This window comes from Paenibacillus sp. JNUCC 35 (genome assembly GCF_058269095.1).
Window position 1 is genome coordinate 6032734 of sequence record NZ_CM177771.1, and the last position, 57671, is coordinate 6090404.

The following is a 57671-nucleotide window of genomic DNA, read 5'->3' on the forward strand; positions in this document are numbered from 1 at the left end:
TGCCCGGAAAACCGATTCTCCGCGATCTCGAAATTACAGTCGGACAAGGTGAAATGGTCGGTCTGATTGGACTCAACGGAGCGGGGAAAAGCACGACCATCAAACACATCCTCGGGCTCCTGAAGCCGCAGGAGGGCAGCGTCCGCATCCGTAACCGGACATTGGAGGAAGATCCGCTCGGCTACCGGTCCTCGTATTCTTTCGTCCCGGAGTCTCCCGAATTGTACGACGATCTGACGATTGAAGAGCATTTGGAACTGACGGCGATGGCTTACGATATTCCGAAGGAAGCGTTCAAGGAACGTGCCGGACGCCTGATGAGCGAGTTCCAGATGGAGCCTAAGCGCAAAAGCTTCCCGGGCCAGCTATCCAAAGGGATGAAGCAGAAAGTCATGATCATGAATGCGTTTCTTGTCGAGCCCGCGCTTTATGTCATTGACGAGCCGTTCCTCGGCCTTGACCCGCTGGCGATGCGCTCTCTTCTCGACATTATGGCGGACTTCAAGAGCAGGGGCGCCAGCTTCCTGATCTGTTCCCACATCCTGGCCACGATCGAAAGATACTGCGACCGGTTCGTCGTTCTCCATCAGGGACGGATTCTTGCCCAGGGCACACTCGACGAGCTGAGACAACAAACCGGGCTGTCCGATGCGACCCTGGACGAGCTGTTCTATGAGCTGGTGCGGAGGAATCCGGCATGAACCAAGAAGCAGCCGTTCACAGAGAGGGCACGGCCGGGGCTGTCCGTCAGCTGTGGAAGCGCAGAATCGACCATTACCGTCAGGAAACGTCCCGCTACTGGGCTTATGTCGCAAGAAGCCAGTTTTTCGGTTTTCTTTTCCTGATTTTTATCGTGTCTTCCTATTATTATGCAAAAATACTTCAGCAGCTTCCGACATCTTTTCCCTACATTTGGATCGTTCTGCTCGTCCTCGTTCCGGCTCTCGCAGCCGGCTCGGTGCGAACCCTTCTGAAGAATGCGGACCGGGTGTTTCTGCTTCCTCTGGAACCCGTTATGAACGTGTTCTTCCGGGCAGCTTTCCGCTATAGTCTGGGGATCCAGGCCGCACGATCTATCGTTCTGATGCTGATTGCATGGCCTTTGTACAAACACTGCACGGGCACGGAAGGACAGCCCTTGTGGCTGATGGCGATTTTTGTTCTTCTAATAAAAACAGCCAACCTGCTCGGCTCGTGGCAGGAAGGCCGTTTTTCATCCCCCGGATGGCGTCTGATCTCAGCGGGTTACCGCTGGGTCTTAAGCGCAGCCGTCGTTTTCGCCTTGTTCGGTACGGGGCCGCTTCCGGGCGGGGTCGTTCTATTGGCGGGACTTGCCGTCTGGGCGGTCATGTACAGGCTCGGGCCCGGTCGGCGTGCAGTCGGCGTAGCCTGGGATTACCTCATCGACAACGAGCGCAAACAGCAGTACCGCCTGTACTTGTTTTTTAGCGGCTTCGCCGATGTGCCCCAGCTTCCTGTGCGCGTAAAACAGAGACGATGGCTGGCCGGAATTACGAACCGGTATTCGTTCCGGTCTTCCTCGCTTTATCTGTATCTCTTCACGAAGACGTTCGTCCGTTCGGAGCTGCTCGGCATCGTCGTCCGGATCACGCTTGTCACCGGCCTCGCAGCCGCGGCCGTTCAATCCGCACCGGTGGCCGCTGCGGTCTGCCTCGTGGCCCTGTTCATTTCGCTGATCCAGCTCACCTCGCTGGAACAATCGCACCGCTACACGTTCTGGCTGCAGACTTATCCGGTAGATCCACGCCGGAAAGTGGACGCCGTGGTGCGGATCATCAGCGCCGCTTTCACCCTGCAGGGTATCGTTCTTACCCTGCTGATGTTGCTGAGCGGGGCGGGCGTTTATGCAGCCGCCCCGCTTGCGGGGCTCGCGCTCGGCCTCGTGCTTTGCGCTACGGTAATGAAGCGGAAATTTACCGCTTCATTTGAGGCCGAGTAAACGCACGGCATTGTCCGTCGTCACTTTGGCCAGTTCCTCCAGGCTCATGCCGCGCAGCTCGGCCGCCGCTTCGGCAACGAGACGCACGTAAGACGTTTCGTTGCGCTTGCCCCGGAACGGATGAGGCGTCAAATAAGGCGCATCCGTTTCGATAAGCAGGCGGTCAAGCGGCACCTGCTTGAGGACTTCCTTGGGCTGCTTGGCGTTTTTGAACGTAATGGGACCCCCGAAGGAAATATGGAAGTTCATATCCAGACACTGCTTCGCCGTTTCCCAGCTGCCGGAATAGCAGTGCATAATGCCGCCGACTTCGGCGGCTTTTTCTTCTTTCAGGATATCGACGATATCTTGGTGAGCCTCGCGGTTATGGATCACGATCGGAAGCCCGACCTTGCGTGCAAGGCGGATCTGTTCGCGAAACACTTTCGCCTGGACATCTTTCGGCGACGTATCCCAGTGATAGTCCAGCCCGATCTCCCCGATCGCCACTACTTTCTCGTGCTTGCACAGCTCTTCGATCCATTCAAGGTCGCCGGGCCGCATATCGATCGCATCGGTCGGGTGCCAGCCTACTGTCGTCCATATAAAATCGTACTTCTCGGCAAGCTCGATGGAAGAAGGAATGGTTTCGCGGTTGAACCCTACGTTAACAATCCGGGTTACCCCGTTGTCCCACGCCCTTTGGATAGCATCATCACGGTCTTCGTTGAAATCTTCATTGTTCATATGAGTATGAGTATCGGTCAGCATAACGGGAACTCCTTTTGTTTCGTCTGTTTTTTTGAATTAGGCGTCGAACAGCTTCTTACGGAGAGCCGCAGCCTTGCCGCCCTCTTTTTCAAACAACTCGGCGGGATAATATATACGGTGCTGCCCCATATGAATGCCCGAGATCGATTTGACGATTTCGGAGCGTGCCGAAATTTCCGTCAGTTTATCCTGGCCGTCAAGCAGCAGAATGGGTTGTTTGTCTTCCTTGCCGGTATCGGGCCGGTATACATCGTACGACTGGTCCGACGGGAAATCCAGCTCCAGATAATAATCCGCATCAAACCCGGCCTCCACCAGAGCGTCACGGAATTCCGTCAGGAGTTCTTTGTCCCACTCTTCCACGGCCGAGAATTTGAACAAGCGGCGGTGCAGAAAGCGGCCGGACAAATCAGCCAGCACGGGGTCTTTTTCCAAACTCCAATACATCAGAACCGTCTGCATCAAAGATTCGTCCAGGAGGAAATAATCCTCCAGCGCCAATTTTCCTTGGAAAAGATGAAGAATCGGCTCCGGCATAAATGTAAACGAGTAACCGTCTTCGAACAGCGCTTTGGCGCACTCCAGAACTTTCCCCAGCAAAATCTCCGCGCTCCGGGTAACCGGATGAAAATAAACCTGCCAGTACATCTGGTAACGGGACATCAAATAATCTTCGACGGCATGCATCCCGCTCTCTTTTACGACAATTTTCCCTTTATAAGGCCGTACTACCCTCAGAATACGCTCCAGATCGAAAGTTCCGTAATTCACACCTGTAAAATACGCGTCCCGCAGCAAATAATCCATCCGATCGGCATCGAGCTGAGACGAGACGAGACTCGTTACGATTTCCTTGCGATAGGTTTTGCAAATGACACCGGCAACGTCATGGGCAAACGTCGGCGACACTCTGGAAAGCACCTGGTTTACTTCACTGTCACCCAAAATGATCCGGCAGGACCAATTTTCGTGATTCGTTCCGAATACTTTTTCAATAGAGTGGGAAAATGGCCCGTGACCGACATCATGCAGCAGAGCGGCGCATAAACAAAGCAGCCTTTCCTCTTCCGGCCAGTCGGCATATGAATTTCTTTCGAATTGAGAAATAATCTTTCTCGTAATCTCGTAAACGCCGAGCGAGTGGGAAAAACGGCTGTGCTCCGCGCCGTGAAAGGTCAGGAATGAAGTGCCCAGCTGGCGGATACGCCGCAGCCGCTGAAATTCCCTGGTGTTGATGAGGTCCCAAACCGTACGGTCCTGCACATAAATATATTTATGGACAGGGTCTTTAAAAACTTTTTCTTCTATCATTTTTCCGCCTCCTTTTCGACATAAAAGCCGACTATTTGATCAATTAAACAAGGAATTTGTCGAATAATGTTTCGGGCCATTTTCCAAACCAAGTGGTACTTGTCACAAAAATAAAACAATTGTCAGTTCAAAGGAAAGCGGTTAACTGCAAAAGATCCACTTATTTTTAAGGGTTAAGGAGGAATTCGGCATTTCATAAAGAATTCATTAAATATAAAAACTGCAATTAGAGACCAATTTTGGGTTGACTATTTTGGGAATGCTTGGTATCATAAATATCGAAAACTATGTCGAATAATGACGATTAATTATTTCAGTAGATTGGAAGGAGCTTTTATATATGATGAAATCCACAGGTATTGTAAGAAAAGTCGACGAATTGGGGCGTGTCGTTATTCCAATCGAACTTCGCCGTACACTCGGTATCGGTGAAAAGGACGCGCTGGAGATTTATGTAGACGGCGAGCGCATCATGCTCAAGAAATATGAGCCTGCTTGTATCTTCTGCGGCAACGCTGAAAATGTGACTTATTTCAAAGGAAAAATTGTTTGTCACGAATGTTTAAATGAAATGCCAATACCTGTGACAAAATAAGAAAAATAGTATATAATAAGAACTAGCAAAGTTCCCATTGGTAATTCTAACCTTTTTCATATCTCCTCTACGTCTCTGATCCCGGCGGACCACTGCCATGGATTAGGGACATTTTTTTGCCCGGAAACGTGAAAAAGCTTTCTGCTGCAGGGTACAGTTACCAAGCACACATGCAAAACTTGAGGTAACAGGAGCCGCCGAAAGTGCACACGCGTCTCCGTACAGAATGGCTCCGTCACCACTTGCATCGGGCCTCGTTTGGAAGCGCTCATTCCCTGATCCGCCCGGTGATTCCGGAGCCTCTGCCATCATACCCGCAAGCCTCGGCATAATTTCTCTTAGACCGGCAGCTTAATTCTGAAGCAGCTCGTTGTAGACGTCCCGCTTCGGCAGCCCCCGGTCGGAAGCGGTCTTTTTGATCGCTTCCTTCTTGCTCAGCCCCTGTCCCATGTAATGGGCGGCATGCTCCTCCAGTGAAAGCTCCTTCCACCAGGCGGCTTCCGCCTCCGCCGTTTCGGCCGCGCTTCGTCCCTCCACGAGGACGACGTACTCGCCCTGCGGCGGATGCTCGCCGAGATGGGCCAGCGCCCCGCTGATCCGGCCGCGCCCGAATTCCTCATAGCGCTTCGTTAATTCGCGCGCCAGGCAGATCTCCCGATCCCCCCATGATTCGAGCATCTGCTTGAGCGTACGGACAACCCTATGGGGGGATTCGTAGAACAGCAGCGTGCCCTGCGCAGGCGCCAGCCTCGCCAACTCCCGCTGCTGATCTTTCTTATCGCGCGGCAGGAACCCGATGAAGGTAAATTCATCGGTAGGCAGCCCTGAGGCGATAAGGGCCGACAAGGCCGCGTTCGCTCCCGGAATCGGCACGACCGTAACTCCGGCTTCAATTGCCAGTCGGACAAGATCGTGCCCGGGATCGGAGATGGCCGGCAGCCCCGCATCGCTGACGAGCGCGATGGTCTGCCCCTCGCTCATGAGCCGGACCAGCTCCGGGCCGCTCGCCTGCTTATTGTGCTCGTGATAGCTGACGAGCCTCCCGGAAATGTCGAAGTGAGTCAGCAGCTTGCGAGTCTGGCGCGTATCCTCAGCGGCGATAAGGTCCGCTTCCTTCAGGACACGAACAGCTCGGTAGGTCATGTCTTCGAGATTGCCGATCGGAGTGCCTACCAGATAAAGCATCCCCACGCCGATCGACTTTTCCGGTTTACGGCTGCGGACTCTGCCCTGAACCTGTTCCGGTATAGACGAGATAGCGTCATGGCCGTAGGTACCTTTTTGGAGCGTATCAGCACCGGTCTGCCTTTCCGTGTTCGGTGAATCTTCCACTTCTAACGCCGCTCGATCCTTTATGTTCTCTGCTGTATCCGCCGCATCTCCCTCCTTCCCGATTATGCGCTGATCGTCTTTCTTCATTATATAGCTTCGCTGTATATTAAAATTCATGCCGGATTATCCTCTGTTTCTTTCGTTTTCCGGGCTTTTTTGCCCGCCTGCTTCCAACTCACTCTTCTCCCCGTAGAATACGGCATGAAGTTCGCCGCAGTACCGTCCGCCCTCCTCATGAACGAAGAGCGGCGGAAGAGTTCGCATATCCGCTTTACCGTCACGGATACCTTCGATCAGTACCATCATCGCCTCTTCCCCTTGCCGCGGGTGAACGAAACGGACCCTTTTGGGCTCGACGCGGTACTGTCTCATTAACGTACAGATATCGACCAGCCGGTTCGGCCGGTGTACCATGGCCATCTTGCCTCCGGCTTTCAGCAGTTTAGCGGAAGAGGCTATCACGTCCTCCAAGGTACAGAATAGCTCGTGCCTTGCGGCCGCCACATGCTCGTTGCGGTTTTGTTCACCCGCAGGGACAGGCAGATAGGGCGGGTTGACCGTCACCAGATCATACCGGGAAGCTCCCAGTGTCCGGTGAATCTGCTTGAGATCGGCATGTACCATGTGAAGCCTTTCCTGCAAACCGTTCAACTCGATATTGCGTCTCCCCATACCTGCCAAGCGCTCCTGGATTTCGACGCCCCAGATCTCGGCTGCGGGTGTCCTTGTAGACAACAGAAGGGGAATAACTCCGTTGCCGGAGCACAGATCCACAATTTTGCCCCGTGGAGACACCGTGCAGAACCTTGCCAATAAAACCGCATCCAAAGAAAAGGCAAATACCTCTTCGCTTTGGATGATTTTCAAATCATGTGTCAGCAGATCGTCGATCCGCTCCGTTTCATGCAGTGCAACCTGCACGTGGACTCCTCCTTTATTTTAACCGGAATTCTCATATGGAAAAAACCGTAGAGAAAAGCTCCCTACGGCTTACGTTATTTATTTAAGAAAGACAGGCAGAACAAACAGTCTCCTTCCGTCCGCAAGTGTCCGTAATAGACATTGCAGATATGGAAGCCTTCATAATACAGACGGGCCAGGTTGTCGTATCCCTCGCCGATTACAGGCTCAACGCCTTTCTCCGGTTCGGAGTCCGTCTCCTCGGCATCCCCCTGCTTCAGCAATTTGCGAAGCTGTTGATTTTCCATCATCAGCCTTTGGTTATCCTCAAGCAAAGAAATGATGGTTTTCTTCAAATCGCCAAGCTCCGCATATGCTTTTCCGATCTGCTCTTCCAAACCGTCGATTTGCGCAAACATTTCATGTTTCTCCACTGTCTCACCTCAAGTAACGCTTCCTGCATCCGTTAACTAATCTTGCTCCGCTACATCGTCAAAAGGAAGATCCATTATTTTGCCGATATCGTACAGCTGAACCTTGCAAGTTTTTTCGTTCATGTTCAGTGAAAGCACCTTGCCGTTGCCAAGTGAGGTAATCACATAAGTTCCTACGGAAGGCACGCTGTCTTTGGCGCTTTCGTAGTTGTCATGCTCGAACTTCAAGCAGCACATAAGACGGCCGCACAATCCAGAAATTTTGGTCGGATTCAGGGACAGGTTCTGGTCCTTGGCCATCTTGATCGACACCGGTTCGAAATCGCCCAGGAATGAAGAACAGCATAAGATTCGGCCGCACGGTCCGATACCGCCCAGCATTTTGGCTTCATCCCGTACCCCGATCTGACGGAGTTCGATACGCGTTCTGAAAATGCTCGCCAGGTCCTTAACCAGCTCCCGGAAGTCAACCCTTCCCTCAGCCGTAAAATAAAAAATAATTTTATTCCGGTCAAATGTATATTCCACGTCCACCAGCTTCATTTTGAGCTGATGATCCTTGATTTTATTCAAACAAATCCCGAAAGCATCTTTGGCCGCTTTCTTGTTCTCTTCAACAAGCTGGGCATCAGTCGGATTCGCAATCCGGATGACTTTCTTGAGCGGAAGGACCACATCGTTCTCTTGAACGGTTTTCTTTCCGATGACCACTCTACCATATTCGATGCCTCTGGCGGTCTCAACGATTACGGCGTTCTCTTGTTCCACAGGAAGGTCAATGGGATCAAAATAATACACCTTGCCCGCCTTCTTGAAGCGGACACCTACGACGGAATACATGTTACACCCCCTGCATGTCCACTAGCATTTTCTCGACAACCAGCTGTGGATTGGCATTAAAACGCAGCCGTTTTTGAAGTTCAACCGCCTGGGCCAGCAAACGCACCCATTCTCCGGTTTCCCTCTTGAACGACAGTGGCCCCATCCAATCCATCTGGTCGATATATACGAAATTTTCCTTGCGACCGATTCGCAGGGAAACCATGTCTTTCAACCATAAAATCATGAGATCGAAAAGCAGAGCCGTATGATCGGCCAGCCCGGCTTTGATCCACTTCTGCTGCAGCGTAACAAAGGAAGACGGATAGCGTGTCAGCGTTTCCCTCAACAATTGTATCATTGTGCTGCGGATTTCGGCAAACCCATTTGTCTGAATCATTTCTTTAGCCGCTTGTATGCCGGCCGTCAAATGAATGGCAGGCTGCACCAGGGCAGCAGGGTGACCTTCTTCCAGCAGTACTCTCGCCATCTCGGCCCGCGGCATAGGTGTGAAAGAAATCCATTGAGACCGGGACTGAATGGTCGGCAGCAGAGCATGTCCATTCTCGGTAACGAGTACCGCAACCACTTTCGAGTTCGGTTCTTCCAAAAACTTAAGCAGGCTGTTGGCAGCCTGGACAGTCATTTTCTCCGCTTGATTCAGAATATAAATCTTCGTGCCCGAACCTGCGGAGCGGTAGGCAAACTGCTTCTGCAGCTCGCGAATCTGGTCGATCTTGATGGAAGCCCCATCGGGCTCAATTTGGTAAAGATCCGGATGGTTGCCATGCTCGACCTTCCTGCACTCCAGACATTCCCCACAGGCGTCATCCTTGAGGTTCGTGCAGTAGATGGCTTTCGCAAGCATAAGGGCCGTCTGCTTCCTCCCCGTACCTACCGGACCGCTAAATATATAAGCGTGCGATATTCTATCCTGCCGCAAGCCGCTTTGCAATATGCGCTTGGCCGTTTCCTGGCCTGGGATCGTTTGAAAAGACATTTGTATATTCTCCACTGTCTTTAAAATAAAAAGTGGATCAGCATGCCCCGTATCTCGCCTATTCGCTGCAAAATCTCCAGCCGTCCCTGCTCGGTTTCAAGCAGGTCGTCCGCCATGCTGAGCAGAGCGCCGTCTACTTCCTCCAGCAGCTTGTACCTCTTCGTCCGGCCTCTCCTGTCCCATCCGCGAGTTTCGCGCAAGCCGACTCCCTGACGAGCCGTCTCCTCCAGAAACTGCTTGATCAGCAGCTTGTACTGCCGAAGTTCCCGCAGCTTCATGGATCTGGAAAGACGGTCACCCTGGAGCCCGATCTGCTGAAGCATCCGGTTAAGCTGCTCCATGGTGACCTTCTCGTCATGCTTGAGCATAAAGGCGGAGAAGTCTTTGGGAGGCGATTGAAGAGTCGGCGCCGTTTCCGGAACCTTTACGTTCTTACCGATCGGCTGCCACCCCGGGTTGATTTTCAAGCTTCATGCTCCCCTTTTGTTGCGTATTGGCGGGTTCCGTCGGTCGGTCCCTGCCGATTTAGAAGTGCTCAAAACGTTCGACCGGAAGCAAGAATACGGCGGCACCGCCGACCTGCACTTCAACCGGGAACGGAATATATGAATCTGTCGTACCGCCCATCGGCGATACCGGCGTAACAAGCTGATCACGGACTTTGCAGTTAGCCTTGATCACTTTGAAAACTTCCGGAACCCGCTCATCCTCGATACCGATCATGAACGTCGTGTTGCCTGCACGCAGAAAACCTCCGGTACTGGCCAGCTTGGTTGCACGGAACCCTTCCTTGATCAAAGCATTGGAAAGACGATTGCTGTCTTTGTCTTGAACAACGGCGATTACGAGTTTCATCGCAGATCCCCCTCTTTCATTATACCTCAGGCTTTGGAAAAAAGACACGATCTAACAGTTGTTTACAATCCTGCAAAATATCATGAGCGATTTCATCCTGGGTGCGGTCCGCATCGATCAGGCAAATCCGTTTGGGATTCTGTTCCAGGATCTTCATAAACCCTTCCCGCACGCGGGTGTGATAGGCTTCGCCCTTCTGTTCAATACGGTCAAGACCTTCTCCGCCCGCTGACTGCGTCCTGGCCAAAAGCCTCCGACGGCTCGTTTCAACCGGAACATCCAGCAAATATGTGCGTGTAGGCTCCAGTCCTCCGGTCGCAAAACGGTTAATGGCCGCCACCTCATCGAAGCTGATTCCAAGTCCGTAGGCCTGATAGGCCAGGCTCGCATCGACAAAACGGTCGCAAAGCACGATGCGGTTCGCTTTCAGCGCCGGAACGATAAATTCCCGGACGTGCTGGGCACGCGATGCGGCGTAGAGCAGGACCTCCGTATGATCCGCCATCTCCTTGTAATCCGGCGTAAGAACAAGACTGCGTATGTGGTCGCTGATCGGTGTGCCTCCCGGCTCCCGTGTTACGACTGTATCATATCCGAGCGCCTGCAGCGATTCGGCCAGTCTCCGCAGCTGCGTCGTTTTACCCGAGCCGTCAGGACCCTCGAATGTAAGAAATAGTTCTTTCACATTACCCTCCTAAAAATAAAAACGAAACCAACCTTCCGGCCGGAAGTTATTCTATGTTGCTATTATGAGTATCCTCCGGAGTGTCCGTCAGAACCCTCAGGCTGCCTTTCGCCGCCTCCCGGCTTCCGTGAAATCTCGCTCCCGATTCGGCCAGCCGCTTAAGCTCTGCCGCCGTATCCTCATGAATAAGCTCTCCAGGATACAGCAAAGGAATTCCGGGCGGATAAGGGATCACCATTTCAGCGGATCTTTTTCCGGCGGAACTCTCAATCGGCATGACGCATACAGAGTCCTGTACGCTGTTCTTCATGTCTCGGGTAACGGGTATGTTCATGGGAACGGGTTTGGAAACGGAGTTAAGAAGAGGCTTATACATACTATTCGGGCTAATGCCCGGAAGTTCCTGCTTATTTGTCAAGTATTCCTTGGAAATGGCTTCACAAGCTCCCAAGGCTCTCTCCGCATCTTCAATTGTCGAGGCGGGCGTTAGAAGAAGCAGAACGGCTTTATCCGCGGCAAGCTCCACAAAACAACCGGCTTCTTCTAAAAATCCTTGCAGCTCGGAGCCGCTCAACGTTCCCGTCCCGTCGTATATCGTCACTTTGAAAGGATCCATATGCTCGTATGCGGTTTGTGCCGAATGATGTTTCAACTGCCTGAAACCGTATATGTCCTCCAGACCGTCACGGAGTCTTTGAACGGCTTTCAATCCTTCAGCGACCAGCCTCTCCCCATGGAGGTGCATCTGTCTCCTGGCTAAGTCGAGAGAAGCCATGATCGGATAGGACGGGCTGGAGCTTTGCAGCATCGCAAGCAGCATCCGTATCCTCTCCCGGTCCATCCGATCATGCCGGAGATGAAGCATCGCCCCCATCGTCATCGCCGTAAGCATCTTGTGGGTGGATTGGACCACGGCGTCGGCTCCGCATGCAAGCGCGGACTCCGGCAGCGCCGGATGAAAGCCGTAATGCGCCCCGTGGGCCTCATCCACCAGCAGCGGCAGGCCGTGCCGGTGCATCAGATCGGCATAGGGGCGCAAATTCACTCCCATTCCGTAATAGTTCGGATTGGTCAGCAGCAGCCCCTTCGCCTCCGGATACCGGGAGAGCGCGTCTTCGACGTCGCTCAACCTCACGGAGGCGGGTATACCGCTTTCCCCGTCGGTCTGCGGGAAAATAAACACCGCGTGCGCGCCAGCCAGCATCAATCCGTGAAGCACGGATTTGTGGGCGTTGCGCTGCACGAGAAGAATGTCGCCGGGCCCGCACAGCGACATGATCATGGCCAGGTTGCCGGCCGTGCTGCCGCCAACGAGAAAAAACGTCTCCGCCGCCCCGAAACAATCCGCCGCGAGCTCCTGCGCCTCGCGGATCGCCTCTTCGGGTTGGTGGAGATCGTCCAGGCCGCTGATCTCGGTATAGTCGAGCGTCATCAGCGGCTCAAAAAAAGGAGCGGCCTCACGGTCCGCTCCCCTGCCTGATTTATGACCGGGTACATGGAAACTGGCCGGTCTTCGTTCATAATGCTCCCTCATTTTTTCGAAAAGGGGCGCGTTTTCGCGATTTGGCATATCCAAGCATCCTTTGAAATCTTATATTCATGAAGTAAATTAAGCATACCTGTCAGCCGTCCCGAAAATCAAGGCATTTTTCGCGCGTTTACACACTTCCGCCGACCGGTATCAAGCGTTTTGCTTATAAAAAATTTGCTTTAACTGCCGGATAAAAAAAGAATATTTGACATCCATTACATCCGTACGCACAATTTCAGCCTCGCAAGCATCGCAGATAAATTCCGAAGCAATCTGAATGCCTTCCTGCTTTTCTTCTCCGCACACGATACATTTCACCAGAACCGGGTCTTCCATACGGATCACCTCTACTTTTTTTCCTATTAGCAGTATGTCCGGTTTACGATTCTTTTAGACGCAAAAGAAAGGTTTCAAGCACGTAACGGCGTCCCCCCTCCCCGTATGTACGGGATTTGGCACTTTTGCCTGCGTGCAAAGCTCTCATTGCAGCAAGCTTTCTCAACCTTTAATCTTTAAAAACCCTGGTCTAAAATCCGATATAGATAGAGTACCCTACTTATGAGATACTGACTAGAACAACAGACGTTTTAAACGGAGGCTTTCCAATTTGAAAAAAAACACTTCCAGCGATGCGATCATCTACACGTATACCCTTCTTCGACGAATTCCGCATCATCTCCTGCTGCTCGGCGTTTATTACGCATTTGCTGCGGTATGGGCGGTTAAGGCCCTGCTGACAGGCAGTCTGCTCTCTTTGTGTCTCGGCTATATTTTCGTTCAACTTCTTCATATGCTGGCAATCCGCGGGTATCTTCATTTTGTCAGAAAAGCGGAGCCTCAAGGCTGGTCTTTCCGGTTTGCTCATCTTTGGACAGGCTATATTCCCGCGCAGTACGTGATGCTTCGGTCTTTCGTCCGTCTTCACCTGCACCTGCTGATCTCGGGTTTCGCCGGTATATTGCTTCTATATCCTTGGTTCAGCGGTGCAACCTTATCCAATATCTTGTTTGTGCATTTGTGGATCTTAGGCGGGCGGTTTTATATGTTTTTGATGTTCCGAAAACAATATCAGGTCGGCTGGCTGCGCCTCCGTGCTAATGAAACTTCGTGTTACAAGCAGTAAGTAAGTCTTGCGTGCTTACAGACTTAACATTCCTGGAAATAAAATTGGTAAAAACGCGTTTCAAAAATGGAAATTATGGATTACAGAAATGGAAAATAAATTAAGGTGGGTGACTTTCGTCTTGTGACACCACCCGGTCGGGAACTGCCCGGCACAAAAAAAGATCGGATCAGGGGTTCTTTCTATCCTTGACCGATCTTCTTCCCGTACTATCTTAAATATCTCTAAACAACAAAAAACCTTTTCGAACTCTCATTCGAAAAGGTTTTATTTGTGCTTGGCAACGTCCTACTCTCCCAGGACCCTTCGGTCCAAGTACCATCGGCGCTGGAAGGCTTAACGGTCGTGTTCGGGATGGGTACGCGTGGTTCCCTTCCGCCATCGTCACCAAACAGGTGTCTATTCAGACACACCAGGGTTGCTCCCTGAAAACTAGCAGCGAAACGTGCAGTCGATCCATCCAAGATCTTGTGGTGCATATGCTTCCAACGTCAGACACTATCGTGTATGCTCGTAGCATATGTTTTCGATGCGGCCTTTCCTTTCGGAAAAAGCCTTGTGGTCAAGCCCTCGACCGATTAGTATTGGTCAGCTCCACACATTGCTGCGCTTCCACCTCCAACCTATCTACCTCGTCGTCTTCAAGGGGTCTTACTAATTGGGAAATCTCATCTTGAGGGGGGCTTCACGCTTAGATGCTTTCAGCGCTTATCCCTTCCGTACATAGCTACCCAGCTATGCCTCTGGCGAGACAACTGGTACACCAGCGGTACGTCCATCCCGGTCCTCTCGTACTAAGGACAGCTCCTCTCAAATTTCCTGCGCCCGCGACAGATAGGGACCGAACTGTCTCACGACGTTCTGAACCCAGCTCGCGTACCGCTTTAATGGGCGAACAGCCCAACCCTTGGGACCTACTTCAGCCCCAGGATGCGATGAGCCGACATCGAGGTGCCAAACCTCCCCGTCGATGTGGACTCTTGGGGGAGATAAGCCTGTTATCCCCAGGGTAGCTTTTATCCGTTGAGCGATGGCCCTTCCATGCGGTACCACCGGATCACTAAGCCCGACTTTCGTCCCTGCTCGACCTGTATGTCTCGCAGTCAAGCTCCCTTATGCCTTTGCACTCTTCGAATGATTTCCAACCATTCTGAGGGAACCTTGGGGCGCCTCCGTTACTCTTTAGGAGGCGACCGCCCCAGTCAAACTGCCCACCTGACACGGTCCCTCTACCGGTTAACGGTAGTAGGTTAGAACTCCGATACGATCAGGGTGGTATCCCAACGGCGCCTCCACCCAAGCTGGCGCTCAGGCTTCAAAGGCTCCCACCTATCCTGTACAGATCGTACCAAAGTCCAATATCAAGCTGCAGTAAAGCTCCATGGGGTCTTTCCGTCTTGTCGCGGGTAACCTGCATCTTCACAGGTATTAAAATTTCACCGGATCTCTCGTTGAGACAGCGCCCAAGTCGTTACGCCATTCGTGCGGGTCAGAATTTACCTGACAAGGAATTTCGCTACCTTAGGACCGTTATAGTTACGGCCGCCGTTTACTGGGGCTTCGGTTCACAGCTTCGGGTTACCCCTAACCGCTCCCCTTAACCTTCCAGCACCGGGCAGGCGTCAGCCCATATACTTCGCCTTGCGGCTTCGCATAGACCTGTGTTTTTGCTAAACAGTCGCTTGGGCCTTTTCACTGCGGCCCCCTCGTGCTATTCACACTACCGGGGCACCCCTTCTCCCGAAGTTACGGGGTCATTTTGCCGAGTTCCTTAACGAGAGTTCTTCCGCGCGCCTTAGAATTCTCTTCTCGCCCACCTGTGTCGGTTTGCGGTACGGGCACCTTCGCCTGGCTAGAAGCTTTTCTCGGCAGTGTGAGATCAAGACCTTCGCTACTGTAATTTTCGCTCCCCATCACAGCCCAGCCTTCACGATGTGCGGATTTGCCTACACATCAGCCTCACTGCTTGGACGGACATCCATCAGTCCGCGTCCCTACCCTGCTGCGTCACTCCATTGCTCGTAACGGCTTACGGTGGTACAGGAATTTCAACCTGTTGTCCTTCGACTACGCCTTTCGGCCTCGCCTTAGGTCCCGACTTACCCTGAGCGGACGAACCTTCCTCAGGAACCCTTAGGCTTTCGGCGGATCAGATTCTCACTGATCTTTTCGTTACTCATACCGGCATTCTCACTTCTGTACAGTCCAGCAGTCCTCACGATCTACCTTCACTCCGTACAGAACGCTCCCCTACCCATGCACACAAGGTGCAAGTCATAGCTTCGGTGGTGTGTTTAGCCCCGTTACATTTTCGGCGCAGAGTCACTCGACCAGTGAGCTATTACGCACTCTTTAAATGGTGGCTGCTTCTAAGCCAACATCCTGGTTGTCTGTGCAACTCCACATCCTTTCCCACTTAACACACACTTGGGGACCTTAGCTGATGATCTGGGCTGTTTCCCTCTTGACAATGGATCTTAGCACTCACTGTCTGACTCCCGGGGTAATGTCTGTGGCATTCAGAGTTTGACTGGACTTGGTAACCCTTGGCGGGCCCCGCACCCAATCAGTGCTTTACCTCCACGACACATCCCCCGAGGCTAGCCCTAAAGCTATTTCGGGGAGAACCAGCTATCTCCGAGTTCGATTGGAATTTCTCCGCTACCCCCACCTCATCCCCGAATTTTTCAACATTCGTGGGTTCGGGCCTCCAGTGCGTGTTACCGCACCTTCACCCTGGACAGGGGTAGATCACACGGTTTCGGGTCTACGCCTGCATACTATAGTCGCCCTATTCAGACTCGCTTTCGCTGCGGCTCCGCCTTTTCAGCTTAACCTCGCATGCAAACGTAACTCGCCGGTTCATTCTACAAAAGGCACGCCATCACCCATTAACGGGCTCTGACTTCTTGTAGGCACACGGTTTCAGGTTCTTTTTCACTCCCCTCCCGGGGTGCTTTTCACCTTTCCCTCACGGTACTGCTTCACTATCGGTCGCTAGGGAGTATTTAGCCTTGGCAGATGGTCCTGCCGGATTCCGACGGGGTTTCACGTGTCCCGCCGTACTCAGGATCCGTCTAGGCATACGTTCACTTTCGGCTACAGGGCTGTTACCTTTTCCAGCGGACCTTTCCAGATCACTTCACCTAATGAACTTTTGCCACATTGACGTCCTACAACCCCAAGGAGCAAGCTCCTTGGTTTGGGCTAATCCGCGTTCGCTCGCCGCTACTGACGGAATCACTATTGTTTTCTTTTCCTCCAGGTACTTAGATGTTTCAGTTCCCTGGGTGTGCCTCCAATGCAGCTATGTATTCACTGCATGGTAACTGCGCATTACCACAGCTGGGTTCCCCCATTCGGACATCCCCGGATCAAAGCCTGCTTACGGCTCCCCGAGGCATTTCGTCGTTCGCCACGTCCTTCTTCGGCTCCTAGCGCCTAGGCATCCTCCGTGTGCCCTTATTAGCTTGACCAAACGCTCCGTTATATCCTGACTCGTGCTATTAAGCTGCGCTTAACAAATCACTTCTCAGCATATAACCTCGCTTTACATCAAACCATCAAGGTTTTGGATGATTCTAGTTACATGTTTCGCTATCTAGTTTTCAAGGATCAACTTTGTAGTTCCCATCGGTCTGAAGACCTTTAGGAGGTTGATGGTGGAGCCAAGCGGGATCGAACCGCTGACCTCCTGCTTGCAAGGCAGGCGCTCTCCCAGCTGAGCTATGGCCCCATAAGCTCCATCAAAACTGAACAGAATTTACAACCAGCTTTTTATCGGAAGATTCGCTCTTCCGTTATATCCATAGAAAGGAGGTGATCCAGCCGCACCTTCCGATACGGCTACCTTGTTACGACTTCACCCCAATCATCTACCCCACCTTCGGCGGCTGGCCCCTTGCGGTTACCTCACCGACTTCGGGTGTTGTAAACTCTCGTGGTGTGACGGGCGGTGTGTACAAGACCCGGGAACGTATTCACCGCGGCATGCTGATCCGCGATTACTAGCAATTCCGACTTCATGCAGGCGAGTTGCAGCCTGCAATCCGAACTGAGACCGGCTTTTCTAGGATTGGCTCCAGATCGCTCCTTCGCTTCCCGTTGTACCGGCCATTGTAGTACGTGTGTAGCCCAGGTCATAAGGGGCATGATGATTTGACGTCATCCCCGCCTTCCTCCGGTTTGTCACCGGCAGTCAACTTAGAGTGCCCAGCTTAACCTGCTGGCAACTAAGTTCAAGGGTTGCGCTCGTTGCGGGACTTAACCCAACATCTCACGACACGAGCTGACGACAACCATGCACCACCTGTCACCTCTGTCCCGAAGGAAAGGCTTATCTCTAAGCCGATCAGAGGGATGTCAAGACCTGGTAAGGTTCTTCGCGTTGCTTCGAATTAAACCACATACTCCACTGCTTGTGCGGGTCCCCGTCAATTCCTTTGAGTTTCACTCTTGCGAGCGTACTCCCCAGGCGGCATGCTTACTGTGTTAACTTCGGCACCAAGGGTATCGAAACCCCTAACACCTAGCATGCATCGTTTACGGCGTGGACTACCAGGGTATCTAATCCTGTTTGCTCCCCACGCTTTCGCGCCTCAGCGTCAGTTACAGGCCAGAAAGTCGCCTTCGCCACTGGTGTTCCTCCACATCTCTACGCATTTCACCGCTACACGTGGAATTCCACTTTCCTCTCCTGCACTCCAGTCTCCCAGTTTCCGGTGCGAACCGAGGTTGAGCCTCGGGATTAAACACCAGACTTAAAAAACCGCCTGCGCGCGCTTTACGCCCAATAATTCCGGACAACGCTTGCCCCCTACGTATTACCGCGGCTGCTGGCACGTAGTTAGCCGGGGCTTTCTTCTCAGGTACCGTCACCCAAAGAGCAGTTACTCTCCTTGGCGTTCTTCCCTGGCAACAGAGCTTTACGATCCGAAAACCTTCATCACTCACGCGGCGTTGCTCCGTCAGACTTGCGTCCATTGCGGAAGATTCCCTACTGCTGCCTCCCGTAGGAGTCTGGGCCGTGTCTCAGTCCCAGTGTGGCCGTTCACCCTCTCAGGTCGGCTACGCATCGTCGCCTTGGTGAGCCGTTACCTCACCAACTAGCTAATGCGCCGCAGGCCCATCCGTAAGCCACAGATTGCTCCGTGTTTCACGATCTCTCCATGCGGAGAAATCGATTATCCGGTCTTAGCTACCGTTTCCGGTAGTTATCCCGATCTTACAGGCAGGTTGCCTACGTGTTACTCACCCGTCCGCCGCTAAGCATCAGAGGTGCAAGCACCTCATCCGCTCCGCTCGACTTGCATGTATTAGGCACGCCGCCAGCGTTCGTCCTGAGCCAGGATCAAACTCTCCGATAAAGTTGTGCCGACCTTACGGCCAGCGGTTTATCTCAAGCTGATTAAGCTCAATTTTAAATCTATGCTGGTTGTAAATTAGTTCTGTTCAGTTTTCAAGGAGCTTACTTAATGTTTGCGTCACTTGCGGTGACAAGAACTAATATTATCAGGCTTTTTAACTATTTGCAACCCCTATTTTAAAAGAATTTTCTTCCAGGTGTTTAAAGAGGTTGAAAACTGGGTACAAGCATGAGATTTAGGCTTCCAAAGCCTTTGAAATAACCCTGAATAGCCGCTGCTTTCTCCTTGCAGCGCGCGGCGCTTGGCATCCACGACGATGGTCAATCACATGGTGGCTGTCGCAAAGATCCCGCGGGATAAACCAGTAAACTGGTGGAGTTCCTCTCTCGAACTTCTTCTATATACAAGAGTAAAGACAAGGCCCGTACGAACGAGCCTTGTCTCTTGTATCCAAACGGCGTCTAGCTACTCTCCAAGCAGAGCAAGAAGCTCCTGCTCGTCATCTATAATGCGGATGCCAAGAGACTGGGCCTTGGCAAGCTTGCTGCCGGCACTCTCCCCGGCGATCACGATGTCCGTCTTCTTCGAGACACTGCCGGTTACTTTGGCGCCGAGGGCTTCGAGCTTATCCGCCGCTTCGTCCCGGCTCATCGCGCTGAGTGTACCTGTCAGCACGATGGTTTTGCCGAAGAGGGGGTGGCTCTCGTCCGCCGCGGCGGCCGGCTTTTCTTCCGCGCGAGGTGCGACGCCCGCCGTAAGCATGCGGGAGATGCTGTCCTGCATGAGCGGATCGCGGAAGAAGCTGTAGATGCTGTCGGCGACGATACCGCCGACATCCGGCAGCGCGATCAGTTCTTCGATCGACGCCTCCATGACCCTGCCCAGGCTGCCGAGATGCTCGGCCAGCACTTTGGTCGTGGTTTTACCCGTATTCGGAATGCCTAAAGCAAACAGGAAGGACGAAAGGTCGCACTCCTTGCTTTTCTCGAACGCGGCAAGCAGCTTGTTGGCTTTTTTCTCGCCGAAACGTTCCAGCTTGATCAGATCGTCATAAGTGAGCCTGTACAGGTCCGCAGGATCGCGTACGCCCACCTCCTGATAGAGCTGTTCCGCCGTCATGACGCTGAACGTATCGATATCCATCGCGTCGCGGGAAGCGAAATGAGTAATTCTGCCGATCATCTGAGGCCTGCAGCCCAAGCGGTTCGAACAGAATAAATGGGCCCCGCGCTGTTCAAGCGGAGTTCCGCAGGCCGGGCAATTTTCCGGGTAAACGATCTCTTCACCGTCAATCTCTTCCGTAGCTTTGCCGAGTATTTCCGGGATCACGTCGTTCGAGCGGCGAATATAAACAAGACTCCCCAGAGCATGCTTCAAGTTTTTGCGTTCGATGTCACCGATATTGTTCAGCGTACAGTTTTGTACGGTCACACCTGCCAGATCGACCGGTTCCACGCGCGCTACCGGCGTTATTTTGCCTGTGCGTCCCACTTCCCAGGATACGGATTCCAGAACGGTCGTAACCTCTTCAGCCTCGAACTTGAATGCGATAGCCCAGCGCGGAAATTTCTCGGTATAGCCCAGCACTTCCCTCGTACGCATATCCGCCACTTTGACTACGGCTCCGTCGATGAGGAAGTCATAGCTTAGGCGATTGCTTCCGATACGCTCCAGTTCCTCCATAACATCGTCGATGGAGTCGAAAAATTTGATGTCCGGATTAACTTTAAACCGATTCTCTTTAAGAAACTCCACCATCTCCCGGTGGTCGGTGAACCGAAGGTTATCGGAATAGCCTACATTATAGAAGAAAGCGCTCAGTTTGCGTTTCGCCGTTACTTGCGGATTCAGGTTCCGAAGAGCCCCTGCGGCCGCATTGCGCGCATTTTTGAACGGTTCGGCCGCCGTCTGATTATACTGATCCAAAACGGACAGGAACATCAGGCCTTCGCCCTGCACTTCAATGGTCCCGTCTTTGTACGGAATCTCCAGAGGGACGGAGCGGATGGTTTTCACCTGCTCCAGGATTCCCTCTCCTACTGCTCCGTTGCCCCGGGTCGAAGCTTGGACAAGTGTCCCCTTGTCATACGTCAAATTGAGGGTGAGACCGTCAAATTTGAGCTCAACGACGAAGGTCGGATGCGGCAGAGGATTGTCCGGATTCTGTTTGTTGTGCTCGCCAACGAGCTTCAGTACTCGCGTCAGCCACGCGTTAAGGCCGTCTTTGTCGCGCGTCTTGTCCAGACTCCACAGCCGGGAGAGATGACGGTGGGGTTCGAACCCTTTCAACAGCTCGCCGCCGACACGCCTTGTAGGGGAATTCGGAAGAGTCACTCCCGACTCCTGCTCCAATTCCACCAGCCGGTCATACAGCTTATCATATTCGGCATCGGTAACTACCGGGCGGTCCAGCGTGTAATAGTTGTAATTGTGCTGCTCGATAGCTTCGATGAGTGTCTTCATCTCCGCAGTGATGTCGGCCATCTATTTTCTTCCTCTCGTCTCATCTATTCCTTGAATTCGGGTTATTGCTTCGTAATCGGTGCAAACTTGGCCAAAAGCCGTTTGACGCCAACGGGCGCCGGGAAAGCGATCTGGAGCTCGGTATCGTCCCCCTTGCCTTTAACCGCCACGATAACGCCTGTACCCCATTTGCCGTGGGATACCTTATCGCCCATCTTGAAGTCTCCCGGCTGACTTCCCGCTGCCGCAGGAGCCGTACGGGGCGTACTGCGCACAGTCGAGGCTCCCGGAGAAGACTTGCCGAACGAGGAAGTCTGACTTCCCCAGGAAGATCCGCCCGCGGCCGATTGTCCGAAGCTTGTGGAGCCCGAGCTGCCGAAGCCGGAGGATGTTCGTCCGCCGAAGCTCGTACCGCCGCTGCGGGACCAGCCGGAGAATGTGCTGCCCCCTCCGCCGGACGAAACGATCTCCATGAGCTCCTGCGGAATCTCTTTGAGGAACCGGGACGGCGGGTTGGTGCTTGTCCGGCCGAAAAGCATCCGCATCCGGGCGCAGGAAAGGAACAGGTTTTCTTCGGCACGCGTGATCCCTACATAAGCCAGACGCCGCTCTTCTTCCAGTTCTTCGTTGTCCGTGGCAGCGCGGCTGTGAGGGAAGACGCCTTCCTCCATGCCTATGATAAAGACGACGGGAAACTCCAGGCCTTTGGCGCTGTGCATAGTCATCAAGACGACCGAGTCCTGAGGTCCCACATCTTTGTCCATCGTATCTATATCCGCAATAAGCGCGAGATCCGTCAGGAACGCGACAAGGGATTTGTCTTCATTGCGGGTTTCAAACTCGCTGGTAACCGATAAGAACTCGTCGATGTTCTCCAGCCGGGACTTGGATTCCAGCGTATTCTCACGCTGCAGTTCCATCCGGTATTGGCTCATTTCCAGAACCTTCTCGGTAAGTTCCGTTACGGACAAGTAGTCCACCATCCGGTGAAGGTTATGGATCATGTCCCGGAAGTCCGCAAGCGCGTTGCGCGTTCTCGCTGAAATTTCAAGCGATTCCACTTCATCGAGCATAGCGAACATAGAGATTCCCCGTCTGGCCGCGAAATCGGCCACCTTATCCAGAGTAGTATCCCCAATTCCCCGCTTCGGAACATTCACGACCCGCGTCAGGCTGATATCATCGTCCGGATTGGAGATAAGTCTTAAGTAAGCCAGAATATCCTTGATCTCTTTGCGGTCGTAGAACTTGACGCCTCCCACGATCTGATAAGGAATATCGGATTTAATTAAAATTTCCTCGATGACCCGGGATTGGGCATTGGTCCGGTACAGGACCGCGTGATCCCCGTATTTTTGCGCGGAACCGACGTTCTTATTGATTTCACCGGCGATAAAATACCCCTCGTCATGCTCGGAATCCGCCTGGTATACCCGGATTTTGCTGCCTTCGCCTTTGTCGGTCCAGAGATTCTTGGCTTTGCGGCCCGTGTTGTTGCCGATCACCTTATTGGCCGCCTGCAGAATGGTCGAAGTGGAGCGGTAATTCTGCTCCAGCAAAATGGTCGTGGCGTTCGGATAATCTTCCTCGAAGTTGAGGATATTCGTGATGTCCGCTCCCCGCCAGCGGTAAATCGATTGGTCGGAGTCACCTACGACACAGAGATTCTTGGATTTGTCCGCCAGCATCTGGCACAGCATATACTGGGCGCGGTTCGTATCCTGATACTCATCCACGTGAATGAAGCGGAATTTATTTTGATAAAAGTCCAGAACTTCAGGCACATCGGTAAAAAGCTGGATCGTCGCCATAATGAGATCGTCGAAATCCAGGGAGTTGTTGCTTTTGAGTTTTTTCTGGTACAGGGTATAGACTTTGGCCACAAGACCGTCAAAATAATCCCCGATCTTCTGCTCAAAACGCTGAGGGGTGATCAGTTCGTTCTTGGCTGTGCTGAGTGCGGCCTGAACGGCTTTGGGCTCGAATTTCTTTGTATCGATGTTGAGCTCTTTCATGCAAGTTTTAATAACGGATAATTGATCGCCGGAATCCAGGATGGAAAAATTCGAAGTAAACCCGATCCGGTCGATATCGCGGCGGAGAATCCGCACACACATGGAGTGGAACGTGGAGACCCAGATGTCGTTCGCGGACGGGCCCACAAGCTGTTCGACCCGTTCACGCATTTCGCGTGCGGCTTTGTTGGTAAACGTGATGGCCAAAATGCTCCAAGGGGCCACCCGTTTCGCTCCGATCAGATACGCGATTCTGTGGGTCAGCACCCGGGTCTTGCCGCTCCCCGCTCCCGCCATAATGAGAAGAGGCCCTTCGGTCGCTTCCACGGCTTTACGCTGCTGAGGGTTGAGCTTCTGAACGGCTTGCTGTATATCAATCATGAAATTACCTTCCTTCCACGGCTGACCGGCCGAAACCGATCCCCGCTTGTTTATATCAACGCCCGCACTGTTTCCAGCGCCCGGTCCAAATCTTCATATATAAGGTTGCCGACCACAATCGTATCGGCGGCTTCGGCCGCCAGCTTGGCTTTCTCGGGACCGTCAATGCCGCCGCCGTAGAAAAGCCGGGTGCCTTCGAGGACACGTCTCGTCCTTCCGACAAGCTCCATATCGCCGAAAGTTCCGCTGTATTCCACATAAAAAATGGGCAGCCTCAGCAGATGCTCCGCCATGCGGGCATAAGCCACAACGTCACGCTCGGTCAGATCCGTACGGGCTGCCGTCACTTTCGCGGCGGTAGATTCCCCGTTCAGAATGACATAGCCTTCGACTAGAATTTCATTCCAGTCCATGATAGCCCCGTATTCTTTGAGCGCCTCGTGATGCCGTCCGAGAATCCACTGGGGATCTCCGGCATTAAGCACCATCGGGATAAAAAACAGGTCAAAGCCCGGCACAATCGCTTCCGCATCGGACACTTCCAATATGCAGGGCACTTCAAATCCGCGTATCCGAGCAAGCAGATCCACGGTATTGTCAAACGTTACACCGGACGAGCCACCGACAAGAATGGCATCGGTGCCGGACAAGCAAATACGCTCCAGAGCCTCGTCGGATATTTCCCGGTCGGGGTCGAGCTTAAACACATGTTTCCAGGTTGAGCTGTCTACGATCAAAACGTTTCTTCCCTCCGCTCAAGCATAGGCGTAAATAAGCCGCCTGTCTGCACTTCAATACCCTCAGTCTATGCTACGCGTCCGGGTGTGTCAAATCAGGAAACAGACCTCTTTTTATTATAAAACAGGAATGTACGTTCGCGAAAGAGGAACTTCCATTTTGAGAGGTGGGAGTGAAAGGAAGCCCGCGCTTAGAGCCGGGAAAATAAAAAAAAGAAACCGGTCCGAACGCGAGGTTCGTCCGGTTTCGGCTTCTCGGGATACCCGGTTATGTAGGCCTTGAAAGATCCGGATTACTTTTTAATCGTTACATCGAATACTTTTTCCACATTTAAAGGAACATGATCGTTCTGCTGGAGGGACAGTTTGATCGTATGCTTGCCCGGAGGGATGTTTTCCAGGCGGACCGGAGCGTCTGTCTTCAGCATCGCTTTCTGAACGCCGTCCACGTAAATGTGGAGATGGCCTTCCCCTTGTTTGGGCGCTGCTCCTATGCTGTCGCCTGCGATCGTCAAATTACTGACCTTGTAGGAAATAACGGCGGATGTGCCTTCCTGCGTTAAGGTTGCGTCAATAGTCGGGGCCGCGCCTGAAACGGCCGAACTGCCGACCTGCTCCGATTTGTTCTGGAAGCCGCATGCCGTTAAGGCCCCGCTGCTGGCAAAGATGAGGAGAAGCATGAGCACAAAAGATCGTTTACCGCTTATTTTACGCATGATTTAGACACTCCTTCGGTTAATAAAATGGCCGGGAGGGACATCCCTGTAACTTGTATATGTGGCGCAATGAGGAAACATGCCAGCATCTTCGGCAAGGGAATACTGTAAACGGCGAAAATGCACCGGAAGGGAGGGGCGAATATGGTTAAAAAGAGAAAGCAGGGAGCCTGCGAATTATGCGGGCGCCACGAGGTGAAACGGACCGAACATCACTTGACTCCAAAGGAAAAAGGAGGCACCTTTCTGCCTACGGCTATGCTTTGCATTCCTCGCCATAAGCAGATTCACGCCCTGTTTACGAACGAACAGCTGGAGTGGGGTCTGCATACGCTTGATGCACTGCGCGGCGATGAACGGATGCGAGCTTTCCTGAAGTGGATCCGTAAACAGCCATCGGCGTCACTTCCCCGAGTCCGCAAGCCCCGGGAATTACGGCAATAAAAAAACGCCTTTCGAGGAGGCGTTTTTTTGAGGACGGCACCTTGTATTGTGCCAGGCTGCCGACAGGATTCGAAAAACCGGGGCCAGAGCCGTTAACCCTGCGGACGATATCCAGGCGGCCTGCCGCCGCCCTCTCCCCTATACGGGGAGTTGTAAGGCTGCTGTGCAGACGGCGCCGTGATTGGCGTCGGGCTGGACTGCTGCGGCTGGCGGGCGTAAGGCTGCCCGTACCGCTGGGGCTGGCCGGCAGAGTAAGCGCCTGCCGTGGGCTGACCCGGCTGCGGACGGGACTGGCCGTACGGGGAGCGGGCCGAAGCCGGGGCCGGACTGCGGAAGCCGCCGTAGGACGGCCCAACCGGCACGCCGGACGCGGGCTGCCCGTAGGCCACTGGCGACGCTGCCGCAGCAGGCGTGCCGTACGGCACCGCTCCGCCTGTGGCAGGACTGCCGTACGGGGAGCGCGGAGCTGCGTACGGTTGGGCTGCGCTTGCAGCCGGTGCGGGAGCCGGCTGTTCAGGCGCTGCGGAAGCGGGCGCGCCTCCAAAGCGCGACGGCGCCATCGGCGCGGGGGCGGCGCTTGCCGCACGTGCGGGAGCCGGCTGCTCGGGCGCTGCGGAAGCGGGCGCGCCTCCGAAGCGCGACGGCGCCATCGGCGCGGGGGCGGCGCTTGCCGCCGATGCGAGAGCCGGCTGCTCGGGCGCAGCGAGCGCGCCCGAGCCCGTTTCCGCTGCTTCCGCGGAAACCGGTTCTTCCTCATCCGAGACTGACGGCTCGGAATGGTAGACGTCTCCGTATGAAGAATCATAGACGGAAGACGAGGAAAGAGAAGAATAGTAATCCGGACGTTCTCCGAATATTTCAAGTTCTTTCTCTTCGTATATAACAGGTTCTAAGGCTGCCGTTTTGTCCGCCTCGGCTGTATACAAAACCGCTTCCGGCGACGCCCCTGTTTCAGCTTCTTTCGCTTCTATTCCGGCAAAATCTTTCCGGATAGCGGCTTCCAGCTCGGAGAGCGCCCGGTCGTGGCTGGCAATCTCCTGCAGCACGTCTTCCCCGCTGGCGTTTTGAACCTTCTTCTTGTCCCCGCGATCGGCCAGAAGCCTGTACAGCTTATCCTGATCATCCAGCGTCTGCTGGAGAAGCTGGCGGTAAAGAGCGCGAATGCCGGGCTGCCGGGCATCCCATGCGGCCGATGCGTATCTGGACGCAAGCCTTTTAAAATCGGCCATCGTCCGTTCGGCAGCCTCCCATTGTTTCTCTCCGGCTTGATCCGTTTGAAGTTCCTGTTTCATCTGCAGCCACCTCCATTTAGTTCATACGGTCTGTTCATAAAGATCCTCTACAGCTTAGAGCCTTAGATTTAAGGTGCCGGGTCATAGTTCCGTACTTCTCAGCGCGGCCAGAAGCTGCCGGGCACAGCCGAGCCGGAGCACGGCCAATTGCTCCAGCACTTCCCGCAGCTCTACATCCGTTGAAGATTCCGCTTCTTCGGCACAGCGTTTGGCCAGTGTATGTTCAAAACGGATCAGGTCCCCTAACGACTGAAGCTCGGGAAGAGTGACCCTTTCCAAATGTTCTTCTTTGTAAACGACACGATGCTCTCCGGCATGACTGATTGCCATTCCCTCAACCCCCTGATCGGATGTTTTTATTAGCATGCCCATTTTTACCCATCCTATGTGATTCATTCTCTCTTAGCACAAGCAGCTCACAGCAAAAAAAAGAATAAAAGCATCGTGCGCTTTTATTCTTCAGGTTTCTTCCGTCTAATAACGGAGGGAATGCAGACGGCGTTTTCTTTTTCAAGGACTTATAGAAGTCCTGCCGGCATTAAAGCATTTTAACCGCTATTCCTTTTTCACATTAGAAGCCGCTGCTTCTTCCATAGCCGCCAGCGGAATAGCATAGGCCCAATCTCCCCCCTGCTTGGCAATCCAAACGGATTTGCCGTCGGAGCGGCCGCTGTACGTATCTTTCATCTCTTTGCCATCCACGGTCCGGACAATTTCCAGCGTCCATTCCCCCGGCTTAATCGCCTCATCGGCGGTCCGTTTCGGCATTTCTTCCGTTTTCATGAATAGCAGCTTATCCAGAACCTGGGTCGCCTCCGTTCCCTCGATCTCACGATCCGGCAGCTTCCATTTGGACTGGGCTGCCGATTTATCCGGTTCGTTCTTCGTCAGGGACCATTTATGATCCTTCCAGGAGAACGTGACGCTTTTTACCTGATCGTAATCGAATTTCACCGGACTCGTTTCCACGAAATCCAGCGGTGACTTATTCAAGACGGATAGCGAGGATTCTCCCACTTGATAGACGGCAGGAGAGCTTCCCAACTGCACATAGACGTACCCTTCCACCGGCGTCGGCGAACCGGCCTTCACTTCCTGAGAAGTACCGTCTGCAAGATTTACTCTATAGACGGATGAAGGCTTGTCGAGCCCGTATTTGGCCAGATCGGACGCCTTCTCTTCGACGACCCTTTCCTGTGTCAGCAAATTAAAAGAATCCATCCAGCCTTCGGTCAAGTTAGGGTTAAGCGGAGCAGCGGAGGGCTTGGTCATCGACCATTCGCCGTCCTTGCGGACCAGTTCCGTCTGCTGGTCTCTGCTCAAGATAGAGAAACTTTGGACATCCGCAACATTTACATGAACAAGAGGCTTGGATGTCTCCGCTTGTTTTTCCTTGAAAAAATCCTGGCTCCAGGCATACCAGAGACCGCCCAGAAACACGAGAATCAAAAGCAGCGCGGGCGCGAATTTTTTCACCCTTTTCTCCTCCTCCACCAGATAAACCCGCCGAGCAGCAGGAAGATCAGCGGCATAAAGACGATCGCCACAAAAAAGATCGTTTTGGCCTGTCCTGGCGTTAAAGCAACGGTTTGATACGCTTCATTCTGTCTGGGCCGGATCGTCACCTGATCTTTTTTCTCCTGAAGCCATCCGATGCTGTTCATCGCAAAATCGCGGTTGCCCTGCACGTTGATCTCTTGGTCCATCAGGAACGTGGAACCGCCGAGTATGACGGCCTTAGGCTTGCTGTCTTTATCCTCTACGGCATAGCCCAGGTTGAGCGGGCCTTTCACATCTTTGTCGTCCTGATTCGTCTGGGATTTCATCAACCCGGCGATATCCGTTTCACCATAGGCTTGAGGCGACGTCTTCAAGATCGGCGTGCTTTTAAAGTCGCCCTCTTCCTGAGCATTCAGGGCAACGGCCAGCGACATCATCGTCAGGAGATTGTAGTTTTTCAGCTTTGTCGTGATCTCGTGATCCCCGTACTCGGGAATAATCGTAAGCGGATCGTACAGGGTGCTCTGCTTCGCTTCGATGGCGACCGCATGCTGGTCCTTGACGCCGTACGTGTTCATGAGGGCATCGATGTTTTTCCATTTGGACGCCATTTCCTGGCTGAAGCCCAGGGAGACGTACAGCTTCCCTTTTCCGCTCAGGTACTGCTTGACCAGTTCGGCCTCTTTGTCGTTCAAATCGGTTTGGGGACCGATCAGAAACAGCATGTCGGCATCATCCGGAATCTTGCCCTCCCGGTATAGATTAAGATCTTTAACCGTGTAATTTTCGCCCTCCAGGCTTGATTTCAAAACGGTCATTTCCTGGAGCGTCATTTCCTGGTGCCCCGATAAGAAATAAGCCGTATGCTTTTCGGTGCTGGTCAGGCTTTTGACGGCCTGGGTCATCTTCTCTTCCCCGGCAAACTGATAAGATCCGGAGTCTTGACCGGCCGTGAACATCTCCTGGAAGGTGATCACCTTTTTCTGGCTTCCGCTTTCGAAAACAAGACTGCTCTGCTGAACACCGTACTGCTGGACTTTGGAGGGCTCTTTCAGCATGTCGTACTGATCATACGTAATCTTGCCCGTACGCTTGCTGTATTCCTGAACCATATCCGTCACTTCGCGGGTCAGCACGCCGTCCGGATCCTCCTGAGGATTCGTAAAAGCCGTGACATGAATGTCCTTGCCCAGATCTTTGAGAGTTCCCAGCGTTTGATCCGAAAGTGTGTACATTTTGTTTTTGGATAAGTCGAGCTGAAAATCTTTCAACGAATGGAGAAAGAAGGTCAGCAGAATAAAAATTCCGATGACGGCGATTGAAATCACCGCCGTATTTGTACCGCGCAGCCATTTCTTCATCGCTGTCACCTCCACCGTTTTCTTTCAAGGGTCTGCATGCCGAGAATAAGGAACACGGCCGCAAGCGTCACGAAGAACAGGATGTCCGCTCCTTGAAGAATTCCCTTCTGCATATTGGCCATCCGGCCGCTCATCGAGAATTGGATGATCCATTCCCGGAACTTGCCGCCGAATCCGTCGGCCAGCCAGTCGATCAGCCAGAAAAACAGAAGAAAGGCAAAACCCGCAATCCCGGCCACCATCTGGTTGTTGGATAACGTGGAGGCAAACAGGCCGATCGCCATCATCGCGGCTCCCAGCAGGAACATGCTAAGGTATGACAGCCACAGGACCGGCTGGTCCAGCGTGCCGAAGGCAGACATGATCAGCGGGTAAACCAGACTGCACAAGGTAAGCAGAAACTGGACGATAAGCGCGGCCAGGTACTTGCCCAGCACAATTTCGCCGATTCCGGCAGGTGAAGTAAGCAGCAGCTCATCCGTACCGTGACGGAATTCATCCGCCACCAGACGCATCGTGAGCAGCGGGATGATGAACAGGTAAATGAACGTAATATTACCGACCACATACCGGATATCGATCAGGCTGGGCTGCACCATGACAAAATTCAAGTAAAACATGATGCCCGACACCAGCACATAAAAAGCGAATGCGACATACGAGGTCGGCGAATAGAAAAACAGCTGCAGTTCTTTCGAGCAGATCGCCCACGTTCTACGCATCTTCGCCGCCTCCCTTCGATTGGCCTGCCGACGCGCTTCCGGACTTGTCTTTCAGCGGCAGCCATTTGCTTACACGGTTCAGTCTGGACGACTGTCCCGGACGGCTCTCCGGCTCGTCTTCGGCAGAGCCGGACAAGCTCTCGTCGGTCGTCAGCTTGAGGAAAATATCCTCTAGGCTGAGGCTCTCCCGCTTCATCTCCAGGATGGGATAACCGGCTTCCGCCAGACGGAAGAAAAGCGGCTCGCGGATGTCCGTGCTATCGGCTGACGAGACGAGCAGCTTGACCGTATCCGGGGCAGTTCCCCCCGGAGAAACGGTCTGCTGCCCGCCGGTCTTCGCCTGCGGTGCCGCCGAGGCGTCTGCTCCGGCTGCAGCCGGCTCTTCTACGGCCCCCGACTGGGGCCGTCCGGGGCCGTCCGTCTGCGCGGCGGAGCCGGAAGAGCTCGCCGGCTCTGCCGTTGCATCCGACGAGGCCGGCGCCACAGCCACTGCCTCTGCAGCCTCGCTCGCGCCGCCGGATGCCGCTTCCGCGTCAGCTGCTTCGCCAGCCCCAGACGCCGGGGCACTGGCGAGGCCAAGCGGCACCGCGGCGGATGCGCCGTCCGCCAGCTCCCGCACAGCGGCAATGCCGGCGGTAGAGCCCAGCAGCGAGATGATTTCCTCGCGCGGGCCCTTCACTTCCAGCGACACTTCGAAGGTGTCGCCCATCGTCGCGCCGAGCATCTCCGGCTTCTCGTCGAGCACAATCTGCCCCTGATTAATAATGAGCACCCGGTTGCACAGCGTGTTCACTTCGGGCAGAATGTGCGTGCTGAGCAGCACCGTATGATTTTCGCCCAGCTCGCGGATGAGGCTGCGGATTTCAATGATCTGCTTCGGGTCCAGCCCCGAAGTGGGTTCGTCCAGCACAAGCAAATCGGGTTTGTGAACGATCGCCTGCGCCAGCCCCAGACGCTGCTTATAGCCTTTAGACAAGCTGCGGATGATCTGGTTTTCGCGTCCGTTAAGCCCCAGCTTATCAATAATTTCGTTAACCCTGCCTTTTTGGGCCCGGACAGGTACATCCCTGAGATCGGCCACAAATTTCAGGTACGACCGTACGGTCATTTCCGGATAAAGCGGCGGCGTTTCAGGCAAATATCCGATCTTGCGCCTAGCCTTGCGAGGATGATCGGCCATGGACAAGCCGTCCACCAGGATGTTCCCGCCCGTCGGATTCAAGTACCCCGTAATCATCCTCATGGTAGTCGTTTTGCCTGCTCCGTTGGGCCCCAAAAAGCCCACGATTTCCCCGCGCTGCATGGAGAAATTAATCTCCCTGACTCCCCGGAAGTTCTCGTAGAGCTTGCTGACTCCGTTCACTTCCAGCAATCCTGCCCCCTCCTTTTCAACGTTCAAATAGGTGTTCACCAGTCACATGTTCTGGAATGGATAGACAACGTTCTTTTGTAGAAGCCGTACTCAATATATCCAGGGCACAATAAAACAAGCTTAAACAAAACTGAATTTCGGATTAAAAAAATGTGTCCAAATTGTGAACAAAATATTTTCACCGGAACTCCGACGATTCCCTCTTCTGCTCCGTCTAATACAATAGAACCTGGAAGGAGGGAGCTTTTTCTGGACACCGAAATGCTGGTCCGGGCGGCACCAAACGGGGACGATCAGGCATTTACCCGGCTTATGGATGAGGAAAAAGCAAGGCTGTACCGGATCGCCTACGCCTACCTTCACAGCCGGCCGGACGCGCTGGATGCCCTGCAGGAAACGGCCTTCCGCGCTTACCGTAATATTCGCAAGCTGAACGATCACACGCTGTTTTCCACCTGGATCACCCGTATTCTATTGAACTATTGCGCCGATGAACGGAAGCGCCGAAACCGTCCCGTTTATCCGGATTACACGGCAGCGAAAGAAGTTTCCGGCCCGAAGCCCGACAACCTGGATTTATATATGGCTTTGGACCGCCTGCAGCCTTCCGAAAAACAACTCATCATTCTCAAATATATGGAGGACTGGACATACCCTCAGATCGCTTCCTTGCTGCAAATGCCGGAAAGCACGATCAAAACCAGGGCGCGCAAGGCGCTCGACCAGTTAAAATCAATTCTGGGAAGGGAGGACGAAGCCTATGGATGAGAAGGATTGGCTGCAAAAAGAACTGCGCGGAACCACAGACGGGGAAATACCCGCCGAGGCGGACCTTGCCATAGCGCAAGGTATTCAGAGAGCCAAGGTCTTACGGCGTCGGAACCGGACGTCCTTAACCGCTGCGGCTTCTTTTATCTTGCTGGTTACGGTATTTGCGGCCATGGTCCATGTGTCTCCCGCCTTTGCCTCTGCGATCCGTCAGATACCGGGCATGGAGGTTTTCGTCCGGATACTGGGCACCCAGGATAAAGGGTTGGCGCGAGCCTTCGACAACGAATTTTTTCAACCGATTAACATATCCCACACGCAAAACGGAGAAACCGTCACGCTCAACGGCGTCATCGCCGATGAATCGCGAATCGTGGTTTTTTATTCGTGGAGCAATGCTCCTACTACTCCGAAACGCGGCCCTGAGGTAAAACTGAACCCCGCTGACGGGAGCCATATGCCGGCTGTTATTGGTTTTCAGCATTCGCCGGTCCCTGCCGAGCCTGTATCTTCAGGCAGCGACTATTTGGATGCGATGCTGGTAGAGGGTGCACCGATGCCGGAAGATTTCATTTTCGAAGCCAGGCTGGCGGGCGATGACGGTCCGGTTTGGAAAATACCTTTCAAGCTCGACCGGGAGCTGTTCATGAACCGGGTGGAAACGATTCCGATCGGTAAAAGCGTCGTCATACAAGGTCAAACGGTTACATTTAATGAAGCTAAGCTTTATCCGACCCGCATTTTGCTCGACGTTTCGTACGAGGAAAGCAATACTAAGCAGCTTTTCGGGCTGCGCGACATTCATTTGGTCACCGAAAAAGGGGAACGTCTTCCGAATTGGGGCGCATCTAACGACACCGAGGATAAAAAGATACTCACCTTCGAAAGCTCCTACTTCACCCAACCGAAGGAACTGTATGTGGAAGGCAGCCTGGTGACTGCCCTGGACAAAGAACAATTGACCGTAAAGCTGGATGTGGCGAACAAACAGATCGTATCTCCGGACAACCGGCTTCAGCTTCTGAAGCTAACCGACATGGGCGACAGCTACGCCGTGTATCTCAAATTAAGCGGGCTCGATTCCTCCTGGGACAACATGAACTACACGGCATGGGACGGCTGGAAAGATGCGCACGGAAACACTGTCGAAGTGTCAAACCATACTTCAAGCAGGACTTTAGGAGAAGATCCCGAATCCAACGCATCCTTGGAATCTTTTACGATTCCCAAAAAAGACTACGGAGGCGTGCTGACCACAACCCTGCACGAATGGCCGAATCCTCTAAGAGAGCCGTACCGCATTCGTATCAAGTAACGGCATCATAATAAGGAAAAAAGGCCCGCCGGTTTGCCGGCAGGCCTTTCTTTATTCCGATCCGTTGCTTATTCCATCGTATCCACGCGGCCCCATTTAACAAGCTGACCGCGGGTAACGCCGAGCTGATTGGTCGCTTTGAGCGTCTTCCATACCTGCGTGCCGGTAATGTTGCCGCGGATTGCACGGCGGTACAGGTCCAGCACTTCCTTGACCTTCTCCGGCGATTCCTCCAGGAACTCGACGCGGTACGAGCGTACGCCCAGCTCAAGGAAATGGTTCAAATATTCGGCGCCGGACTGCTCAATGGCGTTGTATACCGTGTTGCGGCAGCCTTCATCCACGCGAACCGGATGAGACATGCCGATCCGGTCCTGCAGGGAGGCGCGGTGATCCTCGCAAGGGCGTCCGCAGTTCGTGAAGTCGGTGCCTTCGCTCATAAACGTGCAGTACACGCAGTGCTCCGTGTGGAACATCGGCATATGCTGCTGGATCACCATCTCCATCTTCGACGTATCCGTGCGCGACAGCATATCCACCATCTGCTGGATATTCAGATCGTACGACGGAGTAACCATGGAGCATCCGGCATCTACGAAGAGCGAAGCCGTCTTGTGGTTGGCGATGTTCAACGAGAAATCGCCGATCAGCTCCGGCTGGTGCTCCTCCGGGTTCTCCGCGCGGTACTTCATGAAGAAGTACATCGCGCCGGTGTTCCGGATAAGCACCGCATCCGGCCGCAATTTCAAAATATTGCGGAAGTAGCCGGTCTCGCCGGGCATATGAATGCGTGGAGTCGCCAGCGCAATCTTCTTGCCCGCGGCATGAGCGGCCTCCACGGCGGCCGGGAACTGCTTGATGAACTCGAAATCGGCGTAGATCATATCGACGTCGGTTTCGACGGCCGCAAGCACCTGCTCGATGCCGCGGCAGAGTGCGGTCAGGCGCACGCCGTAAGGCTGCGCAGCCTGTCCGCCAGCGGCTCCGATGCCGTCTGCGGCCTTGCCCGCCGCGTCAGCCGTGTGCGCAGGGGCCGCTTCCGCAGGCATCTGCTGTGCGGCCGCATCCGCGCGGCCGCTTGCCCGGCGCTCTTCGGCGCTCACCGGCGCCTGCAGCAGCTGCTCGTCGGCGTAAGCGTCGACCTCGCGCTTCATGTACCGGCGCGGCTTCTGGCGCTCGGCTTCGAGCAGCTCCACGGCGCGGCGGCGCAGGGCGTTCAGCTCGCGCATCGGGACGATCACGTCACCGCTAAGCTGGACGTCCAGTCCGGCCAGCTCGAAGATCGTGCCGCCGAGGCGTCCCAGCTGCTCCGCCAGCACCTCTTCGCCGAGAGGGCGCTTCAGGGCCGCTTCCAGCAGCGCTTCGCTTTCCACGAACACACTGTGGTTCGAGGAAGGATCGCTCCACCAGGTCTTCAGCGGCTGGCCTACCGCTCCTGTGACGCGAAGATGGACCGGGAACGTACGGTACGGCTTCTCCGTTTCGTACGTTTGACGCAGGCGCTTGTCGAGCGCCGGATCGCTCGTCTTCCAGATCCGGTCTCCGACACGGACACGTCCGAGATCCACATCGTTGCGCCCCGGCACGATTTCGATCAGGCCGCCCTCGGCTTCGCCTTCCATCTTGACGCCTTTGCGGCGCAAGTCGTACACGCGGCCGCCCTCTTCCTTCTTCGTCGGGTCGCCCGCATCGAACACGATCCCGTCTCCGCGTTTGAGCGGCGCCTCAATCTCGCAAATGACCGCATCGCGCAGAACCTGCTTCACGCGGCCGAGGAATACGCCGCGGCTCTTCGGGAACGTGCCGTCCACGAGCTTCTTGTTGTTCGTTCCTTCGAGGAACCCGCTCGTGAACCCGCGCGAGAAGCTCTGCTGGAGTTCGCGGATATCTTCCTTGGACGGCTTCGCATCCTTCCCGTCGAAATACGCGTCGATAGCCCGGCGGTACTTGCTCACGACGTTGGCCACATACTCCGGACTTTTCAGGCGTCCTTCGATCTTGAACGAGGTGACGCCCGCTTCGATAAGCTGCGGAACCAGCTCGATAGCGGCCAAATCCTTGGGCGACAGCAGGTAAGCTACGTCCCCCATCGGCTTAGGCTCTCCATCGACGATCAGGTCATACGGCAGCCGGCAGGCCTGGGCACATTCTCCGCGGTTGGCGGAGCGTCCGCCCCACATTTCGGATGTCAGGCATTGTCCCGAATAGGAAACGCACAGCGCACCGTGCACGAAAACTTCCATCGGAAGCTTCGCCTGGTCGCCGATCGTTTTGATCTGCTTCAAGTTGTTTTCGCGTCCGAGCACGACACGTTCGATATCGAACGGTTTTGTAAACTCCACCGCTTCCGGCGAAGTAATGGTCATCTGCGTCGATCCGTGGATCGGGAAATCCGGGGAGATGTCGCGGATCATTTTGACAAGGCCCAGATCCTGTACGATTACCGCGTCCACACCCGCATCCACGCAAGCCTCGATAAGTTCTTTCGCATCGCGAAGCTCGTCCTCAAACACGAGAATGTTGAACGTCAGAAAGCCTTTGACGCCATATAAATGTAGAAACGACATAATGTCGGACAGTTCATCCATCTTGAAATTGTGCGCGCGTGCGCGGGCATTGAATTTTTCAACCCCGAAAAAAATCGCATTGGCGCCGTTCGCTACGGCCGCCCGCAGACAATCCCAGTCGCCGGCAGGAGCCAGAAGCTCTATATCTTCTCTGCGTAAAGATCGCATGATTCATATCCTTTCATTGTGCAAATCAGGTAACATAACTAGTGTACCTTTGTGAATGTTCGCCCGCAACCCGCAAAAGCCCCCGCGGCGCCCTTTTTTTGTCATAAGGTTAAAAAAATAAGCCTTCCGGACAAATTCGTCCGCAGGCGGCTGGCGGCCCCGGCCTTAAGAAAATCGTTCATCGCGGCGCACTGCCTATTTGAAGCACATCTACAGTTGTATAAGAAAGCGAAAAGGAACCTTTCCAGCGCACCCCATTCCATAGAAAAAGAGCGCCGTCATAAGACAGCGCCCGTTTTCCTTCCTATAAGAATCTCAAAAAGTATAAGTGCTTAGTGAGGCAGATCGTTGGAAACGACCGTTTGCAGCGTTTTGTTGCTGTCGGCTTCCAGCTCCCAGAACATGACGCCGCGCAGCCCTTTGGACTTCGCATATTCGTTCTTCGCGTGAATCGAAGCCTCGTCCTCGTAAGTGATGAAAATTTTGCTCGTCGGGTTGTACAGGTATGGTGTCTTGGTCACGTCGTTCCAGTAACGCGTGAAGCCCAGGCCGCCCACTGTATATTTGCCGCTTGCGTCTTTCGTCAGGTAGCCTTTGTTCTGCAGGTACGAGAAGTTGAACGTTGAGCCGTCCGAACCCGTGTTGGAGGAGCCGGAGCAGCTTTGATACAGGCCGTCGCCTTTGGCTCCCGCGTTACAGCCGTTCCAGCCGTAGCCGTAGAACGGTTCGCCTACCGTGATTTTGCTGGCCGGCACGCCTTTGTTCAGATAGATTTTGACGGCGGAATCCACATTGAACTGCGGAGTGCCCGCCGGATCGCTCGGATCGTTGTAAAGCGGTGCTACGTGATTGCTGGAAGTATCCCAAGGACCGTGGAAATCGTAAGTCATGATGTTGATCCAGTCCAGATAGTTCGCAGCTTGGGTCATCCAGTTCGAAGTGCCGCCCGCATCCGCCACGAAAGTGGAGTTAGCTCCGGACGCGATCGTGATATAGTACTGCTTGCCGTCCTTCTGTCCGGCGGTGTCCAGTTGTTGGCGCAGAGTTTGCAGCAGCAGAATGTAGTTGGCTTTATCCGCCGAGCGCTGGCAGGTTTGACCGGAAGCGCACGGTACGCCGATGGCGTTCGGATATTCCCAGTCGATATCAATGCCGTCAAAATTGTACTGGCGGAGCAGGGAAACCGCCGAAGTCGCAAAGTTTTGGCGAGCTGTCGCATCCGCAGCCGTATTGGAGAACTGGTTGGACCAAGTCCATCCGCCGATGGAGAAGAACAGTTTCAGCTTCGGATTTTTCGTTTTCAGCTGGGCCAGCTTTTTCAGGCTCTCGTAGCCGCCGCCTTCGCCGACATCATCCACAAAAGGATCACCCAGTACGATGGACCCGTTCGGTGCGTTGTTCGCCGCTCCGTTGCCGTCCTGGCACGGCCAGGTTTGAGCATTCGGATTCTCCGGATCATTGGAAGGGTTGCCGTGTCTGCCGTTCCAGCAAATATCCAGAAACGCGTAGTTGATGGCAGATACTTTCGTTGCATCTACGTTAGCCGGTGTGAAAGAAGGCGTATTGTACGAAGTCCAGCTAGGGAAGTAGCCGATAATTTCGTTGCTTCCGACCGGTTGTGTCGTCGTCGTTGCCGTTACAGCCGCGCTTGCAGGGGACTCGTTGCCCGCCGCATCTTTGGCTTTCACGGTGAATGTGTACGCCGTGTTCGCCTGAAGGCCCGTCACCGTGTAGCTTGTCGAGGACGTGGAGCCCGCGAGTGCTGTGCCGTTGTATACGTCGTAGCTTGCCACTCCGACGTTGTCGGTAGCCGCTGTCCAGCTGAGCGCTACACTGTTAGCGGTTACATTTCCGACCTTTAAATTAGTCGGAGCAGTCGGTGCCTGCGTGTCAGGAGCTGCCGTCTTAACCGTAACCGCCGCACTGGCCGCGGACACATTGCCGGCAGCGTCTTTCGCCTTCACGGTAAACGTGTAGGACGTATTCGGCTGCAGGCCGGTTACCGTATACGAAGTCGTCGTGGAAGTTCCGGCCAGGGCCGTACCGTTGTACACCTCGTAACCGCTTACACCAACGTTATCGGTAGAAGCCGTCCAACTGAGTGCAGCGGAATTCCCCGTTACGGTTCCCGCGTTCAATCCCGTGGGCGCTGTCGGCGCTTGCGTGTCCGGAACAGCTGTCGATTTCTTCCACAGCGCCGGTACGTTCGGCGGCTCCCAGCCCTGCAGTGCCGTGTGCGGCTGCACACATTCGTAGAGCGTTCCGCTGTAACTGACGATCTCACCCTTCTTGTAAGCCGTTCCCGGTGCCCATTCCGACGCGCCCAAAGCGGTCAGCGGCAAGGATACGAGCAGCAGCAGGACGACCAGAGCGAACGCTAATCCTCTTTTTGCTTTTCCATTCATCCGTTAATTCTCTCCCTTCATAATTAGGAAACTTTCCGGGACACCCCGTTTAACCCGTCCGGGCACAGCCGTTTCCTTGACTGTCATTCGTATCTTGCTCTGTCAGCCTGTCGTTCTTTCGTTTATCTCCTCCTCCGAGTCTCTGCAAAAGTTAAATGGCTTTAACTTTACAGGCTGCAAAATGTGCATCTGCGGATGCATGCGTCCGGGTCATTTTTATCGCCGCAGTTCTCTTAATACCTAAACAGTTCGACTCTCAATATTTATTTCCTTCCTTTTCCATAAAAAAATTTTGCGTCCCGGCTGCGCATCTGCCGCATTGATTTTTTTGCACAACTTAGGTAAACTATTCCCAACTGCATACGATGCGGCCGTGAAGGACCAATAGTACCTGAATTTCCTTCGAATCAGCGATCCGGGAATGGTGGAAGCCCGGGCAAGGAACCAGCGAAACGGCAGTCCGGAGCCGCGTGCGGCAAGAAAGGGGATGCGCCAGCCAGGCGCCATTCACCGCAATCCGATCCTTTGTCCGATGAGCAAGTGCCGGACGGGTACGGAATGACGGGGAAAGGCGGATATCCGAGCGGAGCATCAACTAGGGTGGAACCGCGGGTGCTCAAGCTCTCGTCCCTAGGCATATCGGATGCCTGTGGGATTGGGGGCTTTTTCGATTGGGCGGCGGAAGGCTCCGTACGGATCTGCGGAGTCTGCTCAGACGGAAATTCCCATGACCCGGGCAGCGATCAGGCGATTTGGCTTGCATCATGTTTTACCCATTCCCGAAATACGCAAAGGAGCGAACAAAAATGAGCGTCAACATGGATCAAATCGTAGCTCTGGCCAAGCACAGAGGTTTTATTTTCCCGGGTTCCGAAATTTACGGCGGCCTGGCCAACACGTGGGATTACGGCCCTCTCGGCGTAGAACTGAAAAACAACGTGAAGCGCGCCTGGTGGAAAAAATTCGTCCAGGAGTCTCCTTACAACGTCGGTCTGGACGCCGCTATCCTGATGAACCCGCAAGCTTGGGTCGCATCCGGCCACGTCGGCAACTTCAACGATCCGATGATCGACTGCAAACAGTGCAAAGCCCGCCACCGCGCGGATAAAATCATCGAAAACGCTTTGGATGCCAAAGGCATCGAGCTCGTGGTGGACGGCTTGTCCTTCGATCAGATGAAAGCGCTGATGGACGAACACGAGATCGCCTGTCCGGACTGCGGCAGCCGCGATTTCACGGACATCCGCCAGTTCAACCTGATGTTCAAAACGTTCCAAGGCGTAACGGAGTCCAGCTCCAACGTCGTTTACATGCGTCCGGAAACGGCGCAGGGTATTTTCGTGAATTTCAAGAACGTACAGCGCACCATGCGCAAAAAGCTTCCGTTCGGTATCGGCCAGATCGGCAAAAGCTTCCGGAATGAAATCACGCCGGGCAACTTCACCTTCCGTACGCGCGAGTTTGAACAGATGGAGCTTGAATTCTTCTGCAAACCGGGCGAGGACATGAAATGGTTCGAGTACTGGCGCGCATACTGCCGCGACTGGCTCTTGAATCTTGGCGTGAAAGAAGCCAGCATCCGTCTGCGCGACCACTCCGATGACGAGCTGTCCCATTACAGCAACGCCACAACGGATATCGAGTACCGCTTCCCGTTCGGCTGGGGCGAGCTCTGGGGCATCGCCGACCGCACCGATTACGACCTGAAGCAGCATATGGAACACTCCGGCGAAGATTTCAACTATGTGGATCAGGAAGCGGGCAACGAGAAGTACGTGCCGTACTGCATCGAGCCTTCGCTCGGCGCCGATCGCGTAACGCTGGCCTTCCTGATCGACGCCTTCGAAGAGCAGAAGCTGGAAGGTGACGACAGCCGTACCGTGCTTCACCTTCACCCGGCGCTTGCTCCTTTCAAGGCGGCGATCTTCCCGCTTTCCAAGAAACTGTCCGAAGGCGCGCAGGCGATCTTCTCCGACCTGGCCAAAAGCTTCATGGTCGATTACGACGATACCGGCTCCATCGGCAAGCGTTACCGCCGTCACGATGAGATCGGCACGCCGTTCTGCATCACGTACGACTTCGAGTCCGAACAGGACGGCCAAGTTACCGTGCGCGACCGCGACACGATGGAACAAACCCGGATGCCGATCAGCGAGCTGAAGGCGTTCATCGAGAGCAAAATTCAGTTCTAAGGCAGCAGGGAGCTGATTAAAAAGCCCCTTATGGAGCGGGACAGCCAGAATCTAAAGGCTGCGCTCCGCCCCGCAAGGGGCTTCCTACATGAAAAGCCCGGCCACCGCAGGATGCTGCGTCGGCCGGGCTTTTTGCTATGCGGTTTATCGATTCGGTCCTACACCTTGAACTTCGTCAGCGAATCGCTCAACTGACTGGAAACGTCCTCCAGCTTCCCGGACAGGCGTACCAGCCCTTCGCTCACGCTCTGCTGCTCGCTGCTCAGGGAAGCGACTTCCTCGCTTGTCGCGGAAGATTGCTCCGCAACGGCACTCACGTTGGCCATCGCATCGGCAAGCGTTATCTGGGACTCGTTCAGATCGTTGATGGAAGTCGAGACCTCATCCAACTGGATGAGCAGATTGTCCATCTCGTTTTTCACGGAAGAGAACATCTGGTTCGCCTCCTTCACCGACTCCGTCTGTTCGCGGAACAGCGGATAAGCGGCCGACAGCGCTTCTACCGTAGCGTCCATCTCGCGCTGAATCTCCTCGGTGATCTGGGCTACGTTCACGATCGATTCTCTGGATTGGTCCGCCAGATTGCGAATCTCTCCGGCAACGACCATGAACCCCTTGCCCGCCGCCCCGGCGCGCGCCGCTTCAATACTCGCGTTCAACGACAAAATATTCGTCTGCGCGGTGATTTTCGTAAGCACATCCAGAATTTTGCGGATGGAGCTGGTGCTCTGCTTGAGCGTATCGACCCGGTCTACGAGAGAGTGGGTCATCTGCTCGCTCTGCAGGGTTTTCTGCGTCAGTTCATCCATCTGCTCGATGCCCCGCTCACTCATCTGCTGCACTTCGGAAGTGGCGATAGACATCCGGATGTTTTTCTCGATGACGTATTTCATCTGCTCGGAAATTTTAGAAGTCAGATCGTTTCCGTTCTCGGCCGCAACTGCCAGGCTTGTCGCCCCTCCGGCGATATCTTCCGTAGCCGTCGCGATTTCCCGCGCCGAAAGCGCGGTTTTCTTGGATGCGTCCGTAAGCTCCCGAGCCGTTTCGAGCACGCTGTCCGCCGAACGGTTCGTCTGATTGACGAGATCCGTGATTTTGCTCATCATGCCGTTAAAGCTCTTGCCCACTTGGCCGATCTCGTCCTGACGCTGCGTGAAGAGAGTGCGTACCGCCAGGTTGCCCTTCTCCCCTTCGTTCATCAGATGGCCCAGCTCGACCAACGGTTTGCCGATCCTGCGGCTCATAAACCAGCCGGCCACGACCGCAACCAGAGCGGAAATAATCGCCACCCAGACGGTCAATACGAAAATACTGTTCGCCTTTTCCGTGATTTCATCCAGCGGCGCGAAGCCGTAAATGAGCCAGCCCGTCTGTTTGCTTTTTGTATAAACGATCAGATTCTGTTCTCCGCTCACATCGGCCTTCGTACGGCCCTGATCCTGCAGTTGGCCTTCTAGTTTAACCTGTGCCTCCTTGCCGATCATGTCGGATTTCTCGGTCACCATCAGCTGGTGTTTGGCATTCATCGCTTCGATCCTGCCTGTTTGTCCAACGTGAACGCTGGAAAGCTGATTGTAGAGATAGTCCGTCTTGACCTCCAGCAGGACCATATAATTCCCTTGTCCGTAATCGTTCTTCATTACACGCGCGACACCGAATGTAGGGAAGGAAAGCTGTGTAAAATAGCCGTTGATTTTCGAATCGAACCAGACGGCCTTACCGTCTCCATCCTTCACGCTCTTAATGAGGGCGGCATTCTCCTGAATCAGCTTTTCCTGACCGTAGCCGGTAGGAACCCCTTTTTCCGTGACCGGAATAATGTAAATGCCCGCCAGATTCTCGTCCGTTTGCGAGTATTTCTTGAGGTTGCTGTCCAGATTCATCCGGGCGATGGCGACATCCGAATCGGATATATTCGGACGTGCAAGCTGATCCACCGAAGCGCCGACCGTTTTGTCGATCATGATATCCAGCGACATCTTCTCATAAGTCCGGAAAAGAAAATCAAGCTTTTCTCCCGTCTGGATAACGGTCTGTTGAGCCGCTTTCGATACTTCTTCTTCCACAACGCTGCTGGAAGTCTGGTAAGACAGCGTTCCCACAATGAGAACGGCGAACAGAATGCTGAGAAAAAAGATAACGAACAGCTTCGTTCCTACGGCTTTCAGCGCGGGAACCGAATTCCCGCCTCCCCCCGGGCCGGAAGGGCCGCCCGCCGCAGACTTATTAGGCGCAAGGTTCTGTATCTTTTTGACCGCGCTCCGCCAGCCTCCGGCTATCTTCTCACTCCACTTGTTACTCATAGCAACTCCCCATTTGTCAGAATGATTTCGGATTGTAAATATTCATCTTTCCTATATATCGGCGCTTGAGGTTTTATTTATGAACCTATTTTTCGGCAAAATTTTTCGGATTCGGCGAATGCGCGGAACCGCGGCGCAGCCGCCCCCAAAGTTAACAAACGGAGGGAGAAGTGCTATAATGGCAAGGATCATATACAAAAATCGAGGGATGAATTTGTCGAAAAAAAGAACCGCCATAGCGGTATTTTGCCTGGTCGCTCTTCTTTTGGCAGTCGGAGCGGTAGCCTTCCTCACCGGGAAGAAGGAGCAGGTCCGTCTGCTGTACGCAACCGGCGGCGATCGCTATGATACGGCGGCATTCGAACAGTTCCGGCAGTCGCTGGCGGCGAATCTAGAGCTTGAACGGAAGCCGATGGATGAAGTTTCGGCCCGCAAGCTACAATCGTACGATGCGGTCGTGCCGGATCCGGAGCTCGCAAACATGCCCGACAACGGATACATCCAGAAGCTCCAGGACTATGTGCAAAACGGAGGGCATTTGCTTCTCGACAATGCGTTCGCAAGCAAGTTTCCCGCCGATTTTCTGGGAGCCTATCAGACGCAGCTCATAGCGCCGCCGCAGGCCAAACCGCAGTTTCAATATCCGGCCGTGCCGGTGAACGCTCAAGGCATGCAGGAAGTCATCAAACTTTTCAGCGATAATTTCTTCAAACGGGAAACGATGGACAATCTTCCGGGCTTCTATTGGGGCTACGGCCTTGATCCTTCAACGGCGCAGCCGCTGGTTACGCTGAACGGACAAGCGCTCGTCGCCGTCAATAAGGTCGGCAAAGGAACGGTACTCCTGAGCAGCACCTTCCTGCCTAACCGCTACTTTATTACGGGCTACGATCTTCAAAGCGGCATGGACCCCGCGCAGGGGTTCGGTAGCCTGGCCGCCAAGTACGATCAGCAGCGGAGCCTGAAACCGGGCACCGCCTATTTCGACAAGAAAGACCTGAAGCTGGAGCCCTACTTCAACTTCGCTTTCTCGGCGGCCAACGCCCAGTTCCGCACGGAATTTGTCACTTACGTGTCCAAGGAAACCTTCGGGTACAGCGTGACCAAAGTACTCGGGCCTTACGGGCGTCCGGCCATGTCCTACCAGAACCATTTCGAGGCCATGCCGGCGTTCAAGGACAAGGAAGCGATTCAATGGGCGGAGCTGACGAAGAAGTACAATCAGATCCCGTCCTTCTCGCTGGTCCGCTCCGCCTTCTATTGGGGACAGTGGAAAGAGAGCGTCTCCGTCCACCTGAACGGCGGATCCAACGAGAAGCCGCAGTTCAGCGGGGAATCTCCCGCTTCCTACTACAGCAGCGGCATGCATCTGCAGTCCGAGGAAGGCGCCATACGCCTGGCGGAGTATCCAGACTACAAATCGCTGGCCGATCCCGTAGAAGGCCCGCACCGGCTTGTACCGGCGTTCGCGGACATCAACGGGGACGGGAAGGAAGACCTTCTCGCCGGCAGCAGCGACGGATACGTCTACGTGTATCCGAACCTCGGGCCGAAGCCCGAGGCTTACGAGCGCGATCCCGCGCCGGGCGGCCTCAAGCTGCCGGATGTGTACGGCAAGCCGGAGAAGCTGCTGCTGACGAATGGCCAGCCGCTCAAGACCGGTCCGCATGCTTCCGTGCATGCGGTGGACTGGAACGCCGACGGGAAGATCGACCTTCTCGTCAGCGATGCCACCGGGGCCGTGCAGATCGCGCTCGGCCAAGGCGGCGGGCGGTTCGCACCGCTAACCGCCCTGCAGGACCCGTCCGGGCCCATCAAGGTGCCCGGACCGGCTCTCGCGGCCGCGGGGGATCTCCGCGGCCAAGGCTTTCCGGACCTGGTCGTCGGAGACGCCGACGGCAAGGTCCGGGTGTACCGCGCGCCGCAGGCAGGCGCGCTGCGCCTCTCCGCCGGCGCCGTAGTCGCGGACGTCGGCGCCAAGTACGCCGCGCCGTCCGTCCGTGACATGGACGGCGACGGCCGGGCGGACCTCGTTGTCGGCAGCAACGAGGGGGATCTGCGCGTGTTCCGCCAGGAAAGCGGCGGAACCTTCACCGCCCAGGGAAGCGTAAACGGCGCCACGCTGAATCAGATGGGCACGAACGCCCTGGTCGGCGGACACAACTCCGTGCCGGTCTGGCACGATGTGAATCACGACGGTGTCGTAGACCTGATCGTCGGACAGCTGGAGTTCGGCTCGCCGGTTCCGGTCGATTCGCCGGCCTTCCCTTACAAGGCGGAACTGCAGGAGTTCCTGCAGTATACGAAGCAGAATCATCTCGAATTGTATCCGCACATATATGTGCACAATTTCGTCAGCGACGCCCAGGAGAAGCAGGAGATCGCCCTGCACAAGCAGGCGTTCGAGAAGCTCGGCCTTCCCTGGACGATGCCCGGAACGAACCAGCACACCTGGCGGATCAACTTCCCGGACCGGCTTCAGACACTCCGCAACGAGAACGAGCAGGGAATCTGGTTCAACTTTGGCTTTACGCCGTCACATACGCCTACAGAGCCCCGGCTCGGTACGGATTACATCTGGGGGCTTCCTTTCCTGCTGACGAAGGACAAGAGCGGCAGCGATCAGCCTATGTTGATTTACACGCCGGCTCCGGTGCTTCGCAAAACGGGCGAAATCTCTACGGTCGATATTTACGATTCTTATATTAAGCGCGATATGCCCATTGATTACTTCGAACACATTGAGTATCACTTCCCTGCTCGCGTAGGGGAACTGGAGGAATTCGCTTCCTTCCTCGATGACATTCGGAATCAGTACGATTATAACTTTATGACGGAAACCCAAATGGCCCGTTCCTTCCTGACTACCTTGACAACGCAGGTTACCGTGAAGCGCACCTGGGCCGACTATATCATGGACGAAGTGAAAGACCGGATTTCCGGCAAAGGCCTTCATCTGTCTCTCACGATCGGAGCGGATACATCCGCCGTGCCGAAACAGGCGGCCGAGTACGCCAATACGCCGGGCGTCGTGGTGGAAAAAGGCGAGAGATACGCGCCTTACTCCCTTGCCGCCAAGTCCGACGTATACACCGAACGCAGCGGCAAGCTGTACCTCGGCCTTGCCCGCGAGGCGCAGCTTCATATCGGCAAGCCTGCCGAGGAAGCTCACATTGTCCGTGCCAATGTGCCGTTCGAGCTGGATACCCGGGAGAGCGGCACCTGGAAGCTCAATTTGCAGGCGGCCGGTCTGCAGCAAATCAAAATCTACAGCCCGTCCGGGCTGACGATCCCGGGAAATCCGGCGGATATCAAGCTTGAACAAGATGCGGCAACCGGCATGTATACACTTACGCGTTACGGAGATAAGACGACCATAAGCCTGTCTCTTAAAAAATAAACGGAGGGGCCGGTTAACGCCGTCCCGCTCCCGAGTACAGCCGGTGCCTGCCGTTCCTACGGCCCATCCGGCTGTACGCCTTCTTTACACCAATCTATTCCTGCCTGGGAGGCCCGACTGACTATGGAAGAAATCATAAAGCAGCTGGAAGAACACATCAGAAGCCGCTATGAGATTGAAGAAGACGACGACGATTTCGGCGTAGATGTTCATCTGTTCGATTACGGCTTTATCGACTCGATGGGTGCCACGGCACTGATCGCTCATATCGAGCAAACGTACGGCATTCAAGTGACGAACCAGGATCTGATGCTGTATCCGATGAATACCGTTCGCGAGATCGCCCAATTCATTTCCACGAAAACCGGGAGGTAACACCATGGAATGCAAAATATCGCTGGAACGGCTTTCCGAAAGCCAGCACGGACAGGTTAAATACGCATCCGCTTTCGTGGATGAGCACATTCAGGAAATTTCCTTGGAAGACGGACATCTCCGGATCGTCCATACGTCCCCGAACGGCGACGAAGCGATCCGCGAACGCGTAGAGCGTCTTATCGAACGCTTCTCCAAGGGCGACTTCGGTTTTAAAGAAAACGTCCTGTTCCGCAACGAAGTTTCCGTTCCATACAGCGGTGACATTATTCGCGAACTCGTGGAGAGCAAGAGCATTAAGGTGCTGGAGCCGGGCCTGTTTATTTTCCGCGAGCCGTTCTCCTCTCTCATGCGCTTTCTCGACTATTCGTTCGTTACGAAGATTGCGAACCGCTTCCAGGTGAAGGAAGAGTCTTACCCGGCCGTGATTCACTCGGAGACCTTGAACAAAACGAATCACTTCACCTCTTTTCCGGAGCATATCCACTTCCTCACGCACCTACGCGAAGATTTGGATGTGATCGAATCCTTCTCCGACTCAATCCGTGCTACCGGCGGCTGGAAGGACGAGCTTCCGCTCGATCTGAACGCCACCATGCCGAAGCCTAAATTTACGATGAACCCGTCCACGTGCTACCACTGCTATGAAGGCCTGCAGGGTGAGACTCTCGAAGGAGACGGAATCGTAGTAACGGCTGTCGCGAAGTGTCACCGGTTCGAGTCCAAGAACCACACCGATTTCGGCCGCCTGCTCGATTTCTCGATGCGGGAAATTATTTTTGTGGGAAAACCGGATTTCGTGAAGGAAAATCGTCTGAAATCCATCGAATACATTAAAGAGCTTGCCGTAGAGTGGGAAGTCGACAGCTTGCTTGAAATTGCGAACGATCCGTTTTTCACCAACGATTTTCAGGTAAAAGCGTCCTTCCAGCGCAATCAGGAGATGAAATATGAACTGCGTTTGACGATTCCGTACCTGGACAAGTCCATCGCCTGCAGTTCCGTCAACTTCCACAGCAACACTTTCGGCAACGCCTTCGACATCAAAGTAGGCAAGCGTGCCGCCGTTACCGGCTGCGTAGGATTCGGCATCGAGCGCTGGGCGTTTGCATTCCTTGCTCAATACGGCATGGATGAAGCCAACTGGCCGGCGTCTTTCCGTGAGCAGTACCATGCTTGGCAACAAAAATCCCTATAAAGAGTGATCGTGTGAACATACTCGCTTTTTTCAAGAAGAACAGCTTCGTCCTGGGGCTGCTTCTTATTTTTGTGGTCGCTGAAGCTCTCGTCATGTGGTGGAATCCCCTTGAGACGAGCCGCCGGTTCGGTAAAGACGACTTTACGAAGACGCTCTACCATCACGGCTGGTCGCGCAGCGGAGCCGTATTTTACGGCAATTCCTCTGTTACGGGGGCGTATATCGAGGAGAAGTCGGCAGCCAAGCTCGTTGAAATGGGCTTATCCTACGGGAAGCTGACGGATTTGCAGCAGATTCTTCAGCGCGGATTATACTCCGTGAAAGATGAGCTGGTGATCGGCATCGATGTGCATACGCTGCTGGACAAAATGGAAACCGACTACCGGTTCCCGTGGAACAAGCCCTGGTACAAGCCGTACGTATACGCGTACCGAGCGGACTTCCTGGATGCGGGCAAGGAACTGGTCCGCAATCTGGCTTTTCAGGGGAGTCTCGCTTATGAGCCCCGCTGGATCGACAAGGAACTTTATCACGGATACGCTACGGAAGACGCGATGACCAAAAGCTGGGCCCGGTACGAGAAGGATTACAACTGGATGACGCTCAAGGACATGCAAGATAACCTGGACGCGCTCCAGTGGGTACTGGATGACGCCAAAGAGAAAGGGATTCCGCTTCGCGTCGTTTGGATGCCATTCCGTCAGGACCATGTGAAGCCTCCCTATACCGCTGCCATGAAGCAGGAAGTGAATGCGCGTCTCAAAGCCGCGGACGTTCCCGTGCTCGATCTCATGGACCGTTATGCGCCCAAGTACTTTCACGACCTCGTCCACCTTAACCGGGAGGAAGGGGCTCCCCTGTTTACGAAGGAGGTTGACGAATGGCTGCTTTCTTTAAGAAAACCTTCGAAATCCTGATTTATGTAGGAATGCTTTATTTGGTGCTCGTTTATTTTACCGGGCAAGGCTTGTTTATCTATGAAGGGTTTTAGCCCCAGCCTCCCCATGAGGTCTCACCTGTCCGCTTATGTGTTGACCCACTCATTCTCCGTCCGTTGAAGGAGTCCTGTTATGTTTTATTTGAACATGAACGCGCTGCTTGCCATGTGCGGCATGGTGTTCGTGCTGATGGCGACGAGAAAATGGCCGCAGAACAAACGCATCCTGATGCTGCTGTTCAACCTCGGCTTTCTTTTTCTGTGGAGCGGCAAACTGTTTGCGTTCTATATCGCCTATACGCTGCTTAATTATATATTCTTCGTCTATTTGTGCCGTACACCCGTCTGGCGGAAATTTGCGTTCGCGCTGTTCATTCTCGCCAATATAGGCGCTGTCGTCCTGTTTCACATGCTCGGCAAGCAGGGCTCGGTTTCGCTTTTGGCAGACGGCGTAATGACACTCGGCATCATGTTCAACGTGCTCAAAATCATCGATGCGCTGTATTTCGCCTATTTCTTCGGCAAAGATGGGCAAGCCAAGGTTATCGACTATGTGAACTACATTTTGTTCATTCCCACGTTTACCTCCGGTCCGATCTTAAAGTTCCGGGACTTCATGGCCGATGTAAAAGTGCCTTACAAAGTCGATGCGCCCCAGTTTGAGGCGGGCGTCAAACGGATTATTTTGGGCCTTTTCAAAAAAGTCGTCGTGGTCGTCTGGATGACCGATCTGTTCAACAAAGTGATGGACCAGGAGCTTCATACCCATCAGAGCCTCTTCTTGATGATCTGGTTCTACCTGATGATTTACATGGACTTCTCGGGCTATTCGGATATCGCCGTCGGCTTCGGCCGTCTGATGGGCTTCACGATTCCCGAAAACTTTAAGAAACCGTTCCTCTCTCCCACCCTTACTCAGTTCTGGCGGAACTGGCACGCTACCTTGGGAGATTGGTTCCGCGATCATATCTTCATTTTCTTTTCCCGCAAAACGCCATCCAAGCTCATGACCGCCGGGCTTTCGATTTTCATTATGACGCTGATGGGACTGTGGCACGGCTTCTCGTGGCTGTTTCTGATCTACGGGGTTTATCACGGGGTGATTATCGCGATTGAGAATCTGCTCGGCAAGACGACCGTCATCCGCAGAAAGGTTTCCAAGCCTTACTTCTACATGCGATGCCTGCTGACCCAAGCTCTTGTCGTCGCGGCCATTATCATTAACTTGAATACCCCCGACGTGGTCTTACGTGTTTACAAAGGTCTTTTCCATCTCCCCTTCTAAAAGAGGCAGGTGGGAAGACCTTTTTGTTTTTCGGAAAAGCAAACCGGTTTTCCCTGACTGGAACTTGTTACGGCTGTGCGCTTCATTTCCCGGCAAAGCGGTGATATAATAAGTGTACGCGCGTTCTTTTTATAATCCGTGGAGGTGTACAACAATGAAACTAGGCGTGTTTGCCGTCCTTTTCGGACAAAAACCTCTAGAAGAAGCACTCGATTACATTGCAGAAAAAGGCCTTGAAGCCGTTGAAATCGGTACCGGCGGTTACCCGGGCAACGCTCACTGCAAGCCCGAAGAACTGCTTGCCGACGAAAGCAAGCTAAAGGCATTTAAACATGCGTTCGATTCCCGAGGCCTGACGATTTCCGCGCTCAGCTGCCACGGTAACCCGCTTCATCCTCAGAAGGCGGTAGCCAAACAGTTCCACGTCGATTTTATCCGTACGCTAGAACTGGCTGAAAAGCTTGAAGTCCCTGTCGTAAACGGATTCTCCGGCTGCCCGGGCGATCACGAGGATGCCAAATATCCGAACTGGCCCGTAGCTCCCTGGCCGAACGATTTCCAGGAAATTCTCGACTGGCAGTGGACAAATAAAGTCATCCCTTACTGGACCGAAACCGGTAAATTCGCTTCGGACCGCGGTGTGAAAATCGCCCTTGAACTGCACGGCGGTTTCTCCGTTCATACACCGGGCACCCTGCTCCGTCTGCGTGAAGTAGCCGGCGAAGTGATCGGCGCGAACCTGGATCCGAGTCACATGTGGTGGCAGGGGATCGACCCGGTTCAAGCTGTTCAAATTCTCGGCCGTGAAAATGCGATCCATCATTTCCATGCCAAGGATACTTCGATCGATCCGATCAACGTGAATAAGCACGGCATCACGGATATGCAGTCCTACTCGCTTATGCTGGATCGCGCTTGGCAGTTCCGTACCGTCGGCTACGGCCACGACATGAAGACATGGGCGGATATCATCAGCGCCCTGCGTCTGGTCGGTTACGACTATGTCGTGAGCATTGAGCACGAAGACGGCCTGATGTCGGTTAACGAAGGCTTCACGAAAGCCGTTGAGAACTTGCAACAGATTCTTATCAAAGAACCGCTCGGCGACATGTGGTGGGTGTAACTGTACAAAAAGAAAAGCCTCTTATCGGAAGATAAGGGGCTTTTCTTCATGCGCTGCTATTTGTAAGCGGCAGCTTGTTACCAGCCTTTGATCATGACGAAATCCATGAAAAGGAATACAGCCAAGCTAACCAACGCAAATGCGATCGCGAAAACGTTTTTTCTTTTGGCCGCGAACAGACGGACCAAGCCGATTGCGATCAAGATCGTAAAAATGATCACAAATGGATCGAATCCGGAAAAACTGGATGCTTGTGCTGCCTCTTCTGCAAATAACATTGAGAGACCTCCTTCATTTATCCAACCAGGTAACCTAACGAAATAGCCTTTTACTCTCTATGTTAGCTCTATCGGGGTGAAGATGCAAGGCCCTAGTCTTGATGTTAACAAGTTTGTCACGATTTATTCATTTCTATGAATAGGGAGGGTAATTATAAACAAAACCTGTCTCTTTCATAATAATTGTTTATACCCGCTTTTGCCCCGCACGGATTTACGCCCTGACCTAAATATGATACGATCAACCTATCCTATATCACACTTTTTCTATCGGAATTACGTATAAAAAGGGAGGTCCCACGCATGGCTTATCAACCGATCTGGACTCAAGACACGTCGAAGCTGAACAAGATGGAACTCGTCAAGCTTCAAAAAGACGGACTCGATGTGATTCGTACCATTATTGAAAAGTATGCTCTGGAAGGATACGATTCCATTCCTGAAGACGATATGAATTTGTTCAAATGGGCCGGTGTTTATCAGCAAAAGCCCAAGGACGGCCATTTTATGATGCGCGTCCGCATCAACTCCGGCGTATTGACCAGCGCTCAAGCTCGTGCACTCGCCGGCATTGCGGAAGATTACGGACGGAATCTGGTCGACGTCACCACGCGTCAGGCGATCCAGTTCCACTGGTTGACCGTTGAGAACCTCCCCGATATCTTCAAAAGGCTGGAAGAAGTCGGCCTATATTCTTATGAAGCTTGCGGCGACTGCCCGCGTACGATTGTCGGCAATCCGCTGGCAGGTATCGATCCCGATGAGCTTATGGACACGACTGCCCTGGTAAATGAAGTAAACGATTTCTTCCTAATGAACAAGGATTTCTCCAACCTGCCGCGTAAATATAAAATGTCGATTTCCAGCAACGTATATAACTCCGCTCATGCTGAAATTAACTGCCTCGGTTTTACACCGGCCGTTAAAATCATTGACGGAGAAGAAGTACTCGGCTTCCATGCTTGGGTCGGCGGCGGTCTTTCCGCGAAGCCCCATCTGGCCAAACAGCTTGACCTCTTCGTGCGTCCGGAAGAAGTGCTGAAAGTCGCTACCGGCGTAACGGTTATTTTCCGTGACTTCGGCTATCGTGAGAAGCGCCACCATGCGCGCCTGAAGTTTCTCGTGGCCGATTGGGGCCCGGAGAAATTCTTGGAGAAGCTCATCGAGCTGATCGGACCTATGCCAACCCGCGGAGAGGAGAAAGTCGCCGGCTGGACAGCGGCTTATTTTGACGGCGTTCACCCTCAAAAGCAGGATGGCTACAGCTATGTCGGCTTGAACGTTCCGGTAGGCCGTCTCAATGCGGAAGAGCTGCGCGAACTGGCCCGCATCTCGGACCAGTACGGCCAAGGCACGATCCGCACGACCATGTCCCAGAACATCATTCTGTCGGATATCCCGAACGACCGGGTGGACGATGTTCTCCAAGAAACCGTGCTGCAGCGTCTGACGCCGTTCCCAAAACGTTTCATGAGCCGGACGGTATCGTGCACAGGCAACGAATTCTGCAACTTGGCGATCGTCGAAACCAAGGAACGCGCACGCCGCGTTGCCGAGTACCTGGACGCCAATGTGGAACTGGATGAAGAAGTCCGCATCCACTTCATCGGCTGCCCGAACGCCTGCGGCCAGAAGCAAATCGCGGACATCGGCTTGCAGGGTACGCTCGTTAAAACGCCGGACGGTCCGGTAGATGCGTTCGATATCGCGGTCGGCGGTATCCTCGGTCCCGGCGCCCAGTTTAACACCGGGCTAAAAGGCCGTGTTAAAGGGGACGATGTAGGCCCGGTGCTCGCCGAGCTTATCCGTTTCTACAAGGAAAATCGCAGTCCCGAGGAAACGTTCCATCAATTCTTCCTCCGCGTAGGAGCACCTGCATTCCAGGCGAAATTGACGGAAATCCTTACGGTAGCTTCTTAATTTGAAAGGATGGGGATGAGCTGAATTCGGATGCATTTGCCGACCACAGCACCCCTTATGCTCATACAGAGCTTTCATGAATCCCATATATTCTTAAAGAACTACAGAAAACGGGCAAGATCGTCCCAAAGCGATCCTGCCCGTTTTTCTTTATTTACTTGCCATCCAACGCAAAAGAAGCAGGAGCAAAGCGAATCACCGCTTTGTTCCTGCTTCCTTTTTTGCTTAGAGGCAAGGTGCCCGAGAGTACGCCTGCCTTAGCTGACCGCGTCCTCCAGCAGCTCCTTCGCGCGCTCGGCGTAGTCGTCCGAACGCTTGCGGTCGCGGTCCAATATCGGCTTGAGATATTGGCCGGTATAGGAGCCTTCGACCTTGACGACGGCTTCCGGAGTACCGGCTGCGACGATTTCACCGCCGCGGCTGCCTCCCTCAGGGCCCAGATCGATCAAATAGTCGGCTGTTTTGATTACATCCAGGTTATGCTCAATAACCAGAACCGAATCGCCGTTCTCAACTAGACGGTGAAGCACTTTCAGCAGACGGTCGATATCGTGAATATGCAGACCCGTTGTCGGCTCATCCAGGATATAGATCGTCTTGCCTGTACTGCGGCGGTAAAGCTCCGCCGCCAGCTTCACACGTTGGGCTTCCCCGCCGGACAAAGTCGTTCCGGGCTGTCCGAGCTTCATGTAACCCAAGCCTACATCCAGAAGGGTATAAAGCTTGCGGTGAATCCGCGGTATATTCTCAAAGAATTCGCAGGCATCTTCTATCGTCATATCCAGGATATCGGAGATGCTTTTACCTTTATAGTTGACTTCAAGCGTTTCACGGTTGTACCGTTTGCCTTTGCAGACTTCACACGGCACATAGACGTCCGGAAGGAAGTGCATCTCGATTTTGATAATCCCGTCGCCTCTGCACGCCTCGCAGCGTCCGCCCTTCACGTTAAAGCTGAAACGGCCCTTCTTATAACCACGGATTTTCGCTTCCGTTGTGGAAGCAAAGAGATCGCGGATATCATCGAAGACTCCTGTATACGTTGCCGGGTTGGAACGGGGCGTCCGTCCGATTGGCGATTGATCGATATCAATCACCTTGTCCACGTGCTCCAGACCCTTCATTTCACGGTACAGACCCGGACGCACTTTGGCTTTGTTAAGATCGCGTGCCAGTGTCTTATACAGGATCTCGTTAATCAAGGTACTTTTACCCGATCCCGATACGCCCGTTACGCACGTAAATACACCCAGTGGGAATTTCACGCTTACGTTGCGCAGGTTATTTTCCTTGGCTCCTTTAATCTCGAGCCATTTCCCGTTCGGCTTGCGCCGCTCCGCCGGAATCGGAATGAATTTTTTACCGCTCAAATACTGGCCCGTCAGGGAGTTGTCATTGTTCATGATCTCTTCCGGCGTACCTTGAGCGATGATTTGTCCGCCGTGAATACCCGCACCCGGACCGATATCGATAATATAATCGGAAGCCATCATGGTGTCTTCGTCATGTTCCACAACGATCAGTGTGTTGCCCAGATTTCTCATATGCTCCAGCGTCTGAATCAGGCGCGTATTATCACGCTGGTGAAGACCGATACTCGGCTCGTCCAGAATGTAGAGGACACCCATCAGCGATGACCCGATTTGGGTAGCAAGCCGGATACGCTGGGCCTCGCCCCCGGATAACGTTCCCGCTGCCCGGTGCAGAGTCAAGTAATCGAGTCCGACATTTACCAGAAATCCTAGGCGCGCTTTGATTTCTTTAAGAATCAGGTGGGCAATGGTCCGCTCTTTCTCGGACAGCCCTCCGTCAAGATCCTCAAACCAGTTCTGAGCTTCTCCGATGGAGAGCTCTGTCGCATGGGAAATGTTGGTTCCCCCTACCGTTACGGCAAGGGTTTCCGGTTTAAGACGCTGGCCTTTACATTTCGGACATGGCTTGGAGCTCATGTACGCCTCAATGTGTTCCCGGATTCCATCCGAGAAAGTGTCGCGGTAACGGCGCTCCAAATTTCTTACGATGCCCTCAAACGGCACGTAAGCGTCCTTGACGGTTCCAAATTCATTCTGATAACGGAAGCGGACACGCTGTCCGTCTGTGCCATACAGAATGATTTTGAACTGCTCCTGGCTCAGTTCCGACACCGGAACATCCATCGGAATCTGATAGTGGCTGCAAACGGCCGCCAGGAATTGAGGGTAGTAAGTGGATGTGCTTCCCGCCCAAGCTTCAAAAGCTCCCTGGTTGATCGTCTTGTTCGGATCGGACACCAGAAGATCCGGATCTACAATCATCTGGCTGCCAAGACCGTCACACTCCGGGCAGGCTCCGAACGGACTATTAAAGGAAAACATACGCGGAGACAATTCATCAATGCTGAACCCGCACTCCGGGCAGGCTAGATTCTGGCTGAAGAGCAGTTCTTCCTGGTCGATAATATCGACGATAATGCGGCCTTCGGACAGCTTCAGCGCCGTCTCCAGGGAATCCGCCAACCGGCTTTGAATATCGTCTTTAACGACGATACGGTCAACAACGACTTCAATGTTGTGCTTTTTGTTCTTCTCCAGCGTAATCTTGTCGGAGAGATCCATGATTTCTCCGTTAACACGCACACGGACGAAACCCTGTTTCTGAATATCGGCCAGCAGCTTGGTGTGCTCGCCTTTCCGTCCGGAAACAAGCGGAGCCAAGATTTGCAGCTTCGTCCGTTCCGGATATTCCATTACCCGGTCGACCATTTGTTCGACGGTCTGGGAAGTAATCTCAATGCCGTGTACGGGGCAGTGCGGTTTCCCGATACGCGCGAAGAGAAGGCGCAGGTAATCGTAAATCTCCGTAACGGTTCCAACCGTAGAACGGGGATTCCGGCTGGTGGTCTTCTGGTCGATCGAGATCGCCGGTGAAAGCCCTTCGATGGAATCGACGTCCGGCTTGTCCATTTGTCCTAAAAATTGCCGCGCATAAGCAGACAGCGATTCAACATAACGGCGCTGTCCTTCCGCATAAATGGTATCGAAGGCCAGGGACGACTTCCCGGAACCGCTGAGTCCCGTAAGCACGACGAACTTGTCGCGCGGAATGGTCACATCAATGTTTTTCAGATTGTGTGCCCGTGCCCCTTTAATGACTATGTTTTCTCTGGCCACCTTGTACGTACACCCTCTCTATTCGCAGGCCGTCCAGTCCTTTCCCCGGAACATCTGAAAGGTTCCCTTCCCGGGTTCTAAGGCTGAGCTTCCTGTTAGTTAATCTCTTTGATACTCCACACACTTCAAAATCCAGTCTCTATTGTCTGTTCCGGCTTGTACATACCGACTCTTCGAATATAGCAGAACAGATTCACACCAAAAAGATATCTATGAACAAAACCCTTCGTCCAGCTGTCGCTTGAACGCGGGTCCCATTAAATATTAATCAAAAACGTATATACGTCAATATATACGATAATCTATCAATCGTGCAACTGTCATCCCCAACTATACGGGTGCAGGTACTCTATTTACCATACTTGCCTCGCTTAGTACCAGTTATGCCCGGATTGGGCCGGATATAAGCAGACAGACAGGCAGGATCCCTTTCTGTTCTCCTGCCTGTCTGTGCCGCATCGTTGCTATCCTAACCTTCCGCTTTCAGTTCAAGAAGAGCATCGCGCAATTCCGCAGCTCTTTCAAACTGCAAATTCTTCGCCGCATCTTTCATCTCTGCCTCGAGACGTTCGATTACCGCGGCGCGATCTTTCTTGGACATTTTGCCTGTCTTCACTTCTGCCA

43 protein-coding genes, 1 tRNA gene and 3 rRNA genes (2 of these 47 only partly in view) are annotated in these 57671 nt (G+C 53.9%); 15 read left to right on the forward strand and 32 right to left on the reverse strand.

Going from position 1 to position 57671, the window contains the following annotated elements; all coding sequences use genetic code 11:
• Both AC2TF6_RS27355 and AC2TF6_RS27360 read left to right on the forward strand, forming a co-directional pair.
• A protein-coding gene (locus tag AC2TF6_RS27355) for an ABC transporter ATP-binding protein (protein ID WP_405080817.1) crosses the window boundary here: on the forward strand, positions 1 to 701 show its 3' portion. It extends 43 nt beyond the left edge of the window; the window shows 701 of its 744 coding nt (coding positions 44–744); its start codon lies beyond the left edge, outside the window; the stop codon is at positions 699 to 701.
• Positions 698 to 1960 (forward strand): ABC transporter permease, encoded by a 1263-nt coding sequence (locus AC2TF6_RS27360; protein ID WP_491309319.1) that lies wholly within the window; start codon positions 698 to 700, stop codon positions 1958 to 1960. The genes AC2TF6_RS27355 and AC2TF6_RS27360 overlap by 4 nt, the downstream gene beginning before the upstream one ends.
• On the opposite strand, the gene AC2TF6_RS27365 is transcribed toward AC2TF6_RS27360, so the two are convergent.
• The gene (locus AC2TF6_RS27365; RefSeq protein WP_491309320.1) at positions 1943 to 2710 is read right to left on the reverse strand and encodes a TatD family hydrolase; all 768 of its coding nucleotides are present in this window, start codon (positions 2708 to 2710) and stop codon (positions 1943 to 1945) included. The genes AC2TF6_RS27360 and AC2TF6_RS27365 overlap by 18 nt on opposite strands.
• 36 nt (positions 2711 to 2746) lie before the next feature.
• Positions 2747 to 4021 carry an HD domain-containing protein gene (locus tag AC2TF6_RS27370; RefSeq protein WP_491309321.1) on the reverse strand — a complete coding sequence of 425 codons (1275 nt, stop codon included), beginning with the start codon at positions 4019 to 4021 and terminating at the stop codon, positions 2747 to 2749.
• A 340-nt stretch (positions 4022 to 4361) separates the two neighbouring features.
• Here AC2TF6_RS27370 and AC2TF6_RS27375 point away from each other — a divergent pair, with 340 nt between their 5' ends.
• The gene (locus AC2TF6_RS27375; protein WP_009671874.1) at positions 4362 to 4616 is read left to right on the forward strand and encodes an AbrB/MazE/SpoVT family DNA-binding domain-containing protein; all 255 of its coding nucleotides are present in this window, start codon (positions 4362 to 4364) and stop codon (positions 4614 to 4616) included.
• Between the two features lie 351 nt (positions 4617 to 4967).
• Here AC2TF6_RS27375 and rsmI read toward each other — a convergent pair whose 3' ends face one another.
• The 10 genes from rsmI to AC2TF6_RS27425 form a co-directional block, all read right to left on the reverse strand.
• Positions 4968 to 6065 (reverse strand): 16S rRNA (cytidine(1402)-2'-O)-methyltransferase, encoded by a 1098-nt coding sequence (gene rsmI / locus AC2TF6_RS27380; RefSeq protein ID WP_491309322.1) that lies wholly within the window; start codon positions 6063 to 6065, stop codon positions 4968 to 4970.
• Positions 6066 to 6071: 6 nt separating this feature from the next.
• A complete protein-coding gene (locus AC2TF6_RS27385) occupies positions 6072 to 6869 on the reverse strand; it encodes a tRNA1(Val) (adenine(37)-N6)-methyltransferase (RefSeq protein ID WP_491309323.1) in 798 nt (265 codons plus the stop codon).
• Positions 6870 to 6943: 74 nt separating this feature from the next.
• The gene (yabA, locus tag AC2TF6_RS27390; protein WP_326055251.1) at positions 6944 to 7282 is read right to left on the reverse strand and encodes a DNA replication initiation control protein YabA; all 339 of its coding nucleotides are present in this window, start codon (positions 7280 to 7282) and stop codon (positions 6944 to 6946) included.
• Between the two features lie 36 nt (positions 7283 to 7318).
• On the reverse strand, positions 7319 to 8122 hold the full coding sequence (locus AC2TF6_RS27395; RefSeq protein ID WP_016424270.1) for a PSP1 domain-containing protein: 804 nt from the start codon (positions 8120 to 8122) through the stop codon (positions 7319 to 7321).
• A 1-nt stretch (position 8123) separates the two neighbouring features.
• A complete protein-coding gene (holB, locus tag AC2TF6_RS27400) occupies positions 8124 to 9101 on the reverse strand; it encodes a DNA polymerase III subunit delta' (protein ID WP_491309324.1) in 978 nt (325 codons plus the stop codon).
• A 20-nt stretch (positions 9102 to 9121) separates the two neighbouring features.
• Entirely contained in the window at positions 9122 to 9568 is a 447-nt protein-coding gene (locus AC2TF6_RS27405) for a YaaR family protein (protein WP_009671907.1), read from the reverse strand.
• Between the two features lie 58 nt (positions 9569 to 9626).
• A complete protein-coding gene (gene darA / locus AC2TF6_RS27410; protein ID WP_009671881.1) occupies positions 9627 to 9956 on the reverse strand; it encodes a cyclic di-AMP receptor DarA in 330 nt (109 codons plus the stop codon).
• Between the two features lie 19 nt (positions 9957 to 9975).
• Positions 9976 to 10641 (reverse strand): dTMP kinase, encoded by a 666-nt coding sequence (gene tmk, locus AC2TF6_RS27415; RefSeq protein ID WP_009671873.1) that lies wholly within the window; start codon positions 10639 to 10641, stop codon positions 9976 to 9978.
• A 46-nt stretch (positions 10642 to 10687) separates the two neighbouring features.
• Positions 10688 to 12211: an aminotransferase class I/II-fold pyridoxal phosphate-dependent enzyme gene (locus AC2TF6_RS27420; protein ID WP_491309325.1), complete on the reverse strand. Its 1524-nt coding sequence runs from the start codon at positions 12209 to 12211 to the stop codon at positions 10688 to 10690.
• A gap of 111 nt (positions 12212 to 12322) precedes the next feature.
• Positions 12323 to 12508 (reverse strand): sigma factor G inhibitor Gin, encoded by a 186-nt coding sequence (locus tag AC2TF6_RS27425; RefSeq protein WP_009671897.1) that lies wholly within the window; start codon positions 12506 to 12508, stop codon positions 12323 to 12325.
• A gap of 271 nt (positions 12509 to 12779) precedes the next feature.
• Between AC2TF6_RS27425 and AC2TF6_RS27430 the strand changes: the two genes are divergently transcribed.
• Positions 12780 to 13295 (forward strand): hypothetical protein, encoded by a 516-nt coding sequence (locus tag AC2TF6_RS27430; protein ID WP_491309326.1) that lies wholly within the window; start codon positions 12780 to 12782, stop codon positions 13293 to 13295.
• 275 nt (positions 13296 to 13570) lie between these two features.
• Here the strand turns inward: AC2TF6_RS27430 and rrf are convergent.
• The 8 genes from rrf to AC2TF6_RS27470 form a co-directional block, all read right to left on the reverse strand.
• Positions 13571 to 13687: ribosomal RNA gene (rrf, locus tag AC2TF6_RS27435) — 5S ribosomal RNA — on the reverse strand.
• Positions 13688 to 13853: 166 nt separating this feature from the next.
• Positions 13854 to 16771: ribosomal RNA gene (locus tag AC2TF6_RS27440) — 23S ribosomal RNA — on the reverse strand.
• Between the two features lie 184 nt (positions 16772 to 16955).
• Positions 16956 to 17031 (reverse strand) — tRNA-Ala (locus AC2TF6_RS27445).
• 76 nt (positions 17032 to 17107) lie between these two features.
• A 16S ribosomal RNA gene (locus AC2TF6_RS27450) occupies positions 17108 to 18661 on the reverse strand.
• Together the 16S, 23S and 5S rRNA genes with 1 tRNA gene alongside form the textbook arrangement of a ribosomal RNA operon.
• A 465-nt stretch (positions 18662 to 19126) precedes the next feature.
• Positions 19127 to 21145 carry an NAD-dependent DNA ligase LigA gene (gene ligA, locus AC2TF6_RS27455; protein WP_491309327.1) on the reverse strand — a complete coding sequence of 673 codons (2019 nt, stop codon included), beginning with the start codon at positions 21143 to 21145 and terminating at the stop codon, positions 19127 to 19129.
• Between the two features lie 41 nt (positions 21146 to 21186).
• Positions 21187 to 23520 (reverse strand): DNA helicase PcrA, encoded by a 2334-nt coding sequence (pcrA, locus tag AC2TF6_RS27460; protein ID WP_491309328.1) that lies wholly within the window; start codon positions 23518 to 23520, stop codon positions 21187 to 21189.
• 50 nt (positions 23521 to 23570) lie between these two features.
• Positions 23571 to 24257: a heptaprenylglyceryl phosphate synthase gene (gene pcrB / locus AC2TF6_RS27465; RefSeq protein WP_491309329.1), complete on the reverse strand. Its 687-nt coding sequence runs from the start codon at positions 24255 to 24257 to the stop codon at positions 23571 to 23573.
• A 293-nt stretch (positions 24258 to 24550) separates the two neighbouring features.
• Positions 24551 to 24973, reverse strand: a complete 423-nt coding sequence (locus tag AC2TF6_RS27470) for a hypothetical protein (RefSeq protein WP_491309330.1) — start codon at positions 24971 to 24973, stop codon at positions 24551 to 24553.
• Between the two features lie 144 nt (positions 24974 to 25117).
• Here AC2TF6_RS27470 and hlpB point away from each other — a divergent pair, with 144 nt between their 5' ends.
• A complete protein-coding gene (gene hlpB, locus AC2TF6_RS27475) occupies positions 25118 to 25417 on the forward strand; it encodes an HNH nuclease-like protein HlpB (RefSeq protein ID WP_491309331.1) in 300 nt (99 codons plus the stop codon).
• Between the two features lie 92 nt (positions 25418 to 25509).
• On the opposite strand, the gene AC2TF6_RS27480 is transcribed toward hlpB, so the two are convergent.
• From AC2TF6_RS27480 to AC2TF6_RS27505, 6 genes are all read right to left on the reverse strand, one after another.
• A complete protein-coding gene (locus AC2TF6_RS27480; protein WP_491309332.1) occupies positions 25510 to 26709 on the reverse strand; it encodes a spore coat protein in 1200 nt (399 codons plus the stop codon).
• Positions 26710 to 26790: 81 nt separating this feature from the next.
• Positions 26791 to 27039 carry a hypothetical protein gene (locus tag AC2TF6_RS27485; RefSeq protein WP_009674191.1) on the reverse strand — a complete coding sequence of 83 codons (249 nt, stop codon included), beginning with the start codon at positions 27037 to 27039 and terminating at the stop codon, positions 26791 to 26793.
• Positions 27040 to 27264: 225 nt separating this feature from the next.
• Positions 27265 to 28185: a DUF4340 domain-containing protein gene (locus AC2TF6_RS27490; RefSeq protein ID WP_491309333.1), complete on the reverse strand. Its 921-nt coding sequence runs from the start codon at positions 28183 to 28185 to the stop codon at positions 27265 to 27267.
• The gene (locus AC2TF6_RS27495) at positions 28182 to 29570 is read right to left on the reverse strand and encodes a GldG family protein (RefSeq protein ID WP_491309334.1); all 1389 of its coding nucleotides are present in this window, start codon (positions 29568 to 29570) and stop codon (positions 28182 to 28184) included. Before AC2TF6_RS27495 ends, AC2TF6_RS27490 begins: the two co-directional genes overlap by 4 nt.
• A 5-nt stretch (positions 29571 to 29575) precedes the next feature.
• On the reverse strand, positions 29576 to 30292 hold the full coding sequence (locus AC2TF6_RS27500) for an ABC transporter permease subunit (protein ID WP_491309335.1): 717 nt from the start codon (positions 30290 to 30292) through the stop codon (positions 29576 to 29578).
• Positions 30285 to 31664, reverse strand: a complete 1380-nt coding sequence (locus tag AC2TF6_RS27505; protein ID WP_491309336.1) for an ABC transporter ATP-binding protein — start codon at positions 31662 to 31664, stop codon at positions 30285 to 30287. The genes AC2TF6_RS27500 and AC2TF6_RS27505 overlap by 8 nt, the downstream gene beginning before the upstream one ends.
• A 261-nt stretch (positions 31665 to 31925) precedes the next feature.
• Between AC2TF6_RS27505 and AC2TF6_RS27510 the strand changes: the two genes are divergently transcribed.
• Both AC2TF6_RS27510 and AC2TF6_RS27515 read left to right on the forward strand, forming a co-directional pair.
• Positions 31926 to 32432 carry a sigma-70 family RNA polymerase sigma factor gene (locus AC2TF6_RS27510; RefSeq protein WP_491309337.1) on the forward strand — a complete coding sequence of 169 codons (507 nt, stop codon included), beginning with the start codon at positions 31926 to 31928 and terminating at the stop codon, positions 32430 to 32432.
• A complete protein-coding gene (locus AC2TF6_RS27515) occupies positions 32425 to 33747 on the forward strand; it encodes a DUF4179 domain-containing protein (RefSeq protein WP_491309338.1) in 1323 nt (440 codons plus the stop codon). The genes AC2TF6_RS27510 and AC2TF6_RS27515 overlap by 8 nt, the downstream gene beginning before the upstream one ends.
• A 68-nt stretch (positions 33748 to 33815) precedes the next feature.
• Here the strand turns inward: AC2TF6_RS27515 and AC2TF6_RS27520 are convergent, their stop codons facing one another.
• A complete protein-coding gene (locus tag AC2TF6_RS27520; RefSeq protein WP_491309339.1) occupies positions 33816 to 36482 on the reverse strand; it encodes a U32 family peptidase in 2667 nt (888 codons plus the stop codon).
• Positions 36483 to 36814: 332 nt separating this feature from the next.
• Positions 36815 to 38887 (reverse strand): glycosyl hydrolase family 18 protein, encoded by a 2073-nt coding sequence (locus AC2TF6_RS27525; RefSeq protein ID WP_491309340.1) that lies wholly within the window; start codon positions 38885 to 38887, stop codon positions 36815 to 36817.
• An 806-nt stretch (positions 38888 to 39693) separates the two neighbouring features.
• On the opposite strand from AC2TF6_RS27525, the gene AC2TF6_RS27530 reads away from it, so the two are divergent.
• A complete protein-coding gene (locus AC2TF6_RS27530) occupies positions 39694 to 41079 on the forward strand; it encodes a glycine--tRNA ligase (protein ID WP_009677029.1) in 1386 nt (461 codons plus the stop codon).
• Positions 41080 to 41237: 158 nt separating this feature from the next.
• Here AC2TF6_RS27530 and AC2TF6_RS27535 read toward each other — a convergent pair whose 3' ends face one another.
• Positions 41238 to 43382: a methyl-accepting chemotaxis protein gene (locus AC2TF6_RS27535; protein WP_491309341.1), complete on the reverse strand. Its 2145-nt coding sequence runs from the start codon at positions 43380 to 43382 to the stop codon at positions 41238 to 41240.
• Between the two features lie 178 nt (positions 43383 to 43560).
• Here AC2TF6_RS27535 and AC2TF6_RS27540 point away from each other — a divergent pair, with 178 nt between their 5' ends.
• The 6 genes from AC2TF6_RS27540 to AC2TF6_RS27565 all read left to right on the forward strand — a co-directional run bounded on the left by AC2TF6_RS27540 (position 43561) and on the right by AC2TF6_RS27565 (position 51700).
• Positions 43561 to 46782: an FG-GAP-like repeat-containing protein gene (locus AC2TF6_RS27540; protein ID WP_491309342.1), complete on the forward strand. Its 3222-nt coding sequence runs from the start codon at positions 43561 to 43563 to the stop codon at positions 46780 to 46782.
• Between the two features lie 123 nt (positions 46783 to 46905).
• Positions 46906 to 47157 (forward strand): acyl carrier protein, encoded by a 252-nt coding sequence (locus AC2TF6_RS27545; RefSeq protein WP_009677019.1) that lies wholly within the window; start codon positions 46906 to 46908, stop codon positions 47155 to 47157.
• A gap of 4 nt (positions 47158 to 47161) precedes the next feature.
• The gene (locus AC2TF6_RS27550) at positions 47162 to 48355 is read left to right on the forward strand and encodes a class-II aminoacyl-tRNA synthetase family protein (RefSeq protein WP_491309343.1); all 1194 of its coding nucleotides are present in this window, start codon (positions 47162 to 47164) and stop codon (positions 48353 to 48355) included.
• Between the two features lie 11 nt (positions 48356 to 48366).
• A complete protein-coding gene (locus tag AC2TF6_RS27555) occupies positions 48367 to 49272 on the forward strand; it encodes a hypothetical protein (RefSeq protein ID WP_491309344.1) in 906 nt (301 codons plus the stop codon).
• 153 nt (positions 49273 to 49425) lie between these two features.
• Entirely contained in the window at positions 49426 to 50577 is a 1152-nt protein-coding gene (locus AC2TF6_RS27560) for an MBOAT family O-acyltransferase (protein WP_491309345.1), read from the forward strand.
• Between the two features lie 154 nt (positions 50578 to 50731).
• Positions 50732 to 51700, forward strand: coding sequence for a sugar phosphate isomerase/epimerase family protein (locus AC2TF6_RS27565; RefSeq protein ID WP_491309346.1), 969 nt, complete (start codon positions 50732 to 50734; stop codon positions 51698 to 51700).
• 77 nt (positions 51701 to 51777) lie between these two features.
• Here the strand turns inward: AC2TF6_RS27565 and AC2TF6_RS27570 are convergent, their stop codons facing one another.
• Positions 51778 to 51978: a DUF2759 family protein gene (locus tag AC2TF6_RS27570; protein WP_009677089.1), complete on the reverse strand. Its 201-nt coding sequence runs from the start codon at positions 51976 to 51978 to the stop codon at positions 51778 to 51780.
• Between the two features lie 303 nt (positions 51979 to 52281).
• On the opposite strand from AC2TF6_RS27570, the gene AC2TF6_RS27575 reads away from it, so the two are divergent.
• On the forward strand, positions 52282 to 53898 hold the full coding sequence (locus AC2TF6_RS27575; RefSeq protein WP_491309347.1) for a nitrite/sulfite reductase: 1617 nt from the start codon (positions 52282 to 52284) through the stop codon (positions 53896 to 53898).
• A 257-nt stretch (positions 53899 to 54155) separates the two neighbouring features.
• Here the strand turns inward: AC2TF6_RS27575 and uvrA are convergent, their stop codons facing one another.
• Both uvrA and uvrB read right to left on the reverse strand, forming a co-directional pair.
• Entirely contained in the window at positions 54156 to 57047 is a 2892-nt protein-coding gene (uvrA, locus tag AC2TF6_RS27580; RefSeq protein ID WP_491309348.1) for an excinuclease ABC subunit UvrA, read from the reverse strand.
• 469 nt (positions 57048 to 57516) lie between these two features.
• Positions 57517 to 57671, reverse strand: partial view of an excinuclease ABC subunit UvrB gene (uvrB, locus tag AC2TF6_RS27585; protein WP_491309349.1) — the 3' portion only. 1843 nt of this gene lie beyond the right edge of the window; the window shows 155 of its 1998 coding nt (coding positions 1844–1998); its start codon lies off the right edge, out of view; it ends in the stop codon at positions 57517 to 57519.

Bases quoted from the DNA above. Each gene is read 5' to 3' on its own strand.
- AC2TF6_RS27375 (WP_009671874.1), top strand. From the start codon at position 4,362: ATGATGAAATCCACAGGTATTGTAAGAAAAGTCGACGAATTGGGGCGT.
- AC2TF6_RS27420 (WP_491309325.1), bottom strand. From the start codon at position 12,211: ATGCCAAATCGCGAAAACGCGCCCCTTTTCGAAAAAATGAGGGAGCAT.
- AC2TF6_RS27425 (WP_009671897.1), bottom strand. From the start codon at position 12,508: ATGGAAGACCCGGTTCTGGTGAAATGTATCGTGTGCGGAGAAGAAAAG.
- ligA (WP_491309327.1), bottom strand. From the start codon at position 21,145: ATGGCCGACATCACTGCGGAGATGAAGACACTCATCGAAGCTATCGAG.
- darA (WP_009671881.1), bottom strand. From the start codon at position 9,956: ATGAAACTCGTAATCGCCGTTGTTCAAGACAAAGACAGCAATCGTCTT.
- hlpB (WP_491309331.1), top strand. From the start codon at position 25,118: ATGGTTAAAAAGAGAAAGCAGGGAGCCTGCGAATTATGCGGGCGCCAC.
- AC2TF6_RS27535 (WP_491309341.1), bottom strand. From the start codon at position 43,382: ATGAGTAACAAGTGGAGTGAGAAGATAGCCGGAGGCTGGCGGAGCGCG.
- AC2TF6_RS27360 (WP_491309319.1), top strand. From the start codon at position 698: ATGAACCAAGAAGCAGCCGTTCACAGAGAGGGCACGGCCGGGGCTGTC.
- AC2TF6_RS27525 (WP_491309340.1), bottom strand. From the start codon at position 38,887: ATGAATGGAAAAGCAAAAAGAGGATTAGCGTTCGCTCTGGTCGTCCTG.
- holB (WP_491309324.1), bottom strand. From the start codon at position 9,101: ATGTCTTTTCAAACGATCCCAGGCCAGGAAACGGCCAAGCGCATATTG.
- rsmI (WP_491309322.1), bottom strand. From the start codon at position 6,065: ATGAATTTTAATATACAGCGAAGCTATATAATGAAGAAAGACGATCAG.
- AC2TF6_RS27500 (WP_491309335.1), bottom strand. From the start codon at position 30,292: ATGCGTAGAACGTGGGCGATCTGCTCGAAAGAACTGCAGCTGTTTTTC.
- AC2TF6_RS27480 (WP_491309332.1), bottom strand. From the start codon at position 26,709: ATGAAACAGGAACTTCAAACGGATCAAGCCGGAGAGAAACAATGGGAG.
- AC2TF6_RS27485 (WP_009674191.1), bottom strand. From the start codon at position 27,039: ATGGCAATCAGTCATGCCGGAGAGCATCGTGTCGTTTACAAAGAAGAA.
- AC2TF6_RS27495 (WP_491309334.1), bottom strand. From the start codon at position 29,570: ATGAAGAAATGGCTGCGCGGTACAAATACGGCGGTGATTTCAATCGCC.
- AC2TF6_RS27560 (WP_491309345.1), top strand. From the start codon at position 49,426: ATGTTTTATTTGAACATGAACGCGCTGCTTGCCATGTGCGGCATGGTG.
- AC2TF6_RS27565 (WP_491309346.1), top strand. From the start codon at position 50,732: ATGAAACTAGGCGTGTTTGCCGTCCTTTTCGGACAAAAACCTCTAGAA.
- AC2TF6_RS27540 (WP_491309342.1), top strand. From the start codon at position 43,561: ATGGCAAGGATCATATACAAAAATCGAGGGATGAATTTGTCGAAAAAA.
- pcrA (WP_491309328.1), bottom strand. From the start codon at position 23,520: ATGATTGATATACAGCAAGCCGTTCAGAAGCTCAACCCTCAGCAGCGT.
- AC2TF6_RS27370 (WP_491309321.1), bottom strand. From the start codon at position 4,021: ATGATAGAAGAAAAAGTTTTTAAAGACCCTGTCCATAAATATATTTAT.
- AC2TF6_RS27510 (WP_491309337.1), top strand. From the start codon at position 31,926: ATGCTGGTCCGGGCGGCACCAAACGGGGACGATCAGGCATTTACCCGG.
- AC2TF6_RS27545 (WP_009677019.1), top strand. From the start codon at position 46,906: ATGGAAGAAATCATAAAGCAGCTGGAAGAACACATCAGAAGCCGCTAT.
- AC2TF6_RS27365 (WP_491309320.1), bottom strand. From the start codon at position 2,710: ATGCTGACCGATACTCATACTCATATGAACAATGAAGATTTCAACGAA.
- AC2TF6_RS27395 (WP_016424270.1), bottom strand. From the start codon at position 8,122: ATGTATTCCGTCGTAGGTGTCCGCTTCAAGAAGGCGGGCAAGGTGTAT.
- AC2TF6_RS27470 (WP_491309330.1), bottom strand. From the start codon at position 24,973: ATGCGTAAAATAAGCGGTAAACGATCTTTTGTGCTCATGCTTCTCCTC.
- AC2TF6_RS27515 (WP_491309338.1), top strand. From the start codon at position 32,425: ATGGATGAGAAGGATTGGCTGCAAAAAGAACTGCGCGGAACCACAGAC.
- AC2TF6_RS27520 (WP_491309339.1), bottom strand. From the start codon at position 36,482: ATGCGATCTTTACGCAGAGAAGATATAGAGCTTCTGGCTCCTGCCGGC.
- AC2TF6_RS27570 (WP_009677089.1), bottom strand. From the start codon at position 51,978: ATGTTATTTGCAGAAGAGGCAGCACAAGCATCCAGTTTTTCCGGATTC.
- AC2TF6_RS27550 (WP_491309343.1), top strand. From the start codon at position 47,162: ATGGAATGCAAAATATCGCTGGAACGGCTTTCCGAAAGCCAGCACGGA.
- AC2TF6_RS27530 (WP_009677029.1), top strand. From the start codon at position 39,694: ATGAGCGTCAACATGGATCAAATCGTAGCTCTGGCCAAGCACAGAGGT.
- AC2TF6_RS27575 (WP_491309347.1), top strand. From the start codon at position 52,282: ATGGCTTATCAACCGATCTGGACTCAAGACACGTCGAAGCTGAACAAG.